At 72.2% G+C, this 56,065-nt stretch carries 52 protein-coding genes, 1 tRNA gene and 1 pseudogene (1 of these 54 cut by a window edge); 25 read left to right on the forward strand and 29 right to left on the reverse strand.

Annotation, left to right across the window (positions count from 1 at the left end; all coding sequences use genetic code 11):
* Positions 1-194 precede the first annotated feature (194 nt).
* From AB0M18_RS23380 to AB0M18_RS23395, 4 genes are all read right to left on the reverse strand, one after another.
* Positions 195-1,163, reverse strand: a complete 969-nt coding sequence (locus AB0M18_RS23380) for a nucleoside triphosphate pyrophosphohydrolase (protein ID WP_365761027.1) — start codon at positions 1,161-1,163, stop codon at positions 195-197.
* 38 nt (positions 1,164-1,201) lie between these two features.
* Complete coding sequence (locus AB0M18_RS23385) at positions 1,202-1,849, reverse strand: SurA N-terminal domain-containing protein (RefSeq protein ID WP_365761029.1); 648 nt, start codon at positions 1,847-1,849, stop codon at positions 1,202-1,204.
* Between the two features lie 81 nt (positions 1,850-1,930).
* Positions 1,931-2,365: a GtrA family protein gene (locus AB0M18_RS23390; protein WP_365761031.1), complete on the reverse strand. Its 435-nt coding sequence runs from the start codon at positions 2,363-2,365 to the stop codon at positions 1,931-1,933.
* Complete coding sequence (locus tag AB0M18_RS23395; RefSeq protein WP_365761033.1) at positions 2,362-3,321, reverse strand: glycosyltransferase family 2 protein; 960 nt, start codon at positions 3,319-3,321, stop codon at positions 2,362-2,364. The genes AB0M18_RS23390 and AB0M18_RS23395 overlap by 4 nt, the downstream gene beginning before the upstream one ends.
* A 126-nt stretch (positions 3,322-3,447) precedes the next feature.
* Here AB0M18_RS23395 and AB0M18_RS23400 point away from each other — a divergent pair, with 126 nt between their 5' ends.
* Positions 3,448-5,829, forward strand: coding sequence for a YfhO family protein (locus AB0M18_RS23400; RefSeq protein WP_365761035.1), 2,382 nt, complete (start codon positions 3,448-3,450; stop codon positions 5,827-5,829).
* Between the two features lie 3 nt (positions 5,830-5,832).
* Here the strand turns inward: AB0M18_RS23400 and AB0M18_RS23405 are convergent, their stop codons facing one another.
* On the reverse strand, positions 5,833-6,261 hold the full coding sequence (locus AB0M18_RS23405) for a hypothetical protein (RefSeq protein WP_365761037.1): 429 nt from the start codon (positions 6,259-6,261) through the stop codon (positions 5,833-5,835).
* Positions 6,262-6,308: 47 nt separating this feature from the next.
* Between AB0M18_RS23405 and AB0M18_RS23410 the strand changes: the two genes are divergently transcribed.
* The 4 genes from AB0M18_RS23410 (at position 6,309) to AB0M18_RS23425 (ending at position 8,049) form a co-directional block, all read left to right on the forward strand.
* Positions 6,309-6,608 (forward strand): hypothetical protein, encoded by a 300-nt coding sequence (locus AB0M18_RS23410; protein WP_365761039.1) that lies wholly within the window; start codon positions 6,309-6,311, stop codon positions 6,606-6,608.
* On the forward strand, positions 6,605-7,015 hold the full coding sequence (locus tag AB0M18_RS23415) for a PIN domain-containing protein (protein ID WP_365761041.1): 411 nt from the start codon (positions 6,605-6,607) through the stop codon (positions 7,013-7,015). The genes AB0M18_RS23410 and AB0M18_RS23415 overlap by 4 nt, the downstream gene beginning before the upstream one ends.
* Positions 7,016-7,150: 135 nt before the next feature.
* Positions 7,151-7,489 (forward strand): hypothetical protein, encoded by a 339-nt coding sequence (locus tag AB0M18_RS23420; protein ID WP_365761043.1) that lies wholly within the window; start codon positions 7,151-7,153, stop codon positions 7,487-7,489.
* A gap of 89 nt (positions 7,490-7,578) precedes the next feature.
* Positions 7,579-8,049 carry a carboxymuconolactone decarboxylase family protein gene (locus AB0M18_RS23425; protein ID WP_365761045.1) on the forward strand — a complete coding sequence of 157 codons (471 nt, stop codon included), beginning with the start codon at positions 7,579-7,581 and terminating at the stop codon, positions 8,047-8,049.
* On the opposite strand, the gene AB0M18_RS23430 is transcribed toward AB0M18_RS23425, so the two are convergent.
* On the reverse strand, positions 8,025-8,414 hold the full coding sequence (locus tag AB0M18_RS23430) for a hypothetical protein (protein ID WP_365761047.1): 390 nt from the start codon (positions 8,412-8,414) through the stop codon (positions 8,025-8,027). The genes AB0M18_RS23425 and AB0M18_RS23430 overlap by 25 nt on opposite strands.
* Positions 8,415-8,595: 181 nt before the next feature.
* Between AB0M18_RS23430 and AB0M18_RS23435 the strand changes: the two genes are divergently transcribed.
* Together AB0M18_RS23435 and AB0M18_RS23440 are read left to right on the forward strand one after the other, a co-directional pair.
* Complete coding sequence (locus tag AB0M18_RS23435; protein WP_365761049.1) at positions 8,596-9,438, forward strand: helix-turn-helix transcriptional regulator; 843 nt, start codon at positions 8,596-8,598, stop codon at positions 9,436-9,438.
* Positions 9,420-9,629 (forward strand): DUF397 domain-containing protein, encoded by a 210-nt coding sequence (locus AB0M18_RS23440; RefSeq protein ID WP_365761051.1) that lies wholly within the window; start codon positions 9,420-9,422, stop codon positions 9,627-9,629. The genes AB0M18_RS23435 and AB0M18_RS23440 overlap by 19 nt, the downstream gene beginning before the upstream one ends.
* A 6-nt stretch (positions 9,630-9,635) precedes the next feature.
* Here the strand turns inward: AB0M18_RS23440 and AB0M18_RS23445 are convergent, their stop codons facing one another.
* Complete coding sequence (locus AB0M18_RS23445) at positions 9,636-10,301, reverse strand: YitT family protein (RefSeq protein WP_365761053.1); 666 nt, start codon at positions 10,299-10,301, stop codon at positions 9,636-9,638.
* 92 nt (positions 10,302-10,393) lie between these two features.
* Between AB0M18_RS23445 and AB0M18_RS23450 the strand changes: the two genes are divergently transcribed.
* Positions 10,394-10,903 (forward strand): Lrp/AsnC family transcriptional regulator, encoded by a 510-nt coding sequence (locus AB0M18_RS23450; RefSeq protein ID WP_365761055.1) that lies wholly within the window; start codon positions 10,394-10,396, stop codon positions 10,901-10,903.
* A 50-nt stretch (positions 10,904-10,953) separates the two neighbouring features.
* On the opposite strand, the gene AB0M18_RS23455 is transcribed toward AB0M18_RS23450, so the two are convergent.
* The 5 genes from AB0M18_RS23455 to AB0M18_RS23475 form a co-directional block, all read right to left on the reverse strand.
* The gene (locus AB0M18_RS23455) at positions 10,954-11,157 is read right to left on the reverse strand and encodes a hypothetical protein (RefSeq protein WP_365761057.1); all 204 of its coding nucleotides are present in this window, start codon (positions 11,155-11,157) and stop codon (positions 10,954-10,956) included.
* Positions 11,158-11,265: 108 nt separating this feature from the next.
* Complete coding sequence (locus tag AB0M18_RS23460) at positions 11,266-11,865, reverse strand: GNAT family N-acetyltransferase (protein WP_365761059.1); 600 nt, start codon at positions 11,863-11,865, stop codon at positions 11,266-11,268.
* 25 nt (positions 11,866-11,890) lie between these two features.
* Positions 11,891-12,340 carry a hypothetical protein gene (locus AB0M18_RS23465; RefSeq protein ID WP_365761061.1) on the reverse strand — a complete coding sequence of 150 codons (450 nt, stop codon included), beginning with the start codon at positions 12,338-12,340 and terminating at the stop codon, positions 11,891-11,893.
* 129 nt (positions 12,341-12,469) lie between these two features.
* Positions 12,470-13,126: a hypothetical protein gene (locus tag AB0M18_RS23470; protein ID WP_365761063.1), complete on the reverse strand. Its 657-nt coding sequence runs from the start codon at positions 13,124-13,126 to the stop codon at positions 12,470-12,472.
* Positions 13,127-13,349: 223 nt separating this feature from the next.
* Positions 13,350-13,748, reverse strand: coding sequence for a hypothetical protein (locus AB0M18_RS23475; RefSeq protein WP_365761065.1), 399 nt, complete (start codon positions 13,746-13,748; stop codon positions 13,350-13,352).
* Positions 13,749-13,998: 250 nt separating this feature from the next.
* Here AB0M18_RS23475 and AB0M18_RS23480 point away from each other — a divergent pair, with 250 nt between their 5' ends.
* The gene (locus tag AB0M18_RS23480; RefSeq protein WP_365761067.1) at positions 13,999-15,318 is read left to right on the forward strand and encodes a globin domain-containing protein; all 1,320 of its coding nucleotides are present in this window, start codon (positions 13,999-14,001) and stop codon (positions 15,316-15,318) included.
* A gap of 7 nt (positions 15,319-15,325) precedes the next feature.
* On the opposite strand, the gene AB0M18_RS23485 is transcribed toward AB0M18_RS23480, so the two are convergent.
* From AB0M18_RS23485 to AB0M18_RS23495, 3 genes are all read right to left on the reverse strand, one after another.
* A complete protein-coding gene (locus AB0M18_RS23485; RefSeq protein ID WP_365761069.1) occupies positions 15,326-16,915 on the reverse strand; it encodes a serine/threonine-protein kinase in 1,590 nt (529 codons plus the stop codon).
* On the reverse strand, positions 16,912-17,520 hold the full coding sequence (locus tag AB0M18_RS23490; protein WP_365761071.1) for a hypothetical protein: 609 nt from the start codon (positions 17,518-17,520) through the stop codon (positions 16,912-16,914). The genes AB0M18_RS23485 and AB0M18_RS23490 overlap by 4 nt, the downstream gene beginning before the upstream one ends.
* Before the next feature lie 127 nt (positions 17,521-17,647).
* A complete protein-coding gene (locus AB0M18_RS23495; protein ID WP_365761073.1) occupies positions 17,648-19,726 on the reverse strand; it encodes an N-6 DNA methylase in 2,079 nt (692 codons plus the stop codon).
* A 177-nt stretch (positions 19,727-19,903) separates the two neighbouring features.
* Here AB0M18_RS23495 and AB0M18_RS23500 point away from each other — a divergent pair, with 177 nt between their 5' ends.
* Positions 19,904-20,719: a DUF4190 domain-containing protein gene (locus AB0M18_RS23500; RefSeq protein ID WP_365761075.1), complete on the forward strand. Its 816-nt coding sequence runs from the start codon at positions 19,904-19,906 to the stop codon at positions 20,717-20,719.
* A 106-nt stretch (positions 20,720-20,825) separates the two neighbouring features.
* A complete protein-coding gene (locus AB0M18_RS23505; RefSeq protein WP_365761077.1) occupies positions 20,826-21,590 on the forward strand; it encodes a hypothetical protein in 765 nt (254 codons plus the stop codon).
* An 85-nt stretch (positions 21,591-21,675) separates the two neighbouring features.
* On the opposite strand, the gene AB0M18_RS23510 is transcribed toward AB0M18_RS23505, so the two are convergent.
* From AB0M18_RS23510 to AB0M18_RS23520, 3 genes are all read right to left on the reverse strand, one after another.
* Positions 21,676-22,428 (reverse strand): N-acetyltransferase, encoded by a 753-nt coding sequence (locus tag AB0M18_RS23510; protein WP_365761079.1) that lies wholly within the window; start codon positions 22,426-22,428, stop codon positions 21,676-21,678.
* Positions 22,429-22,505: 77 nt separating this feature from the next.
* The gene (locus AB0M18_RS23515; protein ID WP_365761081.1) at positions 22,506-23,297 is read right to left on the reverse strand and encodes an HNH endonuclease family protein; all 792 of its coding nucleotides are present in this window, start codon (positions 23,295-23,297) and stop codon (positions 22,506-22,508) included.
* Between the two features lie 37 nt (positions 23,298-23,334).
* Entirely contained in the window at positions 23,335-24,234 is a 900-nt protein-coding gene (locus AB0M18_RS23520; protein WP_365761083.1) for a hypothetical protein, read from the reverse strand.
* A gap of 103 nt (positions 24,235-24,337) precedes the next feature.
* Here AB0M18_RS23520 and AB0M18_RS23525 point away from each other — a divergent pair, with 103 nt between their 5' ends.
* Both AB0M18_RS23525 and AB0M18_RS23530 read left to right on the forward strand, forming a co-directional pair.
* A complete protein-coding gene (locus tag AB0M18_RS23525) occupies positions 24,338-24,931 on the forward strand; it encodes a TetR/AcrR family transcriptional regulator (protein ID WP_365761085.1) in 594 nt (197 codons plus the stop codon).
* A 61-nt stretch (positions 24,932-24,992) separates the two neighbouring features.
* On the forward strand, positions 24,993-26,258 hold the full coding sequence (locus AB0M18_RS23530; protein WP_365761087.1) for an SGNH/GDSL hydrolase family protein: 1,266 nt from the start codon (positions 24,993-24,995) through the stop codon (positions 26,256-26,258).
* Positions 26,259-26,287: 29 nt separating this feature from the next.
* On the opposite strand, the gene AB0M18_RS23535 is transcribed toward AB0M18_RS23530, so the two are convergent.
* The 5 genes and pseudogenes from AB0M18_RS23535 to AB0M18_RS23555 all read right to left on the reverse strand — a co-directional run bounded on the left by AB0M18_RS23535 (position 26,288) and on the right by AB0M18_RS23555 (position 35,462).
* Positions 26,288-27,268 (reverse strand): hypothetical protein, encoded by a 981-nt coding sequence (locus AB0M18_RS23535; RefSeq protein WP_365761403.1) that lies wholly within the window; start codon positions 27,266-27,268, stop codon positions 26,288-26,290.
* A 232-nt stretch (positions 27,269-27,500) separates the two neighbouring features.
* A pseudogene (locus AB0M18_RS23540) lies at positions 27,501-28,307 on the reverse strand (NACHT domain-containing protein); the annotation flags it as partial.
* 27 nt (positions 28,308-28,334) lie between these two features.
* Positions 28,335-31,883, reverse strand: coding sequence for a transcription-repair coupling factor (gene mfd / locus AB0M18_RS23545; protein WP_365761089.1), 3,549 nt, complete (start codon positions 31,881-31,883; stop codon positions 28,335-28,337).
* Between the two features lie 202 nt (positions 31,884-32,085).
* Entirely contained in the window at positions 32,086-34,677 is a 2,592-nt protein-coding gene (locus tag AB0M18_RS23550; protein WP_365761091.1) for an FtsX-like permease family protein, read from the reverse strand.
* Complete coding sequence (locus tag AB0M18_RS23555; RefSeq protein WP_365761093.1) at positions 34,674-35,462, reverse strand: ABC transporter ATP-binding protein; 789 nt, start codon at positions 35,460-35,462, stop codon at positions 34,674-34,676. The genes AB0M18_RS23550 and AB0M18_RS23555 overlap by 4 nt, the downstream gene beginning before the upstream one ends.
* A 357-nt stretch (positions 35,463-35,819) precedes the next feature.
* Here AB0M18_RS23555 and AB0M18_RS23560 point away from each other — a divergent pair, with 357 nt between their 5' ends.
* Together AB0M18_RS23560 and AB0M18_RS23565 are read left to right on the forward strand one after the other, a co-directional pair.
* A complete protein-coding gene (locus tag AB0M18_RS23560) occupies positions 35,820-37,346 on the forward strand; it encodes an MFS transporter (RefSeq protein WP_365761095.1) in 1,527 nt (508 codons plus the stop codon).
* A 49-nt stretch (positions 37,347-37,395) separates the two neighbouring features.
* Entirely contained in the window at positions 37,396-37,653 is a 258-nt protein-coding gene (locus tag AB0M18_RS23565; protein ID WP_365761097.1) for a hypothetical protein, read from the forward strand.
* 7 nt (positions 37,654-37,660) lie between these two features.
* On the opposite strand, the gene AB0M18_RS23570 is transcribed toward AB0M18_RS23565, so the two are convergent.
* The 3 genes from AB0M18_RS23570 to AB0M18_RS23580 all read right to left on the reverse strand — a co-directional run bounded on the left by AB0M18_RS23570 (position 37,661) and on the right by AB0M18_RS23580 (position 42,344).
* Positions 37,661-38,623, reverse strand: a complete 963-nt coding sequence (locus tag AB0M18_RS23570) for a DivIVA domain-containing protein (RefSeq protein WP_365761099.1) — start codon at positions 38,621-38,623, stop codon at positions 37,661-37,663.
* A gap of 135 nt (positions 38,624-38,758) precedes the next feature.
* Complete coding sequence (locus tag AB0M18_RS23575; protein ID WP_365761101.1) at positions 38,759-41,332, reverse strand: SUKH-4 family immunity protein; 2,574 nt, start codon at positions 41,330-41,332, stop codon at positions 38,759-38,761.
* Between the two features lie 7 nt (positions 41,333-41,339).
* Complete coding sequence (locus tag AB0M18_RS23580) at positions 41,340-42,344, reverse strand: SMI1/KNR4 family protein (protein ID WP_365761103.1); 1,005 nt, start codon at positions 42,342-42,344, stop codon at positions 41,340-41,342.
* A gap of 295 nt (positions 42,345-42,639) precedes the next feature.
* Here AB0M18_RS23580 and AB0M18_RS23585 point away from each other — a divergent pair, with 295 nt between their 5' ends.
* Complete coding sequence (locus AB0M18_RS23585) at positions 42,640-43,164, forward strand: YwqJ-related putative deaminase (protein WP_365761105.1); 525 nt, start codon at positions 42,640-42,642, stop codon at positions 43,162-43,164.
* A gap of 9 nt (positions 43,165-43,173) precedes the next feature.
* Entirely contained in the window at positions 43,174-43,674 is a 501-nt protein-coding gene (locus AB0M18_RS23590; protein WP_365761107.1) for an SUKH-3 domain-containing protein, read from the forward strand.
* A 39-nt stretch (positions 43,675-43,713) separates the two neighbouring features.
* Here the strand turns inward: AB0M18_RS23590 and AB0M18_RS23595 are convergent, their stop codons facing one another.
* Positions 43,714-45,069 carry a histidine kinase gene (locus tag AB0M18_RS23595; protein WP_365761109.1) on the reverse strand — a complete coding sequence of 452 codons (1,356 nt, stop codon included), beginning with the start codon at positions 45,067-45,069 and terminating at the stop codon, positions 43,714-43,716.
* Between the two features lie 153 nt (positions 45,070-45,222).
* Between AB0M18_RS23595 and AB0M18_RS23600 the strand changes: the two genes are divergently transcribed.
* The 8 genes from AB0M18_RS23600 (at position 45,223) to AB0M18_RS23635 (ending at position 51,729) form a co-directional block, all read left to right on the forward strand.
* Complete coding sequence (locus AB0M18_RS23600) at positions 45,223-46,095, forward strand: hypothetical protein (protein ID WP_365761111.1); 873 nt, start codon at positions 45,223-45,225, stop codon at positions 46,093-46,095.
* 6 nt (positions 46,096-46,101) lie between these two features.
* Positions 46,102-46,172 (forward strand) — tRNA-Gln (locus AB0M18_RS23605).
* Between the two features lie 115 nt (positions 46,173-46,287).
* Positions 46,288-47,736 carry a bifunctional UDP-N-acetylglucosamine diphosphorylase/glucosamine-1-phosphate N-acetyltransferase GlmU gene (gene glmU / locus AB0M18_RS23610; RefSeq protein WP_365761113.1) on the forward strand — a complete coding sequence of 483 codons (1,449 nt, stop codon included), beginning with the start codon at positions 46,288-46,290 and terminating at the stop codon, positions 47,734-47,736.
* A 121-nt stretch (positions 47,737-47,857) separates the two neighbouring features.
* Entirely contained in the window at positions 47,858-48,832 is a 975-nt protein-coding gene (locus tag AB0M18_RS23615; RefSeq protein WP_365761115.1) for a ribose-phosphate diphosphokinase, read from the forward strand.
* Between the two features lie 265 nt (positions 48,833-49,097).
* Positions 49,098-49,697 (forward strand): 50S ribosomal protein L25/general stress protein Ctc, encoded by a 600-nt coding sequence (locus tag AB0M18_RS23620; RefSeq protein ID WP_365761116.1) that lies wholly within the window; start codon positions 49,098-49,100, stop codon positions 49,695-49,697.
* A gap of 103 nt (positions 49,698-49,800) precedes the next feature.
* Positions 49,801-50,397 carry an aminoacyl-tRNA hydrolase gene (gene pth, locus AB0M18_RS23625; protein ID WP_365761118.1) on the forward strand — a complete coding sequence of 199 codons (597 nt, stop codon included), beginning with the start codon at positions 49,801-49,803 and terminating at the stop codon, positions 50,395-50,397.
* A 41-nt stretch (positions 50,398-50,438) separates the two neighbouring features.
* Positions 50,439-50,882, forward strand: coding sequence for a hypothetical protein (locus AB0M18_RS23630; RefSeq protein ID WP_365761120.1), 444 nt, complete (start codon positions 50,439-50,441; stop codon positions 50,880-50,882).
* Positions 50,883-51,012: 130 nt separating this feature from the next.
* Positions 51,013-51,729 (forward strand): LPXTG cell wall anchor domain-containing protein, encoded by a 717-nt coding sequence (locus tag AB0M18_RS23635; protein WP_365761122.1) that lies wholly within the window; start codon positions 51,013-51,015, stop codon positions 51,727-51,729.
* A 233-nt stretch (positions 51,730-51,962) separates the two neighbouring features.
* Here AB0M18_RS23635 and AB0M18_RS23640 read toward each other — a convergent pair whose 3' ends face one another.
* Both AB0M18_RS23640 and ppc read right to left on the reverse strand, forming a co-directional pair.
* Complete coding sequence (locus AB0M18_RS23640; RefSeq protein WP_365761124.1) at positions 51,963-55,598, reverse strand: LamG domain-containing protein; 3,636 nt, start codon at positions 55,596-55,598, stop codon at positions 51,963-51,965.
* Between the two features lie 256 nt (positions 55,599-55,854).
* Positions 55,855-56,065 carry the 3' portion of a phosphoenolpyruvate carboxylase gene (gene ppc / locus AB0M18_RS23645; RefSeq protein WP_365761126.1) on the reverse strand. Its footprint extends 2,519 nt past the window's final position, so the window shows 211 of its 2,730 coding nt (coding positions 2,520-2,730); its start codon lies off the right edge, out of view — the gene reads right to left on this strand; its stop codon occupies positions 55,855-55,857.

The raw sequence follows: 56,065 nt of genomic DNA on the forward strand, positions 1-56,065 counted from the left end.
AGCAGCCGCCTGCCATGAACGGTCAGCCGGGCATTACGGTGGGACACGAAGACCTCCGTTGTGCGGTGAAGCCTAGACACCTCCACCACACCGGACGTCTTCGCCATGATCAAGACCCACAACTGTCAACAACGCTCGTGATCAATACACCTAGGCCATAGGCCATAGGCCATAGGCAGGGTCCGAGGCGTGTCCTAGAGGGCGGCCAGGCCCTCCGCCTCGCGGATCGCGTCACGGTAGAGGCGGCCGGCCGCGCGCAGGGCGGCCTCCGGGTCGACGCCGGCGGCCTCCGCCCGTACGGCCAGGGCGAGGAGCTCGTAGCCGATGCCGTCACCGTCCGGCGGCGGGACGTCGAGCCCGGCGGTCCGCACGCGGCCCGCGAGCTTCGACGCGAGGGCGAGGCCGGGCTGGGCGAGCGGGACGCCGTCGGTGACCGAGTCGCGCTGTTTCTCCGCCGCCTTGGTGCGCAGCCAGTGCTCCTTGACGTCCTCCGGCGTCTCGGCGGTCGCGTCGCCGAAGACGTGCGGGTGCCGGTGGATCAGCTTCTCCACGATCGTCCCGGCCACGTCGTCCACCGAGAACGGCTCCTCGGCGTCCTCCTCCGCGATCCGGGAGTGGAACACCACCTGGAGCAGCACGTCGCCGAGCTCCTCGCGCAGCGCCTCGCGGTCCTCGTCCTCGATCGCCTCGACCAGCTCGTAGGCCTCCTCGACGGCGTACTTCGCGAGGCCGCGGTGGGTCTGCCGCGAGGACCAGGGGCACTCGCGCCGGATCCGGTCCATGACCTGGACCAGGTCGAGCAGCCGCGCGCCCGGCAGGTCGTACGAGCCGGGCAGCAGCTCCAGGTCGGGCATGGCGACCCGGCCCGAGCCGGCCAGCCGGGCGAGCCCGTCGGTGAGCGCCTGGTCGCCCTCGCCGGAGGGCAGCACGAGCACCGTGCGGCCCCCGGCGCAGGCCTCGACCAGTTCCTCGGCCGTCGGCCGCAGCACCTCGACCGTGACCCCGGCCTCCTTCAGATACGGAAGCTGGGGGTGGTCCGCGTCCGGGCACAGCACCCGGTCGGCCCCGTGCAGCGCCTGCCAGGCCGGCCAGGAGAGCAGGCCCGGCGCCACCCGGTGGCTGGCGGTGAGCAGGACGACACGACCACGGTTCTCAGCGTTCACACCTCGAACCTACCCCGTCGCCGAAGCGCGTCTCAGGCTCAGGCCCCGGCCTCCACCGCGTCGGGCTTGGTGATCTGCCGCACCCACGGCGCCGTGTACGTACCCAGCTGGATCTTCTCGTCGTCCCAGGTGCCGAAGCGCGGGTTCACGTCGATCTTCAGCTCCTTGGACGCCTTGCTGAAGGCCTCGGTGAGCTTCTTCTGTCCCTCGGGGGTGTTGGTGACCCCCAGCTTGGACGCGATCTTGTTCATGAGGACGGCCCGGCGGGCGACGTCGTCGATCTGGTCCGGCGCCACCCCGCGCTGCTGCAGCAGCGCGGTCGCCATCTGCTGCTCGCCGCCGCTCTGCCGGACGAAGTCGCTGCGGGCCTGCTGGACCTCGGCGCGGCTGACGGTGACCCCGTTGTCCTCGCCGACCTTCCGCGCCACCCGGTCGAAGATCATGTCGTGCAGCTTCTGGCGGCTGAGGTCGCCGGTCTGGCGGATCAGCTCCTCCGCGTTCGGCGAGGCCTGCTGCGCCGTGCGCACGTCCTCGACCTGGGCCTGGAGGCTGGACACCTCGATCCGCTGTCCGCCGACGACGGCCGCCGCCCCCGGATGGGCGTCACTGCCGCAGGCGGTGAGCAGCGGGGCCGCGGCGAGCAGCGTCGCGGCGGCGGAGACGGAGAGCGCAGTGCGGCGGTGCAAAGGAGCCTCCCGGCGTGGGTCGTGCGTCAGTGGGACGACCGTGCGGTGATCGATGTTAGGCAGTCGCCGTGGCCCGGGCCACTACTTCGTGACGACTCTTTCGGTCAACGACTCACGTGTTCGGGTGGTGTCGGGTCCCAGCATGATCGTCCGGGAGACCACGAAGGTGATCGGGATCGCCGCCGCCGCGGCGATCAGCGGCGCGTACGTGCGGTCGACGTCCATGAGGTCGACGAGGACGTAGACGCCGACCGTCGTGATCACGAAGTTGGCCGCGTTGGTCAGCGGGAAGAGCAGGAACTTCTTCCAGGTGGGGCGGGTGCGGTAGGTGAAGTAGGAGGTGAGGAAGAAGGAGCCGACCATGGACAGCGCGAAGGCGAGGACGTGGGCGGCGAGGTACGGCGCCCACAGCCCGAGGAGCAGGTAGAGCCCGTAGTACGTCCCGGTGTTGACGACGCCGACCAGGCCGAACCGCACCACCTGCCAGACGGTGTTCCTCGTGGAGCGCGTCGTCATCGGCGGATGAGTTCCTGCTCTTCCCGGGGCGCGGGGACGCGCGTGTTGGTGGCCTTCACCAGGTAGTGCGGCCGGCGCTTCACCTCGTAGTAGATGCGGCCGACGTATTCGCCGACCAGGCCGAGCATCACCATCTGGACGCCGGCGAGCGCCGTGACCGTCACGAGCAGGGTGACATAACCGGGCGTGTCCACGCCGTTCACCAGGGCGACACCGACGATCCAGGCGGCGTACGCGAATGCCACCGCGACGAGCATCATGCCGAGATAGACGGCGGCCCGAAGCGGCTTGTTGTTGAAGGAGAGAAGGCCGTCGAGGCCGTAGTTGAGCAGCTTTCCGAACGTCCATTTCGAGCGGCCCTGCTCGCGCACCGCATTCTCGTACTCGAACGTCGTCGACCTGAATCCGACCCAGGCGAACAGGCCCTTGGAGAAACGGTTGTATTCGGTCAGTTCGAGAACGGCGTCGACCGTGCGGCGGGAGAGCAGCCGGAAGTCGCCGACGCCGTCGACCAGCTCGACGTCGACCAGGCGGTTGATCGCCCGGTAGTAGGCGCGGGCGGTGAGCGTGCGGGTGACCCGGTCGCCGGTGCGGGTGCGCCGGGCGATGACCTGGTCGTATCCCTCGGCGTGCAGCGCGAGCATGCGGTGCACGAGCTCCGGCGGGTGCTGGAGGTCGGCGTCCATGATCACGACGGCGTCGCCGGCCGCGTGCTGGAGACCGGCCAGCATGGCGGCCTCCTTGCCGAAGTTGCGGCTGAAGGAGACATAGCGCGCCCGGGGATCGCCGTCGGCGATCCCCTCCAGGAGGGGCAGCGTTCGGTCACGGCTTCCGTCGTCCACGTAAACGATCTCGAATTCTCCGTCGAAACGGGAGAGTTCGGCCGTCACCTGGTCGTGGAAGCGACCGATGATCTCTTCTTCGTTGAAGCACGGGACCACGATCGAGAGCAGCACGGATCACACGACAACCGGTCCGGATGTCGCCGCCGGATTCCATCGGTGACAACGAGGCGACCATTGAATGAACTGCCCGGCGCCGGGGTCGATTTCATGATCTGCCCTGTCATATTCGACACCACGATGAACATCAGGAACAGCATCAGGACCGGGTTCGACCGGGGGAAGGCCCGCGCCTCCGGTCTGGCGGCACTGCTCACCGTCGTCGCCCTGTGCGCCGGGGACGCCGTCGCCACCACCTTCCCCTTCGGGCACCACCGGCGCAGCGTCAACGACCTGGGCAACCAGTTCCTGCCCTTCCACGCGCGCCTGTGGGACCTGCTGCACGGCCGCGCCGACGGCGGGCTGCTCCTGAACTGGCAGTCGGGCTGGGGCACCAGCTTCCTGCCCGACCTGGCCACCTATCTGACCAGCCCGTTCGCCCCGCTGGTGGCCCTCGCGCCGCGCGCCGACCTGGCGTACGCGCTGTACGCCATCACCCTCCTGAAGACGGCGACGGCGGCCGCCGCCATGGCCTTCCTGCTGCCCCGGCTCCGTCCGGCGACCGGGGACCGGACCCCGTGGTGGGCGCCGGGGGTGCTCGGCGCGGCGTACGGCCTGTGCGGCTGGGCGGCCCTGGAGGCCGTCTACAACCCCATGTGGATGGACGGCCTGATCGCCTTCCCGCTCCTGTGTCTGGTGGGTGTGTGGGTACGGGAGGGGCGGCGGCCGCTGCTCGGCCCGCTGGTCGTCGCGGTCTGCTGGACCGCCAACTTCTACACCGCCTACATGGCGACCCTCGGCGCGGCCCTCGTCCTGATCGTCACCGCCCCGCGGTGGCGGGTGATCCTGCGCGGCGCCCTGACCGTGCTCCTCGGCGTCGGCCTGGCGACGCCGGTCCTGGTGCCGGTGTTCCTGGGGACGCGGTACGCGTACCCCGGCGTCGTCCGGGACTTCGCACCGGCCGGCGGCGCGGACCTCGCGGCCCGCCTGATGCCCGCCACGTACGGCTTCTCCACCCCGGCCCTCTTCGTGTTCACGGCCGTCCCGGTGCTGGCGGCGTCGTCGTTGTTCCGGCGCCGGTGGCTCTGGCCGGCGGTCGTGACCGGGGTCGCGCTGTCCTTCCAGTTCGGGCCGACACACCTGGTGTGGCACGTCTTCGCGACGCCGAACGGCAGCCCGTACCGCCAGACCTTCGTCCTCGCCGGTGTGCTGGTGATCGCCGCGTGGGCGGCGGTCGCCGACGGCCCGCCCGACCGGCGCGCGCTGCTCGGCGGCGTCGCGGTCGTCGGGGTGCTCGCGCTCGGCGCGCTGGGCAGCGGGGAGGCGACGCCGTGGGGCTGGGCGCTGTTCGCGGCGGGCCTCGCGGTCGTCCTCGTACGCCACCGGCGCCTGGCCCTGCCGCTGCTCGCCGCCGTCCTGGTGGCGCAGGCCGCCGCGACCACGGCGTGGGGGAACAAGGAGCGGCTGCGGCGGCTCGACGACTACCCGCCGTGGAGCGCCGCCGACACCCGGCGGGCCGACGCGCTCGACCGGGCCGACGGCTGGCCCGCGTACCGCGTGGACTCCGGCCGGCCCCAGACGACCGGCAACGAGCCGATGATGCTCGGCGGCCAGGGCGGCTCCTACTACAGCAGCCTCACCCCCGACGTCTTCACCCGCACCATGGCGGCACTCGGCGCCGGCTGGACCTCGCGCGGCCGCAACCTGCAGAGCCTCGACAACCCGGTCACGGACGCCCTGTTCGCGGTCGGCGCGCGCCTGCGGGACGGCGAACTCGTCCGTACGGGCGGCCCGGTGGCTCCCCTGGTGACCGTACGGCCCCCCGGCCCGCCCCCCGTCTACGGCTCCTCCCCCTTCCGCAACCAGGAACTCCTCCTGGGCGCCCGGGTGTACGAGCCCCCGAACCCCTCCGGCGCCTGCCGCGTCGGCACCGAGGTCTTCCTCTGGGCCCCCGACCACACGGGCCGGGCTTCGCTCGGCGACCACACGGTGAAGATGCGCGGCCAGCTCCCCAAGTGGCGTGCGGCCCTGGTGTCGTTGGGCATCCAGAAGGTCCCGGGCCTGAAGGCCCGTATCCCGGTGAAGGGCGAGGTGGCCTGCCTGGACCACGCCCGCCTGCGGGCCGCCGTCGCCGCGCTCCGGGCCACCGCCCCGACCACGGTCGACGTCACGTCCACGGGCTTCCACGCCACCCTCCGCCCCGGCACGACAGGCACCCTCGTCCTCTCCTCCCCGAGCATCCCGGGCTGGCACTGCGACGCCCGCCCCGCGGACTCGTACGGCGGCCTGGTCGCCGTCCCGCTGACACCGGACCGGCACGAGGTGACGTGCGACTTCCGCCCACCGGGACTGCGGCTCGGGCTCGCGGCGGCGGGGGCGTCGGTGCCGGCGCTCGCGGGGTGGGTGCTGTGGGAACGGCGGCGGAGGCGGGAGTCGGGGCGGGAGGTCGAGCCCGCGAAGGCGCCGATGCCTCAAGAGAGGGAAGCGACGTCCAGTGCCGCCTCAGGCGATCGACGAGTCTGAGCGTTACAGCTCGTAGTCCTGGGCCAGCTCCTCCCAGCGAATGCCGCGAAGCGCGAGATCAGCACCCTCGCCCGCCGGTACCTCGGGCGCCTGCTGAAACCAGGTGACGACGAGGGTGGAACCATCCATGGCCGGGTCGAGCGCCGCGGAGTCGAAGACACCGACGCAGGCCACGGCGGGCAGCACCTCGACGGGACCGAAGGCGCCGGCGGCCTCGTCCGGGTCGTCCGGGTACTCGCGGGAGGGCTCCACGAGATGCACCGGCAGGGAGGGATACGCGCGCTCCGCCAGCCGCTGGAACCAATCGACCCTGCGGTCGTTGACGCGCTTGCACGGATAGCCCTCCAGCATCCCCCCGTAGGTCGAAGACATCCGCAGCTCGGTGAGCTCGATCGAACGACCGGACGTGAGGACTATGCGGCCCAGTGACATGCCGACACCCTATGCGTGCGGTTCCGGGCACGTGCCAGACTTGTCCTATGACGGCAGCGCGTGACTACGAGCACCTGCACCACCTGGTTGACCGGCTGAGTCCGACCCAGGTGCGGCGCTTGCGGCTGATCATCACGGAGGACGAGGAACTCTCTCAGGTCGACCGGCAGGTTCCGGACTCGATCGGCGACGCGGACGCGGTCACTGGGGACGGTGACGAGGGGGACCTCCTCCCCGCCAGCTTCCTCGCGCTGTCCGGCAGTATCGAGGCGCCCGCCGACTACGCCGAGGGGCACGACGACTACATCCGTGAACGCGCCGCACGCGAGCGGAACGACGACGAGTGATCACCACGGTCCTCGACACCGGCCCGCTGGTGGCGTTCTTCAACGCCAGGGACAAGCACCACCCGAGCTGCGTCGCCTTCCTCTCCCAGCTCCGAGGCCGCAAGCTGCTCCCCGCCACGGTCCTGGCCGAGGTCAGTTGGCAACTGGAGCGCTGGCCGCGTGTTGAAGCCCTCTTCATCGAACATGTCGCCAAGGGCTTCTTCGAACTCGTCAACCTCACCTCGGACGACCTGCTGAGGGTCAGCGAACTGATCACCCAGTACGCCGATTTCCCCCTCGGAGCGGTCGACGCCTCCGTGATCGCCGTCGCGGAACGCTACGAGGTAGACCGGATCGCCACCCTCGACCACCGCCATTTCCGGGCCATCAAAGCGAAACACGTCGCCGCGCTGACCCTGCTGCCGTAGGAGATCGACGGCAACTTCCGACACGGTCGGTGCCCGGCGGGCCTAGCCCGGCCCGACGGACCGACTCGCCGTCCAGCAGTCCAGCAGTCCAGCAGTCCAGCAGTCCAGCAGTCCAGCAGTCCAGGGGGAGAAACCATGAAGCTGTACCTCGCCATACCGATCGTCCTCGCGGCCCTGCTCTTCACCGCCTCCGGCCTCGCCGCCGTCACCCGGGGCTGGGTGCTCCCCATGAACCGCCGCCACGTCCGCAACACCCGCGTCTACGGCTGGGGCCAGCTCGTCGTGGCCTTCGCGTTCTGCTGGCAGGTGGTCTTCGGGCTGGTGATCAGCAGTTCCGGCGCCCGGGCGTCGGGAACGGTGATCGGCGGCGTGCTCCTCCTCGCCGGCCTCGTCACCATGCTGGTGGGCCAGCTCGCCGACGGCGCCCGCAAGGGCGGCGACGCGGCTCCGGGCAGCGGTCGTCCCACTGCGTGACCCAGGTCACATCGGAGCCTGTCACAGTCGCTCCGGCCGTCTCGTCATAGGGGTGTAGCAGCGATGAGAACGGCACAAAGGAGCCCATCATGGAACCCCGCCTCAACCCCTTCACCAGCCCGACCGCCGGCAAGCTCATCAAGCACCTCGCCGCCGCCGGCAACGCCGTCACCGCGTCCGGAGTGCCCGCCCTGACCCAGGAACTGGTGAAGATCCGCGCCAGCCAGATCAACGGCTGCGCCTTCTGCCTCGACATGCACACCAAGGAGGCCGAGGCGGCCGGCGAGACCACGCAGCGACTGATCATGGTCGGCGCCTGGCGCGAGGCGAAGGTCTTCACCGACGCCGAGCGCGCCGCCCTCGAACTCGCCGAGCTGGGCACCCGTATCGCCGACGGCACGGGCATCCCGGACGACGTCTGGCTGAACGCGGCCAAGTACTACGACGAGGAGCAGCTCCTCGGCCTCGTCGGCCTGATCGCCCTCATCAACGCCTTCAACCGCATGAACGTCCTGCTCCAGATGCCGGGCGGCGACTACCAGGTGGGCCAGTTCGCCTGATCCTCCCCGCCACCCGTGTCACCCGCGTCACCCACGTGCTCCTTCGCCAGATGCCGGCGGAGGAGCACGTTGGCGTCCGCCTCCGCACTCCCGTCGTACGCGACCCGCGCCGCCCGGCGACGCCTCGCGAGGCCGTCACACTCCGCACACCCCGGTGCGGGGCGGGGCGCGGGCGGCAACTCCACGTCCAGGAACGCCACAGCCGCCGCCCGCGCCCGCTCGTTCACCGCCCGCACGCCGGCACTCAGCCGCTCGTCCTGCGTCGCGAGCCGAATGTGGGCGGGGTCGGCCTGCCACTCGCGCCCGCCGCCGAGGGGACGGAGCATCACGTGGGGCCCGGCGTGGCCCCGGAACTCCTCTACCACACAAGTCACTTCGTCGTACACAAAATCGCCGCACTCCATGACAACAGCTCCAGGTGTTGGACTACCCTCCGTAATGGGGCATGTCGAGGATCAACCCGGGGCAGGTTGGGGAGGCCGGTTTCGCGGCCGTTGTTCCCCGTCGAAGTTCCGGTACTTCCACACCTTCCGGTAAGGAGTGCTGATGCCACCGAGACGAGTGGTCACCGGCCGCAGCCAGGAACCGCGCAAGCGTTTCGCGGAGGAGCTGCGGCATCTGAGGCTGGAACGCAAACTGAGCTTCCGGGCGTTGGGGGCGGCGCTGGGCTGGGACGCGACGCTGTTCTCGAAGATGGAGAAGGGCGAGACGCTGGGCGGCCCGGAGGTCGTCCAAGGCTTGGACACGTTTTACGGGACGTCGGACCTGTTACTGGTGCTGTGGGAGCTGGCGGCGGGCGACCAGTCGCAGTTCAAGGAGCGGTATCGGCGGTACATGGCGCTGGAGGCCGAGGCACTGAGCCTGTGGCACTACGCGGTGAGCATCGTGCCCGGCTTGCTGCAGACCGAGGCCTACGCGCGCGACGTACTCGCGCTGGGCGGCGCGAGCGGCGACGCCTTGACTCGCGAGGTCGAAGCCCGCATAGGGCGTCGCGAGTTGCTGGTCGGCGACACCGCGCCAACCTTCCGCTCCATCCTGTGCGAGACCGTCCTGCGCACGCCCTTGGGCGACCGAAAGGAATGGCGCGAACAGCTGGAGCATCTGCTGGAGATGGGCGAACGCCGCAATGTGACGATCCAGGTCCTGCGGCATTCCGCAGGGCTGCCTGCCCTGACTAACACGCAAAGCATGTTCCTGAAGCTCACGGACGGCCGCACTGTCGCATGGGTGGAGACCGCGCACTCGGGTGATCTGGTCGAGGAAACGGCCTCGGTCGAGCGACTTCAGCTCGCGTACGATCAGGTCCGTGATCTGGCCCTTTCCCCGGCAGAATCACGGAAGTTCATCATGCAGATGTTGGAGGAAGCAGCGTGCGATCCGTCGACCTGAGCAACGTCACGTGGCGCAAGAGCTCCTACAGCAACCCTGACGGCGGCGAGTGCCTTGAGGTCGCCGACCCCGGCACCGCCACCCTCCCCCTGATCCCCGTCCGGGACAGCAAGAACCCCACCGGCCCCGCCCTCCTCTTCCCTGCCGCCGCCTGGTCCACCTTCATCGACGAGGTCAAGACGGGCCGCTGACTCACCTCACGCCCCGGTGTAGCGCCCCGGCCGGTGGTTGAGGGCGAGTACGACGTTGAGGACGACGGCGCCGACGGCGGAAAGAAGGACCTGAAGCGGGGGGACGACCGCGAGGGACGCGGCGATGACGAGGACGTCGAGGGCCATCTGGACGTAGCCGGCGCGCAGGCCGAAGCGTTCCTGCATGATCAGGGCGAAGATGTTGAAGCCGCCGAGGCTGGACCGGTGCCGGAACAGGACGAGGAGGCCGACGCCGGCGAGCAGGTTGCCGGCGAGGGCGGCGTAGACCGGGTCGATGTCGATCTGGGCGATCTCGGCGGGGTGGAGAGAGGCCAGCAGGGAGACGAGGCCGACCGACAGTGCGGTGCGGATCGTGAAGTCCCAGCCCTTCTTCCGTACGGCGAGTGCGAAGAAGGGCAGGTTGACCGCGAGGAAGATCGCCCCGAAGGGGGCGTCGACCGCGTAGCTGAGCAGGAGGGCGAGACCGGCGGTGCCGCCGGTGACCGTGCCACTGGTCCGCAGGAGGAACAGCCCGAGCGACGCGAGGAACGTTCCCGTGAAGATCCCCAGCACGTCCTCGACCCGACTGTGCTTCGTCTGACCGGCGGCGGTCGGAGGCGTGGGGGCGGGAGCGACGGCGGGGGCGGTCGCGGTCGTGGCGGAAGCGGTCATAGCGACCATACTGGAAACGAAACGGGCGGATTTACAAGCTCCGGGCCTATGACTGGGACGGATGCACGCCCGAAGGGCGAATTCAGGGCAGAATGACAAGCGTGACGACGATCGACCCGCTTGATGCCCGGATCCTGCTGGCCCTCGACGATCACCCGAGCGCGACGATCTTGCAGTTGGCGAAGGTTCTCGCGGTGTCCCGTAACACCGTGCACGCACGTCTTCAGCGGATGGAGCGCACCGGCCAGCTGCTCGGCTTCAGCCAGCGTGTGTCACCGGCGTCGATGGGCTACACGCTCGTCGCGTTCGTGTCCCTCGCGATCAGCCAGAGCGAGGGAAGCAGCGCGATGAGCCTCCTTGAGGACATTCCGGAGGTGATCGAGGTCCACGCGACCACCGGCGAGGCCGATCTGCTCGCCAAGGTCGTCGCGCGGGACACGGCGGACCTGCACCGCATCAACCAGACCATCCTCCGTATCGACGGGGTGGTCCGTTCGAGCACCGCCGTCTCCCTCTGGGAGGCCATGCCCAACCGGACCCGGGCTCTGCTCGAATCGCTCGCGAGCTCCGGCTCCAAGGCGGACGGCCCGGCCGACTCGTAGAGCCGACCGGGCCGCACCACCTCAACCGCGTCGGTCCGCGTCGGTCCGCGTCAGTCGACGAGCATCGCGCTGAAGCGCGACTCGACCGCGTCGAACTCGGTCACGCGCACGCGTACCGTCGCGCCGGCCGCGGCACGACCACCACGGACGAGCCCCGGCACACCGGAATCGGACTCGATCAAGAGCCCGAACGGCTTGGCGGACGTGACGACGACGTCGATCTCGTCACCAACATTCAGGAGGGTTCCGGTCATACGGCTCACCCCCTCTCCATACCTCAGGGTGAGTCGGACAGCGGTGCGCGCGCGGCCCCAGGTTCCTCCTGTCGCGGGGCGGCGCGGGCGCCGGACTCTGCCCGGACGTCACAGTGGGCATCGTACAGACCGCGGCGGCGCGAGGACCTTCTCCATCAGCGTGAAGGACTTGGGCGGGCCGCCCGGTTGCGGCTTGCCCTCCACGCGGCCGACGGGGCGGTAACCGGCGTTCCGGTAGTACGTGTTCAGGGGCGCGTTGTCGGCGAGGCAGTCGAGGCGGACGTGGGTGCGGCCGGTCGCGGCGACGCGGTGTTCCGCGGCGGTCAGGAGACGGCGGCCCGTGCCGGGGGCGGCGGTGGTGCGGTCGACCATGAGCCGGTGGACGTATCCGGCGACGGGCGGCTGGACGCCCCACGCGGCCTCGTCGTCCCACCACAGCTCCCAGGCCCCGACGACACCGCCCTCCTCCGACCCCGACTCCGACCCCGACTCCGACACCGACACCGACACCGACACCGACACCGACTCGGCTATCCAGACCTCGCCGTCCCCGGCCATGACGCGACGGAAGTGCTCCTCGTCCAGTTCGCCCGGCTGCCATTGGCGCGTCACCCCGCGCGCGAGCATCCAGCGGGCGGCGGCGTCGCGGAGGCGTACGAGAGTGGGGAGGTCGGGCTCGGCGGCGAGCCGCACACGAAGATCGTTCACGCGCGGATGCTCGCACACCGAGGGATCAACCAGCCGGTCTGGTCAGGGTGCAGTGCGGATGGTCGTGGTCCGGATCGCCGACGGCGGCCCAGAGCTTGAGGACCTTGCCCTGTTTCAAGGCGGCGTAGTCGTCGACCGGTCGCCCGTCCGTTTCCGGATGATCGGCGTCGAAGGACACGTCGAGGAAGCTCTGCGTCTTGTCCTTGTCGGATTCGTGCTTCCAGGTGCCTGTTCCGGACCAGGCCAGGTCCTCTTCCCAGCCGACGGCGACGCAGACCTTGTCGGCGACGAACGTCCCGTCCTGCTTCAGCGTGAGGGTGCCGCCGTCGGCGTCGGTCCACGTGGTCGCCATCTCGGCCGGTTTCAGGACGACCGGTTCGCCCTGGGGCGGCGGCAGTTCGTAGAGCCTGCCGCAGGCCGTGAGAGCGAGGGCCAGGGCGGGCAGGATCAGGGTAATTCGACGGTAACGCGACACACTTCACCCCTCATGGTTCCGGCGGGTTCCGCAGGCCGCGTATGCGACCGGAGGGCGGCCCAAGAACGCACGCCACACCCTGGCACGTAACTTGAACACGTTCAAGTCGTCCGGGGTCGGCCCTTCGGATCAGGCCTGCAGCCAAGGGGCGAACTGCTCGGCGACCAACGCCGCCACACCCGTCGCATCCCGCGTCCCGTCGACCTCGATCACGGGTATGCCCAGACGCCGGGCACCGCGCACCACGTCATCGGCGACGAGGCGGTCGCGGGCGATCCGGTTGGCCTGAGCGCGCGCCGGGTCGCCGACCGGCACACTCAGGGCGCTCGCGCGCCGGAGGGTGCGGATCTGGTGCTGCCGGAAGTCCTCGGTGGGTACGAGGACGACCATCCGCCGGACCGAGTCGATCAGCGGAGCGACCAGCTCGGGCCGCAGGCCCCATCCCTCGGCGATCGCCGGCCGACCGGTCGACAGGGCTCGCAGGTCGTCCAGGGCCCACTCGAACCGCAGCGGGAAACCGGCCAGTGTCTCGGCCGCCATCTCCTCCGGGGTCCGCTCCGCCCAGACCAGCTCGGGCTCCGGGTCCGCCACCGGCTCACTCAGCGCCACCCGCCGCGCGATCCGGCGGTCCTGATGGCCCCGGGCGTCGTGGTAGTCGTAGTGATACGCCGTCAGACCGTAGTCGCGTGCGAGGAGTTCGGACACGGTCGTCTTGCCGGCCCACTGCGCGCCGCCGATCCACAGCATCCGGCGCAGGCTGCCGTGCGGATCCCAGAGCTCTGCCATGAAAGTCCTCCCGTGAGTGCGCGGCACGGACGGCCACACGGGAGTGAGTGTCCCGGTTTGCGGGGAAAAATTGCAGTCTTGTTTTCGGGGTGCGCGTGGCAGAGAGTGGAACAAGGGGGCGGTGCGCGCGCAGACGACCCGCGCGGCCCGGGCCACGGCGACCGCGCCGGCGCATGCGTAAGGGGCCGGTCCCATAGGGCCGGCCCCTTACATGTACGGCTGCTTACTTGGCCGCGACCTCTTCAAGGCAGAGCACGAACTTGTCGGAGCCGAGCTGCTGCTGCAGCGCCGAGTACTTGGTCCGGTCGCACTTCTCCGCGTCGAAGGTGTCCTCGTGGACCTCGGCGACCTTGTAGAGGTCCGCCTTGCCCGAGGAGCAGTCCTGGGTCTCGACCTCCGGGGCGTTGTCCGGGCCGGTCACGATCACACACTCGCCGACCTTGGCGTGGACCGGGGCGTCACCGGTGAGGTGCGGGAGGCCGACCTTCACGGCGACGGCGACGATCACGAGGACGACGAAGCCACCGATCTTCTTCAGCAGGCCGCCCTTCTTCTGCTCGGGCTGGGGCGCGGGGGCACCCTGGGCAGCGGCGAACGGGTCGGACGGCTGAGGCGTGGTCATCTCGGGATCCTTGAACGGCGTGGACATGATCGAACGCGCACGTTACACATCGCAAAATCACCAAATCGGACGGATCTGCTTCGTTTTCCAATCCGGTACGGACTCGTGACTCTGCCGCCCCGTCAGGAAACCGCCGAAGCGCCCCCTCGCCAGGGGCCGAACGGCCCTCCCCGCCACCCCCCTCCTGCGTGATCGGATCACGAGGGAGAACTGTCCACCGGAATGCATTCAGGAGGCTCGGACCGTGGGGATGAGCGGGCATCAGGACGACTACCACGCCCTGGTAGCGCGGCACGAGGCGATGCGGCTGCGCAACCGGCTGCTCTCGCCCGCGAGCGCGGCGAGCGCGGCGAGGTCGACGGAGCCGGGGGCGAGATCCGCCCCGGGGACGTACGACGCGGCCGCGGGCGGCGCCGATCAGGCTCTCATCCTGCGGCACCTGGCGGCCATCACCCCCTTCGGGGAGCTGATCGACCGGCTCTACGAGTCGATGTTCGGCCGCCATCCGTACCTCAGGCGCCTCTTCCCCGACTCCATGGAGTTCCAGCGCTCCCATCTGGAGCGGGCCTTCTGGCACATGATCGACCACCTCGACCGGCCCGCCGAACTGGCCGCCGACTTCGCCCGCCTGGGGCGCGAGCACCGCCGGCTCGGCGTGCTGCCGGTGCACTACGAGGTGTTCGAGGCGTCGCTGGTCGAGGCGTTGCGCTGGTCGGCGGGCAACGCGTGGAGCACGGAGGCCGAGGCGGCCTGGGTGCGGATGCTCCGCCACGTGTCCGGCGCCATGGTGGCGGGCGCGAACGACGCCCTGGGCGAGCCCGTGGCCTGGAACGCCACCGTCACCGGACACGACCGGATCGGCCCCGACCTGGCGCTGCTGCGCATACGGCCGGCCGAGCCGTATCCGTACCGCGCCGGGCAGCACGCGCGCGTGGAGACGCCGCTGCTGCCGCACACCTGGCGGCCGTACACACCGGCCTGTGTGCCCGGCGACGAGCTGGAGTTCCATGTACGGCGCACCGCACCCGGCGGGGTCAGCGACGCGCTCGTCGCGCACACCGGGGTCGGGGACGTGCTGCGGCTCGGACCGCCGCAGGGCACCGCCACGCTCGACGAGGAGCTGACCGACGACATCGTGATCGTCGCGGGCGGCACCGGCTGGGCACACGCCAAGGCACTGCTCGACGAGCTGTCCCGGCGCCGCCCGGCGGGCCTGACGGCCCGTCTCTTCCTCGGCGCCCGGGTCGGCGCCCGCGACGCCGGCGGGTTCTATGACGAGGCCGCCCTGGAGCGCCTGGAGGCCCGCTGCCCGTGGCTCGGCGTGACCCGGGTCGCCGACGCCTCCGGTGGCCTCGCGGCGGGCGACGAGCGGCGCGGCGCGCTCCTGGACGCCGTCCTCGGCTCCCGTACGGACTGGTCCCGGTCCCGGCAGCTCGTCTACGTCAGCGGCCCCACCGGCCTCGTCGCCGCCACGGCCTGGCACCTCACGGAGGCCGGGCTGCCTCCCGAGCGCCTGCGCCACGACCCGATGCCGGTGTCCGCCCCCGGCGTACCGGCGCTCCAGGCCTAGTGTCAGGTCAGACCCGCGGAAGCCGCGGGTCCGTCTGCGGCGGGGGCATCTGCTGCGCGGCCATCTGGCGCTGGCGGTCGAGCACGCGCCGCAGGTCGGCGGCGAGCGGGTGGTAGGGGCCCTGGTCGCGCTCCACGTCGTAGAGCAGGGTGGCCAGGTGGGACACGGCGGCGGCCTGCTCGCCGGTGGCGAGCATCAGCAGGCCGATGCGGTGCCGGATGTCGAAGGAGCGCTGTCGCAGCTCGGGATCTCCGGCGCCGCCCTGCTCGTGGTACGGCAGCAGCGCGCGGAACTCGCCGAGCGCGGCGGCCGGGTCGCCGAGCTGCTCCAGGCACAGGGCCGCGTCGTAGCGGAAGCGCAGGGTCTGCGGGTCGTACGGGCCGGCCTCGGCGGACCGGTCCTCGGCGAGGCGGCGCAGCTCGGGCAGGGCGCGGCGGTACTGGCCGTCGTCCATCAGCGTCGTCGCGTACTGCTTGCGCAGGATGCGGACGACCGGCGAGCGCTCGCCGTGCTCGGCCGCGGCAGCCGGGAGGATGCCGCCGAGGACGTCCACTGCCTGGGTGATGGAGCCCTCGCCGAGGAGCCGCTTCACCTCGTCGACGGCGGCGGCCACGTCCGGCCGGCCGGGCGGCGGGGGCACCGGCGGAGCGGGCACGGCGGCCGGGGCTGCCGCCCGGTCGGGCCAGGGGGCGTGCGGGCGGCGGAACGGGCGGGTCGGGTCGAGCGGCCCGGCCGACGGACCGGCGGTGGCCGCGCCGGGGGCGGGCAGCAGCGGCAGCAGCCGCTCGTACACCTCCTGGGCGCCGGAGGGGCGGTCCTGCGGGTCCTTGGCGAGCAGCCGGAGCACCAGCGCCTCCAGGGCGTCCGGCACCTCGGGCCGCAGCCGGCGGACCGGCAGCGGCGGCTCGTGGAGGTGGCGGTGCAGCACGCCGAGCGCGGTGGAGCCGGCGAACGGCACGTTGCCGCTGAGGAGTTCGTGGAGCAGCACGCCGAGCGCGTACAGATCGGTGTACGGGCCGACGGCGCCGCCCATCGCCTGCTCGGGCGCCATGTAGGCGGGGGTGCCGATGGGCGAGCCGGTGTGGGTGAGGCGGGTGGTGTCGCTGTCGAGGACGGACGCCACGCCCAGGTCGAGCACGGTGACCGTGCCGTCGGGGCGGACCATCACGTTCCGCGGCTTGAGGTCGCGGTGCACGATCGGGACGGCGTGCACGGCGGCGAGCACCGCGCACAGCTGGGCGGCGACGGACACCGCCCAGGGCCAGGGGTAGGGGTCGTGCTCGGCCAGGTGGTCGGCGAGGTCGGCGCCCTCCACGTACTGCATGACCAGATACAGCTCGTCGCCGTCGCTGCCCGCGTCGTGGACGGTCACCAGGCCCGGGTGGTCGACCTGCGCGGTCACCCGGCACTCGCGCACGAAGCGGCGGCGCAGCTCGTCGGCGGCGGTCGCCGGGCCGCTGATGGCGGCCGGGTTGAGCAGCTTCACCGCCACGCGGCGGTCGAGCCGGCCGTCGTACGCCGTCCAGACCTGGCCCATGCCGCCCTGGCCGATCAGGGTGGCCAGCTCGTAACGCCCGCCGACGACCCGGCCGTTCACTTCTCCTGGTCCTTACGGAGCAGGTCGCTCAGCTCGTCGAGCTCGGCGCGGACCTGGTCGATGCGGGGGCTGGGGGGCGTGAGGGGCTGAGGCGGCTGGGACTGCGGTTGCGGCTGCGGTTGCGGCTGCGGCTGCGGCTGGGACTGCGGCTGGACGGGCGGGAAGCCGTAACCCTGCTGGGGCTGCCGCGGGACCTGGTGCTGATGCTGCGGCATCGTGGCCGCGTACGGGTTGTAGGCGGCGGGCGGCGGGACGGGGCCCTGCAGACGTATCCGGTCGTGGCGGATGTCCACCGCCAGGTAGTACCCGGTGAACGCCGCCGCGCTCAGCAGGATCGTCGCCACGACGACGTCGGCCTGGGTGGTCTCGACGTCCTCCGGCATCAGCACCATGCAGACGACGATCAGCACGATCGAGGCGACGAACAGGATCCAGTCGATCACCCGGCGGGTCAGCAGGGCGATGCGCAGCGCCGTCGCCCAGGTGAGCAGCCCGATGCTGAGCAGCGGCAGCATGGCGAACAGCACCCGCAGCACGATGACCGACGCCGGCACGCCCTGCCGCTGCGGCGGCGTGGCGGGAGGCGGATAGCCCTGGCCGTACATTCCTGCTCCTGGTGACCTGAAAAGCCCGACTGTCGGAGATGAGCGTATACACCGACTCCGACAGCCACCCAGGGGTTGTGCAGAACCGTTGTTCGGGCTGTCGTCCAGGGCATCACGGTGCCGTTGCTCAGGGCGCCACGGTGCCGTCCGCGAGCCCGTCGTACATGCCCTGCACCAGCTGTTCGCCGAGCCGTCCGGCCAGCCGCAGCGCCTCCTCGAAGTCGGCGAGCGCCTGGAAACGGGCGCCGTAGCGCCGCTGTTCGGCGAGCGGAAGGCGGGGCAGCTGGAGGCGCCGCACGTCGAGCCGGGTGGCGGTCGAGGCGTACGAGCTGGCCTGGCGGTTGTTCGCGGTGGCGCGCAGGAAGCCGGCCAGGAACCAGGGGTCGACGGCGGCCGGGTCGGGGCGCAGCAGGTGCACGTTGCGGCCGAGGGCGGCGCCGGCCGTGGCCGGGTCGACGACGCGGGCGACCGCGCCGCCGCCGAGCACGGGGACGACGACGTCTCCGGCGGCGAGCAGCACAGGTTCCTCGGCGGGCCCGCCGGGCGGGGCCTCGGGGAGGGTGCCGGAGGGTGCCTGGGCGGCGAGGACGTCGGTGTCGGTGAGGACCCGGACGGGGGTGCCGGCGGTGGCCGAGCCGGCGCCGCCGGCATGGAGGGTGAGGGCGCCGGCGCGGGCGAGTTCGCCGACGGTCGTCGCGGTCCGGTGGACGCCGGCCACGCCAGGGCCGCCAGGGCCGCCGGCCGGGTCGGCGGCGGGCGGCGGGGTCAGCTCGCGGGTGCGGCGCAGGGTCTCCGTCAGCCGCTCGCGCACCCCGGCCAGCTGCGCCGCGCCCTCGGCGGCGGCGGGCGGCGGCAGATGGCGGGCGGGGGCCAGGTCGACGTCGTCGTCGAGGAGTTCGATGACGGGGACCGAGCGGCTCTCGCCGGGGGTCTCGGCGAGCGTGCCGTCCTGGAGGAAGGGGCGCCAGGCGTCGAGGACGGCGGTCTCGACGGCGGGCCAGGCGAGCCGGTCGCGGCCGGGGGCACCGTTCTCGGGCGCCGTGTCGACGAGGAGCAGCTCGGCGGGCGGGCGCTCGCCGGGGACGGGCTTGCGCAGCACCCACAGGTGCAGCGGGATGCCGTACGGGGGTGCGGCGCCGGCCGGCAGGGCGACGACGGCCCGCAGCGCGCCGCGGCGCAGCAGGTCGGCGCGGATGCGGCGGCCGGAGCGGCGGGAGGCGGCGGCGGGCGGCATGAGCAGGACGGCGGTGCCGCCGGGGCGCAGGCGGGCCAGGGCGTGCTGGACCCAGGCCAGTTCGGACTCGGTGCGGGCCGGGAAGCCGTACTCCCAGCGCGGGTCGTAGGCGAGTTCGTCATGGCCCCAGTTGCGCTCGTTGAACGGCGGGTGGCACAGCACGGCGTCGGCGGTGAGGGCGGGGAAGGCGTCGGCGCGCAGGGTGTCGCCCGGGAGCACGCGGACGTCGGTGGTCCGGTCGGTGCCGAGCGCGAGGCGCAGCGCGGTGAGGGCGGCGAGGTCGGGGTCGGTGTCCTGGCCGTGGACGGCCGTGGCGGTGGTGGCGGCGCGGAGGAGCGCGCCGGTGCCGCAGGCGGGGTCGAGGACGGTGGCGGCGGGTCCGGCGAGCGCGGCCATCAGGGCGGCCGGGCCGGGCGGGGTGAGCGTGTACTGCCGGGGGTTGGCGTCCAGGTGGCGGCCGAGCAGGAACTCGAAGGCCTCGCGGGGGCTGCTCTCCGCGGCCAGTTCCGCCGCGCCGCGCACGAGCGGGACGGAGGGGGCGAGGGCGCGCGCGGTGGGGGTGAGGACGGCCCGCTCGACGCCGAACCGCTCGGTCAGCGTCTCCTCCAGGGGTACGGGGAGGAGTTCGGCGAGGCGGGTGTCGGGCGCCGCGGCGAGGGTGGGCCAGGCGGCGGCCCGGTCGCGGGCCAGGAGCAGGGCGCAGCCCGCGTGTACGAGGGCGGTGACGGCGCCGGCGGGGTGGGCGGCGATCTGCTGCCAGACCCGCTCGCCGAGCGGGACCTCGGCGAGTTTGCCCTGTGCGCGCAGCCAGTCCTCGACGTCGGCGAGGGCGAAGGACGGGCTGGACTCCGTGCCGCCGACCGGCCGGGGGAAGTCGGCGTGCCGGCGGCGCCAGTTGCTGACGGCCGCCCGGCCGACTCCCGCGAGGCGGGCGATCCCCGCGGCGGTCACCTCTGCTGCGTTGTCCGGCACGGCCGCTCCTCTTCGTCCCGCCTGGCGTGTGACGTCGATCCTACCGACGAACGCAAGAGCTGTCCCTTCACAGCGCGAGCTGATCCGTTTTTCGTGAACCGTGTTGACTCGGTTCACAGTCTCTGCTGTGATTGATCCATCGCGCCAGACAAACTCACTGTCCGGGAGGACACACTCATGTCGCACGACACGCAGCTCCCGCACCCGCAGATGCCCGCCCCGGCGGCGATGCGGAACGGGCTCGGCACCGCAGCCCTGATCCTCGGCATCATCGGCACGCTCTCCGGCCTCATCCCGCTGTTCTTCTGGCTGGCCGGCATCCTCGGCGTCATCGCGCTGATCCTGGGCCTGGTCGGCACCGGCCGGGTCAAGCGCGGCGAGGCGAACAACAAGGGCGTCGCCGTGACCGGCACGATCCTGGGCCTCGCGTCGCTGGTCCTCTCGGTGGTCGGCGCGGTCATCACGTTCACCGCGGTCAGCGACGCGGTCGACGAGATCGACAAGTCGCTCAAGGACACCGCCACCACCGCTCCGGCGACCCCGGGCGGCGGTTCCAAGGGCAAGACCGACCAGGGCAAGGGCCAGGACAAGACCAAGGCGCTCGCCGCCGACGAGACCGCCGCGTACGACGACGGCCTGGAGGTCACGGTCACCGCGCCCAAGGCGTTCACGCCGGACGAGTTCGCCGTCGGCCACACCGAGGGCAACAAGGCCTACAAGGTCACCGTGACCATCGAGAACAAGGGCAAGAAGGCCTTCGACACCGCGGGCACCCTGCCCAACGCCCGTGCCGGCAAGGACGGCGCCGACGCGGAGATGATCCTCGGTGAGAAGCTCGACGTCGCCTTCGAGGGCTCGGTCCTGCCCGGCAAGAAGGTCACCAAGACCTTCGCCTTCGACGCGCCCGCCGACGCCAAGGTGCTGACCGTCGAGATCGAGCCCGGCATGGGCCTGGCGCACGACGCCGCGCAGTGGGACCTGAAGATCGGCTGACCCGCCGCCCCACCCCGTAACCCCCGCCCCACCTCCTGACCCCCTGCACTCCCCGCACCACCCCCGCACTCCCCGTACCACCCCCGTCCCCCCTCGGAGAAACACCATGTCTGCCACCGTCCGCGTCCGCCGTCGGGCCGCCCTCGCCACCACCCTCTGCGCCGCCGTCGCGCTCGGCGCGACCGCCTGCGGGCCCTTCGGGGACACCGGGCCCGAGGCCTCGGGCCCGTTCGGGGACATGAGTGCGGCCCAGATCCTGGACAAGGCGGTGGCCACGACGAAGGCCGCCCGCTCCCTGACCGTGGACCTCGACACCAAGAGCACGGACGGGCCGCTGAAGGGCTACCTCTCGACCGACGTCCAGGGCCTGTGCGCGGGCACGATGACGATCGGCACGACGGGCACGGCCGAAGTGATCCGCCCCGCGGACAAGGCGGTCTACCTCCGCTTCGACGAGGCCTTCCTGAAGGAGCAGTCGAAGGGCGAGTCGGCCGAGGTCCAGGCCGAGGTGATCAAGCAGCTGAAGGGACGCTGGGTCAAGACCGACGCCAACGACCCGGACGCCAAGGACATGCTCGACCTGTGCGACCTGAACAAGCTGACGGCCGACTTCGAGCAGGACACCGCCGGGGCGGTGGAGGGCGCGGAGACCACGGTCGACGGCAGGAAGGCGCTGACTCTGACGCTGGACTACCAGGGCGGCGAGAAGGACACCTTCTACGTGGCCATGGAGGGCAAGCCGTATCTGCTGAAGATCGTCACGACCGGCGGCGACGAGCCGGGCACGGTCTCCTTCTCCGACTTCGACAAGCCGGTCACGGCGAAGGCGCCCGCGAAGAAGGACGTGATGGACGAGAAGAGCCTCGGCTGACGCGCGGAGCGCGCGGCCGGCAGACACACGAAAGGCGTGACGGCCTCCGGAGGGGGGTGGCCGTCACGCCTTCCGTGCTGTTCGGTCAGAGCTGGTGCCGGACCCAGATGTTCGGCTCGACGTAGACCGCGTAGCCGCGGGCCGTGTCGCAGTGCACCGGCACCAGGGCCCCGGGCACCTCGACCGGTCCGTCGGTGTCGAAGGGCAGCCCGGTCCAGGACCGCCACTGCGCCACGGAACCGCCGATGGTCATCGACGCCGGCGCCACCTTCACGACGGCGCCGCCCGCGCGTACGTGCACGCGCAGCCACGGGTCGTGCGGCAGCCCGTCGGACTCGCGGGTGCGCTGCGCGTACTCGTGGATGGAGCCCTCGGCCTCCAGGTGCTTGCCGTTCGGGCGCAGCGGGGCGACGAGTCGGGTGTGGCCGAGGCGGCGGGCGTTGTCCCGCATGGCCGAGAGCATCCGGTGCGAGACCCCGTTGCCGAGGGCGCTCGTGTCCACGGTGATCTCGATCGCGCTCACCGTGTCCGGCGTCCGCCCGTGCCGCAGGTCGGAGAACGCCCACAGCAACACCTGGTCCCACCCGGTGTCCGGCAGTTCCCCGCGCCCCTCGGCCGCCAGCTGGAACGGCACGCTGAATCCGCGCGCCACGACGTCCTCGCCGTCCGGGCCGTCGGTCGCGACGAGCACGTACTCCGGGAACTCGGCCACGATCCGCCCGATGTGGCTCCAGCCCACCGGGTCGTACATCATGAACTCCGGCCAGAGGTCCTTCATCTGCCACAGCTTCCCGGCGAGAGCGGGCCGCTCGGCGAGCGTAGTGATGTGCACGTCCATGAGGCCGAGGCTAACTGCGTGCCCGGGACCAGGCGTAACGATTTTTCCGACCGGTCGGCGCCACCCGCCTCACAGGCTCAGGCCGCACACTGGCGCAGCATCGCCGACTTGTCCGGGAGCGTGACCGGGAGGTCGTAGGCCAGGGCGACCTGGGCGAACCGAAGGGCGTAGGCGCACCGGACGGGCTTGTGGGGCGGGAGCCATGCGGCGGGGCCCGCGTCGCGTTTGGCGGTGTTGGTGCGGGCCGAGACCGGGAGCAGGTTGAGGGGGTCGTTGGCGAAGCGGCGGCGTTGGGCCTCGGGCCAGCGGGCGGCGCCGAGCTGCCAGGCGTACGAGAGCGGGATCACGTGGTCCAGCTGGACCTCCGCCGCGTCCGCCTTGCGCCAGTCGATGTCCTCGCCCGTGTACGGGTCGCGCAGCGTCATCGCCACGACCACGCAGTCGGAGCCGGCGCGGAGGCGCAGGCGGTGGCCGTCGCGGCGGAGGAGGTCGTTGCGGGTGTCGCAGCCGTTGCGGGCGAAGGGGACGCCGTCCGCCGCGTCGCTCCAGGCCGGGCCGAAGGCCTCGCGGGCGTAACCGGTCCTCGGGCCGCGGCCCTTGGTGCGCAGGCGGCCGATCCGCTCGCGGGCCGCCGCCCGGTCCTCGGCGGTGGTGAGCGGCGCGAGGCCGGGCCGGGTGCCGTCGGGGTCGGCCAGCGGGCTGACACCGTCGACGGGACCCGAGGCCGAGCCGGAGCCCGAGCCCGGTTCGGCCGTGGCCGGGGCCGGGGCCGGGGAGCACGCGGCCCCGGTCAGCAGCACGAGGAGCGCGAGGAGCGCGAGGAGCGCGAGGACCGGAGCGACGGCCAGGGCTTTCCGGTGCGAAGACACCTGACGATGCTAGGCCGCCCGAGTCGCCCTCTCGGGGTCACACCTTCCCGATGCCGAGCGTGTTCTCGGACGGCAGCAGACCGGAGCCGATGACCGCGAGCCACGGGCCGCCGAGCAGTTCCGCGAGCCGGGCCGTCGCCTCCGGGCCGAGCGCGGTCCACGGCGCGGCGGCGAGCACGTCGGTACGGAGCTCGACCTCGGCGCGCAGGGCGCGGCCCGCGTCCGTGGCGGTGCCGTCCTCCGGGCGCACCAGACCGCGGGCGGCGAGGCGGTCGCGGGCGGCGGCCCACTCGGCCGGGCGCCAGCCGCGGCTCGCGAAGGTGACCTCGGCGGCGGCCCCGACGGCGGCGAAGGAGACCAGGGCCTCGGCCGGGTCGAGCCCGGCGGCGAGCAGCGCCGCGAGGTGCCCGTCGCCGCGGTGCTCGCGCAGGATCGTGGCGGCCTGCCAGAGCACGAGGTGCGGGGCTTCGGGCCAGGGCAGCGCGGCGTTCGCGGCGGCGAGCGGGCGCCCGGCCGCGCCGGCGGTCCCGCCCGCGGTCTCGGCGGCCCGGCGGGCGAGGGCGGCGGCCTCGGCGAGTTCGGACCCTTCGACGGTCTCGTCGCCGAGGAGCGCGCGGTAGGTCCGGTCCACCGCGCGCAGCCGGGCGGCGAGCACCGCCTCGGGCGCGGCGACGGCCCAGACCCCGGGGACGTACCGCCCGACCGTCTCCGGGCTGAAGGAGTAGAAGGCGGAGGCGACCCGCCCGGCACCGGCCGGCCCGAGGGGCGCGGCACGCCAGGCGAAGTAGCTCGGCCAGCGCTCGGTCACGTCGTACCCGAGTGCGGCGGCCTCGTCGAAGGCCTCGGGGGCGTAGTAGAGCACCGCGTGCAGCGGTTCGAGCAGGTGCCACATCTGCCGGACGCGGCCCGGTTCCACAGCCAGAGTCTCCACGGTCATGACGCGGCCTCGCTCTCCTCGGCGATCCGAACATCTTGTCAGTGACTAGATTGCTCCCCCGCCCCGAACTTGTCAATGACTAGATCCGGCGTACGCTGCTGTCATGACCACCACTGGGAGCATCCGGCGCGGCTATCACCACGGAGACCTGCGCCAGGCCGTCCTCGCCGCCGCCCTCGACGTCATCGCCGCCGACGGGCCCGGCGCGCTCAGCCTGCGCGACCTCGCCCGCCGCGCGGGCGTCTCGCACGCCGCCCCCGCGCACCACTTCAAGGACCGCACCGGGCTGCTCACGGCCATCGCCGCCCAGGGATACGGACTCCTCGCCGCCGCCCTCGCCGACGCGCCCGACCTGCGCGAGCGGGGCGTGCGCTACGTCCGCTTCGCCGCCGCGCACCCCGCGCACTTCCAGGTGATGTTCCGGCCCGACCTGCACCACGCCGACGACCCCGCGCTGCTCGCCGCCAAGGAGCACGCCGCCGCCGAACTCCGGGCCGGCGTCGCCACCCTCGCCGCCGACCCGTCCACAGCCCGCGACACCGGCATCGCCGCCTGGTCCATGGCGCACGGCTTCGCGACCCTGCTGCTCACCCACAACCTCGACGCTCCGCTGGCCGGGCGGGACCCTGGCGAGGTGTTCCGCGCACTGGCCGGACTGCTCGGTTCCGGTCAACTCCCCGACTCCGCACGGGAATAGCCCGAGTCGATCACGCCTTGTCGCTGTCACACGCCGTCACGACGACCACGGGGGACCCGACATGACCAGCCGCACCACCCTTCGGAGCGCGGGGCTCGCCCTGCTCGCCGCCCTCGCCCTCACCAGCACGCCCGCGGCTGCGGCTGCGGCACCGCAGCCCGCCTGGCACGGCGTCTGGGCCGCCTCCCCGCAGTCCCCGACGGCCCCCTTCGGCCCCAACTGGTCGACGCAGGGCTTCGACGACCAGACCGTACGGCAGGCCGTACGGGTCACGGCCGGCGGCACCCGGGCCCGGATCGAGCTGACCAACCGCTACGGCTCCACGCCGCTGCGGATCACCGGCGCCACCGTCGCCCGCACCGCCGGGGGCGGCGCCGTCGAGCCCGGTTCGGTCCGCCCGCTCACCTTCGGCGGCGGCCGCGGCTCCGTCACGATCCCGGCCGGCGGCACCCTGCTCAGCGACGGCGTGCCGTTCACGACCCGCGCCCTGGAGTCGGTGACCGTCACCCTCTACCTCGCCGGGCCCACCGGCCCCGCCACCTTCCACCACTTCGCGGGCGCCACCAGCTACCGCGCGGCGGGCGACCACCGCTCCGACGCGTCCGGCGCGGCCTTCACCGAGACCAGCACCTCCTGGTACTACCTGTCCGGCGTCGAGGTCTCGGGCGGCCCCGCCGCCGGCCGACCGCACCGCCGTGACGGCATCGTCGCCTTCGGCGACTCCATCACCGACGGCGTCGGCGCCACGAACGACGCCGACAACCGCTACCCCGACGAGCTCGCCGAGCGCCTCGCCGCCACCGGCCGCCCGCGCCCCGTCCTCAACCACGGCATCGGCGGCAACCAGGTCACCAACGACGTCACCTGGGCGGGCGAGGCCGCCACCGTCCGCTTCCGGAAGGACGTGCTCACGGAGCAGGGCGTCGGCACGGTGATCCTCCTGGAGGGCATCAACGACATCGGCGGCAGCGGCCCCGCCTTCCCCGGCGGGCCGACCCCCGACGTCTCCGTGAACCGGCTCATCGAGGGCCACCGCACCCTGATCCGCCAGGCCCACGCCCACGGCATCAAGGTCGTCGGCGCGACCCTCACCCCGATCAAGGGCTCCTTCTACTTCACCCCGGAGAACGAGGCGAAGCGCGAGGCCTTCAACGACTGGGTCCGCACCTCCGGCGCCTACGACGCGGTCGTCGACCTCGACCGCGCGGTCGCCGACCCCGCCGACCCGGACCGCATCCTGCCCGCCTACGACTCCGGCGACCACCTCCACCCCGGCGACGCGGGCTACGCCGCGATGGCCGGGGCGCTTGACCTCGACGAGCTGTAGGCCGCGACGGCGCCCCGTGCCCGTACGGCCTAAGGCGCGGGGTGCCGCACCAGCCACTCCTGGAACTCGCGGTGGCGGAACTGGTAGACGGCGCCGGAGGTGCGCATGAGTCCCGCGGCGACGGACCAGTCGAGGAAGCGGACGAGGCGGAGCGGCAGGCGGCGCACGTTGCGCAGGCGGAACAGGCCGTAGGCGAGGAGCCTGGCCAGGAACACCATGCTCAGAAGGATCAGCGTCGCGGGAACGAGGGTGAGATCCTCCGGCGACAACGAGCCCCCGGAGGCCAGCAGGTACACGCAGGCCGGGACGGCGCCGGCCAACAGCAGCAACATGAGGAACTGGCCTCGGAGTTCAGCGACCGGACCCGCCGTCGCGCTGTCGACCTCCTCCAGGGTCGCGTAGCCGAGGACGAGGGCGAGCACCAGCGTCGTGACTCCCACCAGCAGCGCGATCTCCCCACCGCCGAGTTCCCCCGTTCCGAGCTGCCACACCGTGACCAGCACGACGGTCAGCATCGCGAAGCCCCGGAAGCTCCGGGGCAGCCTGCGCACCGCCTGCCGCAGGCTCAACCACCACTGCCGGCTGCCGAGCCGGGGCACGGCGAGGAACCGGGGCGCCTCCGCCCCGCTCCTGAGAAGCACCCCCACACCGGCCCCGCCCGCCATCAGCACACCGGCGCACATCGCCACCGACTTGAGGTCCATGCCCAGCTCGGTCTGCCGGAGGGACAACACCAGCCACAGCCACGCCGAACACACCGCCCCGACCAGCGGGACGCGCAGCGCCCACCTCGGCACCCGGTTCCCGAGGTCGAGCAGCACCAGATCCGTCCGCGCCGCGCTCCCCTCCCCCAGCAGCACGGCCAGCGTCCGCAGCCCCCGGTGCACCCGCTCCGGCGTGTAACGCCCGGCGCCGACCAGGGTGTTCGCCGACGAGGCGGCGATGAAACGGGAGAGCAGCAGGTCCCGCCTCCGCCTCCGTACCGGCGCGCAGCAGTTCGCCCAGGTCACCGTCCCGGTCGTACGCCACCGCGGCGAGCGTCAGCCGCCACGGCGTGGAGAGGGTCCGGGCGAGCACGCCGCCGGGCCGGTCGCGCAGTTCGTCGAGGAGCGGCTGCCACAGGGCGGGACGGCGGGCCGCGCCGCGGGCGGCGAGGAAGTCGCGGGCCCGGTCCCCGGTGACCGGGTCGATCGCGATGCGGGCCGCGTCGAGGACATGGCCGCCACCCGTCTCCTGGGCGTCGTAGGCGCGGGTGCGGCAGGTCAGGACGAACGGGGCGGGTTCGGTGCCGTCCTGGTGGCGGGCCAGGACCTCCAGGGCGCGGGCGGCCCGGGAGTCGTTCGCGGTGACGCCGTCCTCGTCCATCTCGTCGAGGCCGTCGAGTACGGGCAGCACCATGCGGGCCGCGACGACCTGTCCGGCGGACTTCACCGACAGGCCGTAGTCGCGCCGCAGGCGCCGTACCAGCCAGTCCCGCAGCGGCTCGCGCGTGTCCCAGTCCGCGAGGGAGACGAGCACCGGTACGGGTTCGTCCTCGGCCCGCACCCGGTTGAGCTCCATCACGAATTTGCGCGCCAGGACGGTCTTCCCGGCGCCCGGCTCCCCGGTGATGACCAGGCGCCGGGGCCGGAGCCGTCGGAAGTCCTGCACCACCTTCTCCAGGCGGCCCTCCGGGCTCGCCGGCAGCTCCGCCGCCCGGGCGTTCGCGTACCGGCGGAAGGTGAAGGTGACGTCGATGGCCCTGAGGTCACCGCCGAGCGAACTCATCCACTGCGGTTCACCGGCCGCCTTCACCTCGCGGGCGAGCCGCGCGACGGCCCTCGCCTCATCCGTGTCCTGTCGCGGCCACAGCGCGACCGCCACGACCGCGGCGACCAGACCGCCCACCATCGCGATGAGATCGGTCCGGTCCCCCAGGCCGAGGGCGCCCTCGTCCCGGCCCGCCAAGGACCAGACGACCGCCACCCCGCTCAGGGCCAGCACAACGGCCCCGGTCAGCCACGCCCGTCTCGTCGCGCTCCCGCGCCCCCCGTCCGGCATGGACGACATGCTGCCGGACGGGGGCCGTGCGACGCATCAGGATCCGAGGATCTCCGTCAGGAACTCGCCCGTCCACGCGAGCAGTTCGCGCCCCACCACCGGCTTCCCGCCGATCTTGCCCGTCGTCGGGCGCGGCACCAGGATCTGGTGGACGGCCGGCTTGATCACCGTGCGCGGGTAGAGGCGCTTGAGGCGCAGCTCCTGGGACTCGCGGAGCTCCACCGGGGCGAAGCGGATGTTGGGGCCCTGGAGGACGATCTCGCCGACGCCGCAGGCGCGGGCCAGCATGCGCAGGCCGGCGACGAGGAGGAGGTTCTCGACCGGCTCGGGCAGCTTGCCGTAGCGGTCGGTGAGCTCTTCCCGTACGGCCTTGATGTCGGCCTCGGAGTTGGCGGAGGCGATGGCGCGGTACGCCTGGAGGCGCAGGCGCTCGCCCGGCGCGTAGTCGTGGGGGACGTGCGCGTCGACCGGGAGCTCGATCTTGACCTCGAGCGGCGGCTCCTCCTCCACACCGCCCTCCAGCGACGCCCGGTAGTCGGCGACGGCCTCGCCCACCATCCGTACGTACAGGTCGAAGCCGACGCCCGCGATGTGGCCGGACTGCTCGCCGCCGAGCAGGTTGCCCGCGCCGCGGATCTCCAGGTCCTTCATCGCCACGTACATGCCCGCACCCATCTCGGTGTGCTGGGCGATCGTCGCGAGCCGCTCGTGCGCGGTCTCCGTGAGCGGCTTCTCCGGCGGGTAGAGGAAGTACGCGTATCCGCGCTCGCGGCCACGGCCGACCCGGCCGCGCAGCTGGTGCAGCTGGCTGAGGCCGAAGTTGTCGCCGCGCTCCACGATGAGGGTGTTGGCGTTGGAGATGTCGATGCCGGACTCGACGATCGTCGTCGACACCAGCACGTCGAACTTCTTCTCCCAGAAGTCGACGACGACCTGTTCAAGGGCCTGCTCCGACATCTGGCCGTGCGCGGTCGCGATCCGCGCCTCGGGCACGATCTCGCGCAGGCGCGCGGCCGCCCGGTCGATGGACTCGACGCGGTTGTGGATGTAGAAGACCTGGCCCTCGCGCAGGAGTTCGCGGCGGACGGCCGCGCCGATCTGCTTCTCCTCGTACGGGCCGACGAAGGTGAGGACGGGGTGCCGCTCCTCCGGCGGGGTGGTGATCGTCGACATCTCGCGGATGCCGGTGACGGCCATCTCCAGGGTGCGCGGGATCGGGGTCGCGGACATGGTGAGCACGTCGACGTTGGCCCGGAGCTTCTTCAGCTGCTCCTTGTGCTCGACGCCGAAGCGCTGCTCCTCGTCGACGATGACCAGGCCCAGGTCCTTGAACCTCGTCTCGGAGGAGAACAGGCGGTGGGTGCCGATGACGACGTCGACCGCGCCGTCCTTCAGGCCCTCCAGGGTCGCCTTCGACTCGGTGTCCGTCTGGAAGCGGGACAACGCCCGCACGTTGACCGGGAACTGGGAGTAGCGCTCGGAGAAGGTGCCGAAGTGCTGCTGCACGAGCAGCGTGGTGGGGACGAGGACGGCTACCTGCTTGCCGTCCTGGACGGCCTTGAAGGCCGCCCGTACCGCGATCTCCGTCTTGCCGTAGCCGACGTCGCCGCAGATCAGGCGGTCCATCGGGACCGTCTTCTCCATGTCCTCCTTCACCTCGGCGATCGTCGACAGCTGGTCGGGCGTCTCCGCGTACGGGAAGGCGTCCTCCAGCTCGCGCTGCCAGGGGGTGTCGGGGGCGAAGGCGTGGCCGGGGGCCGCCATCCGGGCGCTGTAGAGCTTGATGAGGTCGGCGGCGATCTCCTTGACCGCCTTCTTCGCGCGCGCCTTGGTCTTCGTCCAGTCGGCGCCGCCGAGCCGGTGCAGGGTCGGGGCCTCGCCGCCCACGTACTTGGTGACCTGCTCCAGCTGGTCGGTGGGGATGTAGAGGCGGTCGCCGGGCTGGCCGCGCTTGGCGGGGGCGTACTCGACGAGCAGGTACTCGCGGGTGGCGCCCTGGACGGTGCGCTGCACCATCTCCAGGTAGCGGCCGACGCCGTGCTGCTCGTGCACGATGTAGTCGCCGACCTCCAGGGTCAGCGGGTCGATGGTCTTGCGCCGCTTGGCCGGCATCCGCTGGCCGTCCTTGCCGGCCGCCTTCTGCCCGGACAGGTCGGTCTCCGTCAGGACGGCGAGCCTGAGCGCCGGGTCGACGAAGCCGTAGTCGATCGAGCCGCACGCCACGTGCACGACGGACGGGGCGATCTCGGCCAGGTCGCCCGTCTTCGAATCAAGCGCAGTCAGGCGCGCGGCGATGCCCTCGCCACCGAGCACCTCGACCGTGCGGGAGGCCGGGCCGTGCGCCTCCGTCACGTACACCGTGCGCCAGCCGTCGGCCAGCCAGCCCTTGGTGTCGGCGAGCGCGCGGGCGGTGTCGCCGCGGTACGTCTCCGGGGCGTGCATGCCCAGCTTGAGCGTGTCCTTGTCGGCGTCGGCGTCGGCTGCGAACGGCGACACCGACCACCACATCATGTCCAGCTCGCGCGCCCGGTCCCGTACATCCGCGATCCCCCACAGGGAGGCCGCGCCGACGTCGATCGGCGCCTCGCCGCCGCCGGCCGTGGCCGCCCACGAGGCCTGCAGGAACTCCTGGCTGGTCGCCACCAGGTCGGCGGCCCGGGTCCGCACCCGCTCGGGGTCGCAGACGACGGCCATCGAGCCCTTGGGCAGGACGTCGAGCAGCAGCTCCATGTCGTCGACGAGGACCGGGGCGAGCGACTCCATGCCCTCGACGGCGATGCCCTCGGCGATCTTGCCGAGCAGCTCGCCCAGCTCGGGGTGCTGCTCGGCGAGCGCCGCGGCCTTCTCCCGTACGGAGTCGGTGAGCAGCAGCTCACGGCAGGGCGGGGCCCACAGGCCGTGCTCGGCGACTTCGAGGGAGCGCTGGTCGGCGACCTTGAAGTAGCGGATCTCCTCGACGTCGTCGCCCCAGAACTCGATACGGAGCGGGTGCTCCTCGGTGGGCGGGAAGACGTCGAGGATGCCGCCGCGGACGGCGAACTCGCCGCGCTTCTCGACCAGCTCGACCCGGGAGTACGCGGCGGCGGCCAGGCCCTCGACGATCTCGTTCAGGTCCGCGGTCTGCCCGGTCCGCAGCGCCACCGGCTCCAGGTCGCCGAGGCCCTTGACCTGCGGCTGGAGTACGGATCGGATGGGCGCGACGACGACGCTGACCGGGCCCGCGGCCGGGTCGTCGGCGGAGGGGTGGGCGAGCCGGCGGAGCACGGCGAGGCGGCGGCCGACGGTGTCGGAGCGGGGCGACAGGCGCTCGTGCGGCAGGGTCTCCCAGGACGGGTAGTCGACGACCGTGTCCGGGTCGAGCAGCGAGCGCAGGGCCGCCGCCAGGTCCTCGGCCTCGCGGCCGGTGGCCGTCACGGCGAGCACGGTCCGCCCGGCCTCGCGGGCGAGCGCGGCGACCGCGAAGGGGCGGGCGGCGGGCGGGCCGACCAGGTCGACGTGCATGCGGTTGCCGTCGCGGGCGGCCGTCACCGCCTCGGCGAGGGCGGCGTCTCGGACGACGACGTCAAGCAGACCGTGCAGGCTCATGGGGCTTCCATCCCGGCGTGTGGGCAACGCCTTCCCGGCGTGTGGGCAACGCGAACCGCCCGACACGTCGCACGGGCCGGGGGGTTCCCAGCCTACGTCGCCCCACCGACACCCGCCGCGGAACGGGGCCGGTCCCGCCCCCGTACGCGCGCGTGCGGCGCCTGGGTGGCGGGACCGGGGGCTGAGCCCCGCGACGTACGGCCTACTCCGTCGCGATCGCGTTCAGGACGTTCATCCGGCCCGCCCGGAAGGCCGGGACCAGGGCGGCGAAGAGGCCCACGAAGGCCGAGCCGACGAACACGCCCACGATGGTCGGCCAGGGGATCTCCAGGACGCCCAGGCCCTCCAGGGCGAGCAGCTTCTGGGCCGCGGTGCCCCAGCCGAGGCCCAGTCCGAGGCCGAGGAGGGCGCCGAAGAGGGCGATGACGACCGACTCCAGGCGGATCATGCGGCGCAGCTGGCGGCGGGAGAGGCCGATGGCGCGCATGAGGCCGATCTCGCGGGTCCGCTCGACGACGGACAGGGCGAGGGTGTTCACGACCCCGAGCACGGCGACGACGATCGCGAGGGCGAGCAGCCCGTACACCATGTTGAGGAGCTGGCCGACCTGGTCCTGGAGGTCCTTCTTGTAGTCGGCCTGATCGGCGACCTTGTACTGCGGGTACGGCTTGAGGGCGTCCTTCAGGGACTGGTAGGCCGCCTCCTCCTGGCCGTCCTCGGCCGTGCCGAAGACGATCATGCTGCGGGGCATCTTCTCCGCCGGGACGTACTGCTCGGCGGTGGTGATGGCGGTGTACTTCACGCCCTTGTCGATGTTGTTGTCGTCGGAGGTGATCGCCGCGACCCGCAGGGTCGCCTGCCGGCCGCCGGCGAAGGCGACGGTGAGGCGGTCGCCGACCTTCACGCCGTGCTCACCTGCGTACTTGCTGCCGACGGACATGGCGCCCGGCCCGTACGCGTCGGAGAGGGTGCCGGCGGTGGTGTCGCGGCGCACGTCCTGGGCGTACGAGGGGTCGGCGGCGACGAGTCCGGTCTTCTCGGCCTTGCCCCGCGGGTCGGTCACGGTGGCCTCGACCCACTTGTACTCGGTGACGTGGTCGAGGCCGGCGGCCTTCTCCACGGCGGCCTGGGCCTGCGGGACGACGGGCTGTCCGTTGGTGGACTGCACGATGAAGTCGGCACCGACGGACTTGTCGAGCTCCTCGGTCGCGGAGGCGACCATGGAGGAGCCGACCACGGAGAGGCAGGCGACGAGCGCGAGGCCGATCATCAGGGCGGCGCCGGTGGCGCCGGTACGGCGCGGGTTGCGCAGGGCGTTGCGTTCGGCCATCCGGCCGACCGGGCCGAAGATCCGCAGGACGACGACGCCGAGGGCGCGGACGACGGCTCCGGAGAGCAGCGGTCCGACGACGACGAAGCCGAGCAGCGACAGGACCACGCCGAGGCCGAGCCACATCGAGCCGGGGGCGGCCGCGTCGGCGCGGGTGGCGGCGAACAGCGCGCCGGCCCCCGCGGCGGTCAGGACGAGCCCGAGGGCGCCGCGGACCCTGCCGGCCCGGGCGTCGGCGGGGGTGCCGGCCTCGCGCAGGGCGGCCATCGGGGAGACCTTGGCGGCCCGGCGGGCGGGCACGAAGGCGGCGAGGAGGGTGACGAGGACACCGAGGACGATGCCGACGACCGGAGTGGTCCAGCGGACGGTGAGGTCCTGGGTGGACAGCTCCATGCCCATCTGGGACATCAGCTTCATCAGGCCGACGGCGAGGCCGACGCCGGTGGCGACGCCGGCGGCCGAGCCGACGAGGCCGAGGAGCAGCGCCTCGACGAGGACGGAACGGTTGATCTGGCGGCGGCCGGCGCCGATGGCCCGCATGAGGCCGATCTCACGGGTGCGCTGGGCGACCAGCATGGAGAAGGTGTTGACGATGAGGAAGATGCCGACGAGGAAGGCGATTCCGGCGAAGCCGAGCATCGCGTACTTCATGACGTCGAGGAAGCCGGCCATGTCCTCGCGGCCGGCGTCGGTGGCCTCGGCGGCGGTCTGCAGCTTGTAGTGCTCGCCCTTGGGGTCGCCCAGCTTCGCGGCGACGGCGGCCTTCAGGGTCTCGTCGCCGACGCCGTCGGCCGCGTCGACCGTGATCTGGGTGAACAGGCCTTCCTTGCCGAGGAGTTCACGCTGGGCGGTGGCGGTGTCGTAGTAGACGAGGGTGGCGCCGGGGTTGGTGACCTTGAACTCGACGATGCCGGAGATCTTCGCGGTGAAGTCGCCGGTGACGGCGATGGTGCGCAGCTCGTCGCCGATCTTCAGGTGGTGCTTGTCGGCGGTGCCGGAGTCGACGAGGACCTCGGTGGGGCCGCGCGGTTCGTGGCCGGAGGCGATGTCGACCGAACGCAGCTCGACGGGCGTCCAGTTGGCGGCGATGGTGGGGGCGCCGGAGGTCGGGCCGACGTTCTCGCCGTTCGCGTCGACGACGGTGACGGACATCGAGATGACCGAGCCCTGGACGTCGCGGGCGCCCTCGACGCCCTTGATCTGCTCGACGAGCGAGGCGGACAGGGTGGCGGGGCGGCCGCTCTGCGGGATCTCGTCGTTCGCGGCGGCGTCCTTGGGGTTGACGCTGACGTCGGAGGCGGTGGTGGCGAAGAGCTTGTCGAAGGTGGTGTTCATGGTGTCGCTGAACACCAGGGTGCCGCAGACGAAGGCGACGGAGAGGAGGACGGCGACGGCGGAGAGCGCCATGCGGCCCTTGTGCGCGAAGAAGTTGCGCAGCGAGGTCTTGAGGACGGTGCCGCTCATGAGGTCCGCCCGCGCGCGTCGAAGTCCTTCATTCGATCGAGGACCCGGTCGGCGGTCGGGGAGTGCATCTCGTCGACGATGCGCCCGTCGGCGAGGTAGAGGACGCGGTCGGCGTAGGAGGCGGCGACGGGGTCGTGGGTGACCATGACGATGGTCTGGCCGAGCTCGTCGACGGACTGCCGCAGGAAGCCCAGCACCTCCGCTCCGGCGCGGGAGTCGAGGTTTCCGGTCGGCTCGTCGCCGAAGATGATCTCGGGCCGGGCGGCGAGGGCGCGGGCCACGGCGACGCGCTGCTGCTGGCCGCCGGAGAGCTGGTTGGGCCGGTGGCCCAGGCGCCCGGAGAGGCCGACGGTGTCGACGACACGCCGCAGCCATTCCCGGTCCGGCCTGCGGCCGGCGATGTCCATGGGCAGCGTGATGTTCTCCACGGCGTTGAGCGTGGGCAGCAGGTTGAAGGCCTGGAAGATGAACCCGATGCGGTCGCGCCGCAGTTGGGTGAGCTTCTTGTCCTTGAGCCCGGTGATCTCGGTCTCGTCGAGGAAGATCTGCCCGGAGGTCACGGTGTCGAGACCGGCGAGGCAGTGCATGAGCGTGGACTTGCCGGAGCCGGAGGGCCCCATGATCGCGGTGAACCGGCCGCGGTCGATGTCCACGTCGACGTGGTCGAGCGCGACGACCCGGGTCTCGCCGGTTCCGTAGGCCTTGACGACCTGGCGCGCCCGCGCGGCGACGGCCGTCCGCCCTCCCGTACCCCCGTGCGCGGGGATGGTCACAGCCGAAGTCACGGTATGTCTCCTCTGTCCGCGTATGCGCGGTGGTGTTCCGCGTGCGTGGTGCGCGTGCGTGATCCGCGTTCGCGATCCGCGTTCGAGTCTGGTCGGGGAGCGGGGCCGGGGCACTGGTGCCAGGCGCACTCTTCGCCCTGGGGATATCCACAGGGCCGCGCCGACGGAGCGCCGCTCTCGTAAGAACAAGCTAAGGACGGAAGGGGCCCCGGCTCGTCCTCCGCCGGGACGAAGCGCCCCTGGGCTGTATGGGGGAGATGCCCCTAGGGGTTCCTCCGACCCAGGTACGGGTGAGAGGCTGACCCCGGCGCACTTAGATGTATGAAGCATCCGTCAGGGTGAGGAGAGGAGTCAGGGGTGTCCGAGGCGACGACGAGAGCGACGGCACCGCAGAGAACGGACACCACCCGGCGCGGGCCGGTCGTCGCGGCCCTGATGCTGGGCATGGCGCTCGCCGCGCTCGACGGCACGATCGTGTCCACGGCCGTCCCCCAGATCGTCGGCGATCTCGGCGGTCTCTCCGTCTTCTCCTGGCTGTTCTCCGGCTATCTGCTCGCCGTGACGGTGACGCTCCCGGTGTACGGCAAGCTCAGCGACACCTTCGGCCGCAAGCCGGTCCTCATCGCGGGCATCGCGCTCTTCCTGATCGGCTCCGTGCTGTGCGCGTCCGCGTGGAGCATGGGCTCCCTGATCGCCTTCCGTGTCGTCCAGGGTCTCGGCGGCGGCGCCCTCCAGGGCACGGTCCAGACGATCGCCGCCGACCTCTACCCGCTGAAGGAACGCCCGCGCATCCAGGCCCGGTTGTCCTCCGTGTGGGCCGCGTCCTCGGTGGCCGGACCGGCCGTCGGCGGCGTGCTCGCCGGATACGCCGACTGGCGCTGGATCTTCCTCGTCAACGTGCCCGTCGGCCTGCTCGCCCTCTGGCTGATCGCCCGCCACCTGGCGGAACCCGCCCGCAGCACCGCGCCCCACGCGCGCGTGCGCGTCCGGATCGACTGGGCCGGGGCGCTCGCGATCTTCGCCACCGGAGCCGTGCTCGTCACCGCGCTCGTCCAGGGCGGCGTCGCCTGGCCCTGGCTCTCCGCCCCGTCCCTCGGCCTGCTCGGCGGGGCCGCCGCCCTGGCCGCGCTCACCGTCGTGATCGAGCGCCGCGCGGCCGAACCGATCATCCCCGGCTGGGTCTGGCGCCGCCGCACGATCGCCGCCGTCAACCTGTCCCTCGGCGCCCTGGGCCTGCTCATGGTCGCGCCGACCGTCTTCCTGCCGACGTACGCGCAGTCCGTCCTCGGCCTCGGCCCGATCGCCGCCGGGTTCGTCCTGTCCTCCTGGACCCTGAGCTGGCCCATCAGCGCCGCGCTCTCGAACCGGGTCTACACCCGCATCGGCTTCCGCCGCACGGCGATCCTGGGGATCTCCGTCGCCCTGCTCCTGCTGCTCGCCTTCCCGTTCCTGCCGTTCCCCGGCGAACCCTGGCAGCCCGCGCTCCTGATGCTGCTGCTCGGCGCGGCCCTCGGCCTGTTCCAGCTGCCGCTGATCGTCGGCGTGCAGTCGACCGTCCCGTACGAGGAACGCGGCACCACCACCGCCTCCGTGCTCTTCTGCCGCCAGGTCGGCCAGAGCGTGGGCGCCGCGCTCTTCGGCGCCGTCGCCAACGGCGTCCTGGCCGCGCGCCTGGGGGCCGACACGGACCTCGACACGCTGGCCCGCTCCCTGAAAGCCACCGACCTGATCCGCCGGGCGGTCGACACCGCCGTCGACTACGTCTACCTGGGCGCCGCCGGCGCGGCCGCCCTGGCCCTCGTCGTCCTCCTGACGATCGCCCCGCGCCGCTTCCCGGTCCTGAAGGAGCAGGCGGAACAACGGGAGGCGCCCGCGAAGACCTGAGCGCGATATCGCCTTGCCGGGCCGGCGAGGCGCCGGGGATGCTGGGCCCATGCCAGGGCAACGGAAGAGAAAGCGGCAGCGGGAGAGGGAGGCGCGGCGAGCCACCGCGCGCTTCGCGCCGGAGGCCGGCACCTGGGACGTACGGTTCACGACCCATGACGCGGAGGAATTCCACGCCTACATCCGGCGGTTGCGGGAGTCGGAGCCGGACCTGGACTGGGAGACGGTGCGGCTTGACCAGTTCTGCGGGCGCCTGGTCCACCCGGACACGTACCGGCTGAGCGTGTTCGTGCCGGACTCCCCCTAGGCCGCGTCTAGGCCGCGTCCGGGTCGGAGTCCAGGTCGGAGTCCAGGTCGGAATCCGGGTCGGGGGCCGGGTCGGAATCCGGGTCGGGGGCCGGGCCCGTCACCCGGCCCGTCAGGGCCGCGAGGGACGCGCGGATGTGCTCCATGTGCGCGTGGATCTCGTCCCGCGCCTCCTCGTGCTCGCGCAGCACCCGCTCCGTCGCGCGCTCGATCCGCTCCTGTTCGAGGCGCGCCGCGGCGAGCAGCTCCGCCGCCTCCGCCTCCGCGTCCTCCTGGCCGTGCCGGGCCGCCTCCTCGGTCTCGGCGAGCTGCCGGTCGGCCTCGGCCCGTACGCCCTCGGCGCGTGCGTCGAGGTCCGCGTGACGGGCCTGCTGCTCGGCGAGCAGGGCCGCCGCCGCCCGCTCGGCCTCCTCCCACAGCGCCGTGTACTCCTCCCGCTGCTTCGCCAGGAGTTCCGCGGCCTCGTGCCCGACGGCCTCGAAGGCGGTACGGGCCTCCTGCCGCTGCTCCTCGGCGTCGCGGCGGGCGGCCGTGGTCAGCGACTCCGCGCGCTCGGCGGCCGCCTTCAGGGTCGCTCGGGCCGCGGCGTCGGCCGCCGTGGTGACCCCCTCCGCGTACGCCCGCGCCGCCTCGGCCGTCTCCCGGCCGGCCGCCTCCGCCGCCGCGGCGAGGGCCTGCGCCTCGGCCTCCGCGTCCCGTACCAGGCTCTCGTCCTCGGCCTCCGCCAGCTCCAGGATCTTCCGGGCCCGCTCCCCCAGGGACTCGTAGCGCTGCGGGGCGAGGGACGCGGCCGTCTCGCGCAGCCGGGCCGCCTCCGCCTCCCTCTCCTCGGCGAGGACGGTCAGGCGGGCCGCCGTCTCCCCGGCCGCGTCGCGCTCGGCGGACAGCTCGGCCAGGAAACGGTCGACCTGCTCGGGGCGGTAGCCGCGCCCGCGTCCGAACGCTCCGGAGAATCCGACGGAGAAACTCATCCCTGACGCCCTTTCGACTCCCTGATCGGCTCCCTTATGTCCTCAAACATCTAGGATGCGGCATCAGAACGGACAAAAGGCGCTCGATACGGATACACATCGAGCGCCTTTCGTCACATTGCGTCTACGCCAGGGTCAGAGCAGGCCGTCCCACATCTGCTCCAGGAGCACCGACCACCAGTTCTCCGGCGACGCGAGCGCCGCCGGGTCCAGCATCGCCAGCTGCGCCTGGAAGTCGACCGTCCAGCGGCCCGCCTGCTCGGGGTTGAGCCCGAACCGCAGCCGCCACATCCGGCCGAGCAGCGCCATGCAGCGCGTGAACTCCGGCAGCCCTGTGTTCACGAACTGCGGCGGCACCGACTGCCCGCCCGGGCCCGCCTCCACCGGCACGGCCACGATGTTCGCCGTCCCGTACTGGACACAGATCGCCCGGCCGAAGTCCGAACCGAGCACCAGGTACGAGCTCGCGTCCGGCGCCGGCTGCACCTGCCGCTGCGCCGCCAGCTCCGCGAGCGTCGGCACCACCGGCATCGCCGGCTGCGCCCAGAAGAACGGGCCGAAGTCGGCCGGCAGCCCCGCCCACACGAGCGTCACCGCCACCACCTCCGGCACACCCTGCCGGGACACCGCGCGCTGGTCGAAGCGCAGGATGCCCGGGCCGAACGCGCCGGCCAGCTCCTGCGCCACACCGTCCGGCGGCAGCGGCGGGGCCGGCTGCACCTGCGGCAGCGGCGCCCGCACCGGCGCGGGCCGCGCCGGGCCGTCCGCGACCTGGTGCAACTCGCCCTGATGGGTGAGCAGTTGACGCATGCCCTGCTGGCGTCCGGCGTGATCCCGACCGTACGGCGCGATGTTGGTGATCCGCGCCTGCGGCCAGGTCTCCCGGATCATCCGCGCGCAGTAACCGCCCGGCAGCTCACAGGACTCCAGCTCCGTGTGCAGTTCGAGCACTTGCTGCGGCGGCACGTTCATGGCGCGCAGCTCGTGCAGGATCTGCCACTCGGGGTGCGGGGTGCCCGGCGCGGAGCGGCGGATGATCTGCTGCTCCGAACCGTCGGGCGCGCGGTAGCGCAGCACCGCCTGGTAGCCGGGACCGACGGTCGGCAGACCGGTCGGCTGCGGCTGTGGATAGCCGTACGCACCACCGGGGCCGGGCTGCGGTCCGGGCGGCGGCGTGGGCCGCCCGAGCGGCGCGGGCGCGGGTCCCGGCGGCGGGGGCGGCCCGGCGGGACCCATCTGGCTGGGCTGCGCGAGCATCGTCGCCGCGTGCGCGACACCGCCCGGAGGAGTGCCACCGCCCGGAACACCCGGCGGCGGAGGCGGAGGCGGCGGCGTACCCGGACCGCCCGGGCCCATCTGGCCGGGCTGCGCGAGCATCGTCGCGGCATGCGCGACACCGCCCGGAGGCGTACCCCCACCGGGAACACCCGGCGGCGGAGGCGGAGGCGGCGGCGTACCCGGACCACCGGACGAGGCCGGACCGCCGGGGCCCAGCTGGTCGGGGTGCGCGAGCATCGTCGCGGCCTGGTGCACGGCCGGCGGCGGCGTGGGCGGTCCGGGCGGACCGGGAGGCGTCGGCGGACCGGGAGGCGCGGGCGGGCCGTCGGGCAGCTGCGACACCAGCTGCGTGCGCACATAACCGCCGGGCGGCGGCGTGGCCTTGCTGGTCGCGGCGTTGGCGATGTCCGCCGCACCGGCCGGCGGCGTCGCGGGAGCGGGCGGGGTCGCCGGGGCGGCCGGGGGCGGGGCGAGCTGTCCGCCCTGGCCGAAGCTGCCGTCCGGGTTCAGCCGCGGGGCGATGGCGGTCGCCGGCAGCGCGCTGCCGCCCTTCATCAGCGCCGTGGGCGCGTCCGCGCCCACCACCGGCGCCGGCGCGTCCTCGTCGTCCGCACCCGACAGCGGCGGCGCGAACACCGTCGCCGGCAGCGGTACGGCTCCGTCGGCGCCGCCCGAGCTCGCGTTGGCGTCCGCCCACGGGCTCTGCGCGGGCACGGGCGCGGTCACCGGCACGCCGTCGTTCGCGGTCGGCTCGTACGCGTCGGTGGCGACGGGCGCGGCCGAGGAGGCAGACGCCTCCCCGGCTCCATCCGGCTCTTCCGCCACCTCGACCGTCTCGGCGTCCTCGGCGGCCTCGGCGGCCTCGGCCGCTTCCGGCCCGGCAGACGCTTCCGCCCCGGCGGCAGGCGCCTCGTGCTCCGTGGGCGCCGCCTCGGACGCCTCCTCCGACGGCTCGGCCGCCGGCGCCGCGGACGGCAGACCCGACGCCGGAGTCGACGACGCGCTCTCCGACGAGGCACCCGCCGACGCCTGCGAGGCGTTCGACTCCACCGGCGGCAGACCGATCTTGTCCGCCGCCTCCTGCAGCCACTCCGGCGGACTCAGCAGGAACGACGTCTGGTTCAGGTCGATCCGCGCCGACGGAGCCGCCGCCGGGGCGGCCGCAGCGGCGGAGGCCCCGTACTCCTCCTCGTAACGCCGGATCACCTCACCCACCGGCAGCCCCGGCCACAGCGTCGCCTCACCGCTGTCCCGCGCGATGACCAGGCGCTGCCGGCCCCCGTCCGGGGTCGGCGCCTCCTCCCGGTCCTCCGCCCAGACCACGAACCCGAGCCCGAACTCCCGTACCCGCACCTCACGGTGCAGATACGCCGGCACGTCGCCGTTGATCCACTCCTCGGCGCGCTCCTGCGCCTGCGCGAACGTCACCACAGCCAGCTCACTCCCCCACCGGGACCACGGGAACGGCACGCGCGAAGCCGCCGTCCACCATCAGGTTCGCCACCGTCTCCAGCTCCGGCGGACTGCCCGCGAGCCGCTGCAGGAAGGCGTCGAAATCCACACCGCAGGGCAGCAGCAGCCGCTCCACCCGCTCGTTCACCGTCCACGCCGCCGCCGACTCGCCGGCGTCACGGGCGTCGTCGTACGGGCAGAACCACACCGAACCGGTGCCCTGGCCCCGCACCTTCACCGCGAGCAGACCGCCCTGCACGAACGCGACGCCCAGAAAGTCCTTCGTCAGATGGTCCCGCAGACACTTGTTGACGTAGACGAGGTCGTTGATCCCCGCCTCCTCGCGCAGCGTGAAGAACGGCTGGTCCACCAGGACGCCCAGCTCCGCGTCGAGCGCCGTGCCCACCGGAGCACAGCCGCCCGCCGCCTTCAGGAACGAGCGGTACGCCCCCGGCAGCCGGTAACCCAGGTCCTCCTCCACGCCCTGCACCTGCTGCTCCGACACCGACACCACACGCTTCGGCAGCCCGAAGTGCACCGGCCGGGTCTCCTGCAGCGGACGCGTACCGCGCTTCGACTGGTCCACGCCGACGGCCGTCGCGACCCCGCCGTGATGCCGCAGCAGCGCCTTCACCTCGACCGGGACCAGTTCGAGGCGACGCGTGCCCGCCACGTGGTGCCAGGTCCAGCCGTGCGGCGTCGCCACCGCCGGAATCGTGTCCCACAGCTCGTGCCCGGTCGCGGCCAGCGCCGCGTTCGCCGACACGTAGTCCGTCAGGCGCAGTTCGTCGACGCCGAAGCCCTCCGGCGGATCGGCGATCTCCGCCGCCGCACGCGCGTACGGGGAAAAGTCCGGAAAGCCGCGCTCGTCCACCCGCACCCCTCTAGGATGCCGGGAGGCCCGGACCGGATCCGGGAAGTGCACGACCTGACCGGCGTACGCCGCGTTCGGCGGCGGCGCGATGTCCTGGCCGAGCCGACCTGTCGTCATGGCGGTTGCCCCCTGAGTGGCTGTGCCTGCTACTGCGTAGCTGCTTCTACTGTCCCTGGCTGGTCCGCACAGCCTAAGCGCTGCCCGTGACTGCCGACCCGGCCCGCCCCGGCACCACCGCCCCCACTCCCCACACCGTGACCGACGGTGACCACGTGTCACGGCCCTATGACGACAGCGCCATGGTCGCGACACACCGAAAGCCCGTTTCCGCGCCCCAGCTTCCCCATCGGGCACCGCGTTTGGCAGGCTGTTCACGCAACTCGGGGGATTGCAGGAGGGGAAGACCAGCACCATGCACGCAAGCGCCACACCCGCACCGACGCCCACGCAGGGTGACCCACGCCTCATCTGGGGCAACGACGCCGACACACAGCGCGCCCCCTTACTGCGGCACCGCCGCGACGGCATCCTGCCCACCGTCGGCGCGGCCCTCTCCGTCCGCGGCGAGACCACCCTCACCTGCACCGCCGCCCGCGGCGAGGCGGCACCCACCCTGCACCCGCTCGTGCAGGACTTCCTCGACACGCTCACCAGCGGCCAGCGCGAACGCTTCACCGGACGCTGCCCCGAGGCCATCCTGCTGTCCCGGCACCTCGCCTCCACCGAGGGCGCCCGCTCCAAGCGCGCCCAGCGCAAGCCGCTCACCCACAGCGAGGCCCGCCGCTCCCTCAAGCACGCCAAACTCACCGCGCGCCGCATCCGCGAGGACGGCGACCCGCTGCACGGCAGCTACGCCGCACCCTGCCGCTCCTGCAGCGCGATGCTCGCGCACTTCGGAGTCCGTACGGTCGACCCGACCACCACCCAGAACAGCTGACCGCCACCCATGCCCGATCTCAACAGCACCCGCTTCCCGGTGAACGTCGACGCCGCCCTGCGCGAGGCCGGCTGGCAGCCCGGCCGCTGGGACATAAAGCTCGCCGAACAGTGGGCCGACACCCTGCGCGGCCACGTGTCCCCCGGCGGGCACCGGCACAGCGTCTTCCCCGCCGTCGTCGAGGCCTGGGCCGAGTTCGGCGGCCTGCGCGTCACCGCGCCCGGCCACGGCCGGCAGATAGCCCCCGCCACCCTCCGCTTCGACCCGCTCGCCGGCCTCCACCTCGCCCGCACCCTCGGCGACCTCGGCCGCGCGCTCGACACCGAGCTCGCGCCGCTCGGCGAGGAGGGCGAGGACAGCGAGCAGCGCGCGGTCCTCGCGATGGACATGGAGGGACGGGTCTACAGCGTCGACCACGCCGGCGACTGGTACCTGGGCCGGGACATCGACGCGGCACTCGCGACGCTGGTCACGGGGACGCTGCCGACACGCCTGACGGCGGGCGGCTGAGCGCCTCTCCCGGCCCCGTACGTACGGGCGGGGCTGCCGTTACGTCGTTACGGGGGCGGCCTCGACGGCCGCCACCGGCAGCACCGCGCTCACCCGGAAACCGCCCGCGTCCGTCGGCCCGGACACGAACGCCCCGCCGAGCCGCGTCACCCGCTCCCGCATCCCGACCAGACCGTTCCCACCGCTCGGCAGATGCGCGTCCGCCGCCGCCGCGTCCGAAGGACCGTTCTCCACCTGCATCGCGACCTCGGCCTCACGATGCGCGAGCCGCACCACGACCTCGGCGCCCGCCGCGTGCTTGTGGACGTTCGTCAACGCCTCCTGCACCACCCGGTACGCCGTCTGCTCGACCTCGGCCCCGTAAGCGCGGGTCTCCCCCAGCACCACGAACTCCACGACCGCGCCGGCCTGCCGCGACTGCTCGACCAGATCCTCCAGGGCGTCCAGGCAGGGCCCGCCGTCCTGCGCGGCCGCCTCCGCCGCCGCCGCGGCGGCGCGGCCGACGGCGGCGAGCGGCGCCGCGACGGGGGCAGCGGGCACGGCGGGGGCCTCCTCGCGCAGCACCCCGAGCATCTCCCGCAGCTCCGTCAGCGCCTGCCGGCCCATGTCCCCCACCAGCGCCGCGTTCTTCACGGCCTTCTGCGGATCCTTCAACGCCACCGCCTGCAACGCCGCCGCGTGCACCACCATCAACGACACCCGGTGCGCCACCACGTCATGCATCTCCCGCGCGATCCGCGTCCGCTCCTCCTGGCGCGCCCACTGCGCCCGCTGCTCCGCCCGGTCCGCGAGCAGCGACAACTCCTGCTCCAGACTGTCCGCCCGCTCCCGCAACGACTCCATCAGCCGCCGCCGCGCCCCTATGTAGAGGCCGAGCAGCAACGGCGGGGCGTTGAGCCCGAGCGTGAGGAGCAGCGACATGACCGGCACGTACCAGCCGCTCGGATCGAAGTCCGCCTGCCCGGTGTCCGCCTGCGCGACGTCCGCCCGCATCCGCACCACGGTCACGATGTACACGGCCGCCGTCGACATACCGGCGAGCGCCGCCGTGAACCGGCGCGGCACCTCGGACGCGGCCAGCGTGTACAGGCCGACCAGGCCCATGAGGTAGCCCATCTCGGCGGGCGTGACCGCGATGGAGACCAGCACCACGGTGATCGGCCACCGCCGCCGCACCACCAGCACGGACCCGACCACGAGCCCGAACAGCACCCCCACGGGCACCGGCAACGACGCCTTCTCCGCGAACCCGACCCCCTCGAGCCCGCACTCCAGCGCCGACACCACGCCCAGCGAGACATCCAGCACGGCGCTGCGCCGTCTCCCCCACCACCCCCGGCTCCGCCGGCCACCCTCCGTGCCCGCCGCGTCCCGGTCTGCCCCCGTTGTGGTCATGCCTTCCACCCTACGGGCGAGGGCCACCGATTTTCCCGCCCCTGCGGGGCCCGGGAGCGGCGCCCGTCAACACACGTGGACACCAGTCCCTCGAACTGTTGAATCGACAGGGTTTTCGACCCGGACGTCCGCATTCCGGACGACGGTGTTCGTATGACACCCGAAACGAGCCGGTACGCCGACTTCGAAGGCCTGCGCGAACGGGCCGTCGCCCTCCGCCGCGAGGGCCTCAGCCTCCGGCAGATCCGCGACCGCCTGCAGATCTACAACAACGACATGCTCCACAGGCTGGTGAAGGGCGAGCCACCCCCGGAGTGGACGAAGCGCCCCAACGCCAAGGACGACCTCCGCGCCCGCGCCCGCGAGCTGCGCCTGGAGGGGAGGACGTACGACCAGATCCAGGTCGAGCTGGGCTGCTCGAAGAGCTCGATCTCGCTGTGGGTACGGGACCTGCCGAAGCCGGCACGCAAGCGCACCCGCGAGGAGGCTTCGGCGATCGCCCGCAGGGGCTGGGAGGCGACGCTGCGCATCCGCGAGGAGGAGCGACAGCGGACCAAGCAAGCCGCCGCGCAGGCCGTGGGGGCACTCTCCGACCGAGAGCTCTTCCTCGTCGGAGTGGCCCTCTACTGGGCCGAGGGCACGAAGGACAAGTCGTACGAGCGCCGCGAGCGCGTCACCTTCGTGAACAGCGACCCGGGCATGATCCGGACCTTCCTCGCCTGGCTCGACCTCATCGGCGTCGACCGGGCGCGACACACGTACCACCTAATGATCCACGAGAGCGCGGACGTCGCCGCCGCCGAGCACTACTGGGCGGACGTCACCGGCGCCGACCCCGCCAGGTTCGGAAAGACAAGCCTCAAGCGACACAACCCCAAGACCGCACGGAAGAACGTCGCAGACGACTATCAGGGCTGCCTCGCCGTCCGCGTTCGCGGAAGCGCCGACTTGTACCGTCGCATCGAGGGGGCCTGGTGCGGCATAGTAGGGGCTGCTTCTGCGGCGGTCCGAGGGAATCGGACATAACGCCCATCCCGGGTCGTCTAAGGGCAAGACGTCAGATTTTGGTTCTGATCATGGGGGTTCGAGTCCTCCCCCGGGAGCACAGATGCTCGGTTCGGGTCCCGACCTCCCAGGTCGGGGCCCTTCCTCGTTACCCGGGCGGCACCCCCCGGTATCCTTCGGTGGTCCAGCCACCCGAAGCCGAAGGGCATCCCCGTGAGCGCCAACCGCCCGGCCGCCGTCGTCGTCCTCGCAGCGGGTGAGGGCACCCGCATGAAGTCGAAGACCCCCAAGGTCCTGCACGAGATCGCCGGGCGTTCGCTCGTCGGGCATGTCGTGTCCGCCGCCCGTGAGCTGGAGCCCGAGGACCTGGTCGTGGTCGTCGGGCATGCGCGGGAGCTGGTGAAGGGGCACCTGGACGAGCACTACGCGGGGACGCGGACCGCCGTGCAGGAGGAGCAGAACGGGACCGGGCACGCGGTGCGCATGGCGCTGCAGGAGCTGGGGCGGACGCCCGAGGGGACCGTGGTCGTGGTGTGCGGCGACACGCCGCTGCTGTCGGGCGAGACGCTGCGCGCCCTGGCCGGCACGCACGCCGCGGACGGCAACGCCGTGACCGTGCTGACCGCCGAGGTGCCGGACTCGACCGGCTACGGCCGGATCGTGCGCGACCCGGCGTCGGGCGCGGTGACCGAGATCGTGGAGCACAAGGACGCCTCGGACGAGCAGCGCGCGATCAGGGAGATCAACTCCGGCGTGTTCGCGTTCGACGGCGCGCTGCTCGCGGACGCGCTGGGCAAGGTGCGGACGGACAACAGTCAGGGCGAGGAGTACCTGACGGACGTGCTGTCGATCCTGCGTGAGGCGGGGCACCGGGTGGGCGCGTCGGTGGCGGCGGACCACCGGGAGATCCTGGGGATCAACAACCGGGTGCAGCTGGCCGAGGCTCGCGCCCTGCTGAACGCGCGCCTGCTGGAGCGGGCGATGCTCGCGGGCGTGACCGTCGTGGACCCGGCGTCGACGTTCGTGGACGTGACGGTGACGTTCGAGGCGGACGCGACGATCCTGCCGAACACCCTGCTCCTCGGTGCGACGCACGTCGCGGAGGACGCGGTGGTGGGCCCGAACACGCGCCTGAAGGACACCGTGGTGCGCCGTGGCGCCCGGGTGGACAACACGGTGGCCGACACGGCGGTCGTGGGCGAGGGCGCTTCGGTGGGCCCGTACGCGTATCTGCGTCCGGGGACGGATCTGGGCGCGAAGGCCAAGGCGGGTACGTACGTCGAGATGAAGGCGGCCGTCATCGGTGAGGGGACGAAGGTCCCCCATCTGTCGTACGTGGGTGACGCGACCATCGGCGAGTACACCAACATCGGTGCGGCGAGTGTCTTCGTGAACTACGACGGTGAGGCGAAGCACCACACGACAGTGGGCTCTCACTGCAAGACGGGTTCGGACAACATGTTTGTGGCTCCTGTCACGATCGGGGACGGTGCCTACACCGCCGCCGGGTCCGTCATCACCAAGGACGTGCCGCCCGGCGCGCTGGCCGTCGCCCGTGGCCAGCAGCGGAATATCGAGGGTTGGGTGGCTCGTAAGCGCCCCGGCAGCGCCGCCGCGCAGGCCGCTACGAGCGCCACGGAGAAGTCCGCCGGCGAAAGCTGACCGGAAACGAGTACGTCGAACTCGGCGTACCGTGATACGTGCACACAAATTCGGCTGGCTCGCACGCGCGCACGGGAGCGCGGGGATCCGCGGCCAGAGAAACCGTCGAGGAGACAGTGCTGTGACCGGGATCAAGACGACCGGCGAGAAGAAGCTGATGCTCTTCTCCGGCCGCGCCCACCCCGAGCTGGCCGAGGAGGTCGCACACCAGCTGGGTGTCGGCATCGTTCCGACCAAGGCGTTCGACTTCGCCAACGGTGAGATCTACGTCCGCTTCCAGGAGTCGGCGCGTGGCGCGGACTGCTTCCTGATCCAGAGCCACACGGCTCCGATCAACAAGTGGATCATGGAGCAGCTGATCATGATCGATGCTCTGAAGCGGGCCTCGGCCCGGAGCATCACCGTGATCATCCCGTCCTACGGCTATGCCCGTCAGGACAAGAAGCACCGTGGCCGTGAGCCGATCTCGGCCCGCCTGGTCGCCGATCTGCTGAAGACGGCGGGTGCGGACCGGATCCTGACCGTGGACCTGCACACGGACCAGATCCAGGGCTTCTTCGACGGTCCGGTGGACCACCTGTCGGCGCTGCCGGTCCTGGCGGACTACGTGGGCGCGAAGGTGGACCGCGAGAAGCTGACGATCGTGTCCCCGGACGCCGGCCGCGTGCGCGTCGCCGACCGCTGGTGCGACCGTCTGGACGCGCCGCTGGCGATCGTCCACAAGCGTCGCGACAAGGACGTCGCCAACCAGGTGACCGTCCACGAGGTCGTCGGTGATGTGAAGGGCCGTGTGTGTGTCCTGGTGGACGACATGGTCGACACCGCGGGCACGATCTGCGCCGCCGCGGACGCGCTGTTCGCGCACGGTGCGGAGGACGTCATCGTGACGGCCACGCACGGCATCCTGTCCGGTCCGGCCGCGGACCGGCTGAAGAACTCGAAGGTGAGCGAGTTCGTGTTCACGGACACGCTGCCGGACCCGAGCTCGCTGGAGCTGGACAAGATCACGGTCCTGTCCATCGCCCCGACGATCGCCCGCGCGGTGCGCGAGGTGTTCGAGGACGGTTCGGTGACGAGCCTGTTCGAGGAGCACTGAGCTTTCAGGCAGTGACGAGCGAGGGCCGCTTCCCCCTGGGGGAGGCGGCCCTTCGCCGTCGGCCCGTGGGGCTCCGCGGTGATCCATTTGGGCGCCCGCGAGGGGGCCGCTAGACTGTCGTGGTTGCTCGGCGAGGGAGGCCGGACGCGCGTACGGCGTACGCACGGTTCCGGCGGTCCGTTATCGACGCGCTCTTCGTAGCAGGCCCACGCCAGTCGGGCCGGGTGACAGTCGCATCCGTCACCGCACCACACGAGGAGTGCACATGTCCGAGGTGAAGCTCACCGCGTCCGTCCGCACCACGTTCGGCAAGGGCGCCGCCCGCCAGCTGCGTCGCGCCGCCCAGGTTCCCGCCGTTCTGTACGGCCACGGCTCGGACCCGATCCACCTGGCGCTGCCGACCCACGAGACCGGCATGGCGCTCCGTACCCCGAACGTCCTGCTGGCCCTGGACATCGAGGGCAAGGGCTCCGAGCTGGCCATCCCGAAGGCCGTCCAGCGTGACCCGCTGAAGGGCTTCCTGGAGCACGTCGACCTCCTCCTCGTGAAGCGCGGCGAGAAGGTCACCGTCGAGGTTCCGGTCGTCGCCGAGGGCGAGCTGGCCGCCGGCGGCAACCTGCTCGAGCACGTTCTGAACACCCTCTCGGTCGAGGCCGAGGCCACCCACCTGCCCGTGTCCTTCACGGTCTCCGTGGAGGGCCTGGAGGCCGGTGCCTCCGTCCTGGCGCAGGACGTCGTCCTGCCGTCCGGCGTGACCCTGGTGACCGAGGGCGACGCCGTCGTCCTGCAGGTCCTGGCCGCGCAGGCCGAGGAGCCGGCCGAGGAGGCCGCCGAGGGCGAGGCCGCCGAGGGCGCCGAGGCCTGAGCCGTAGGCTCTGCTTGACGCGACGGGGTGACGGGCCACGGCCTGTCACCCCGTTTCTCTGTGCCGGTACGGATCTGTACGAATACGAGGAGACGAGACGCAGATGACGGACGACGCGAACGCCCCCTGGCTGATCGTCGGCCTCGGCAACCCGGGCCCGGAGTACGCGGGCAACCGGCACAACGTGGGCTTCATGGTGGCGGACCTGCTCGCCGACCGGATCGGCGGGAAGTTCAAGCGCGCGGGCAAGGCGCAGGCGCAGGTCGTGGAGGGCCGGATCGGCCCGCCCGGGCCGGCGGGCCGCCGGGTGGTGCTCGCGAAGCCGATGTCGTACATGAACCTGTCGGGCGGGCCGGTGACGGCGCTGCGCGACTTCTACAAGGTGCCGACGGCGCACATCGTGGCGATCCACGACGAGCTCGACATCGACTACGGGGTGCTGCGGCTGAAGATCGGCGGCGGCGACAACGGCCACAACGGTCTGAAGTCGATGACGAAGTCGATGGGCGCCGACTACCACCGGCTGCGTTTCGGCATCGGCCGGCCGCCGGGCCGTATGCAGGTCGCCGACTTCGTCCTGAAGGACTTCTCGTCGACCGAGCGCAAGGAGCTGGACTACTTCGTGGACCGGGCGGCGGACGCGGTGGAGTGCCTGGTGACGGAGGGCCTGGAGCGGGCGCAGTCCGCGTACAACGCGTAGCCCGGTAGCTCTCGGAGCGTACGACTGTACGATCGCGGGTCATGACGCATGCCCGTAACGCCGCCATGGCCCTCGTCGCCCTGCTCCTCGTCGTCGCCGGGGCGTGGACGTCCTGGCAGTCGGCGCAGCACGTGCTGCTTTCGAAGGGCCGGGAGCACGGCACGTTGACGGTGACGGGCTGCAACGAGGAGACGTGCAGCGGGCGTTACGTCCCGGACGACCCGGCCTCGCAGCGTCACACGGTGACGATCGCGCACTCGGTGGCCGCGGAGAAGGGCGAGACGCTGACGGTCGTCGTCAAGCCGGGCACGGACGAGGCGGTCCGAACGGGCTGGGGCGGCGGTCTGCACGCGTGGCTGCCGCTGGGCGGTGCGCTGTTGCTGGCGGCGCCGTTGGTGGGCGGCGGGTTGAGGCTGGTGCGGACGGCGTGGTCGGTGGCGGGGGTGGGGGCGGTGTTGTTGCTGGGGGCGTTCTTCGCGCTCTAAGTGATTTCAGGACATGTTGGCGCGATCTTGCCAGATCGTTATAAGCCCTTGGGTTAAGGGTGACTTAAAGCAGCCGATAGGCTGCCCCCGCCACCTCCCACGGCATCCCACATCCCACAAATGGACGACCATGCGACGTTCTCTCATCTCCGCCGGCGCGCTCGTAGCGGCCGTGGCGGGTTCGCTCGTTCTGGCGCCGGCCGCGTCCGCCGCCGACGTTCCCTTCCACCACGCGAAGGACCTGCCGATCAGCGCCTCCTCCTTCGAGAAGACCGAGAAGGTGTGCGACGGCATCCCGTCCACGCAGGACGGCTGGCACTTCGTGCTTGCGGGCAGCCCGGGCAACGAGGCCGAGTTCACCAAGCTGACGGTGACCTTCGACAACGGCACCCCGATCGTCATCACGGACTTCAGCTCCTTCGGCAACCCCGAGGGCAAGCACGCGTACGTGGGCTCGGAGATCGGCGCGAAGCTGACCTCGGCCACCGCCGAGATCGACGGTGTGGCGAAGTTCTTCAACCTCTCGCACACCTGCCCGGGCACCGCCCCGACGCCGACCGGCACCCCCTCGACCTCGACCTCGCCGTCGACGTCGGAGTCCCCGAGCTCCTCGACCTCGCCGTCGACCTCGGTGTCCCCGAGCTCCTCCGTCTCCCCGTCCGCCTCGGAGAGCGGTGCCGCCGGTGGTCAGCCGACCCCGAGCGCGTCCGGCTCCGCGGGCGCCGAGGGTGACCTCGCCGAGACCGGCTCCAGCGCCCCCGTCGGCATCATCGCCGGTGTCGCCGTGGCCCTCGCGGCCGCCGGTGCGTTCCTGGTGACCCGCCGTCGCAAGGCCCAGCAGCACTGAGGCCCAGCAGCGGTCCGCTGCCCGGGGCTGAGCCCCGGGCTTGCAGATGGCGCCTCACCGGCTGTGAGGTGGGCTTCCGCGTCCCGGTCGTCGGCCCGTCGGGCCGGCGGCCGGGACGTGCGGTTTCCGGTCGGCATCCCACGCGATCCGGCCCCTGCGGGCGCGCACGAGTGGTAGCGGTCCGCGCAGAGGGGGACCGCGGTGTCGGACCGCGGCCCCGCCCCTGTCATGGCTCAGTCGCCGATGTACGTGTCGATCTGTTCCGGCCCGGCGATGGCGCCGGCGAACAGCCGGACCTCGCCGATGCGGGCGGGCAGGTAGTCGTTGTGCCACCAGTCCGTCCAGGCGCTGCCGACCGAGACCTCGGAGGCGCCCTCCAGGGCGGGGAACGGCGTGGCGGTGCCGTTCTGGCTGCGCCCCAGGTAGAGGCTGATCTTGCCCGTCGCGGCGTCGTACACACCGGTGAGGCGCACCGTGCTGTCCACGGCGGCGACCTCGTCGGAGACGACGGAGGTGAATCCGCCCTCCCAGTGGTGCGTACCGAAGTGCCACTTGCCGACCGGAACGGTTCGCTCCTCCATCGTCTGCTCGTCGAGCACCGTGGCCTTTCCGGTCAGTTCGTACCAGATCCCCCACGAGATGCCGTCGTGAGCCCGCTGGCTGAGGACCGCACCGGCGTAACCGATGTCCTGGGTCGCCAGCTTCGCCCCGTCGAGTGCGACCGTGGTGGTCATGGTGAAGGAACCGGTGCCGTCGACCACGCCCGCGTTCATGGGCGAGCGCGCCTCGTCGTCAACGCCGTCGAAGACCATCACGCCGTCTATCAGGCTCGCCCCGGACATGAGCGTGAGCGACTTGCCGTAGCCGGACGACACGTCGGGGACGGTGCCGCCGCTGCCCTGCCCGGCGCGCCAGTCCGCGACGAGTTCGACTCCCGCGTAGCCGGCGGAGACGAGCAGCTTGGCCTCGTCCCCGACCTCCTTGGGCGTCAGAGCCCGCTGCCAGACGGTGACCTCGTCGATCGAGCCGTTGAAGTTGTCCACATAGTTGTCGGCGTACATGACCCGGCCGATCTGCAGGGGGCCGTTGGCGGACCACGGGGTGCCTGCGTCGACAGAGGCGACCTGCTTGCCGTTCACGTACAGGTAGACCTTCTTGGCGACCGCGTCGTGAACGCCGGCCACGTGCGTCCACACGCCGTCCGGGTAGTAGGCCTGCGTCATGGCCTCGCGGGACCACTCCCCCTCGGTGGAGAAGACCCGCAGGCTCCAGCGTCCGCCGTACGAGATGACGAAGGGGCTGTACTTCTTGTCCCACGGCCACGCCGAGTCGGGGGTCTGGCTGATGACCGAGACGGTGCCCGTGGTGGCGGGGTCGACCCACACCCAGGCGGAGACGGTGTACGAGGACCGCGTCTCCAGAACCCGTCCTTCCGTGGACGCGTATCCGGTGGCGCCGTCGAGCCTCAGGCCCTTGTCGGTGACCGGCTCCGGGAGCGGAACGCCGGCGGCGTCCCGGGTGATCAGGCCGCGGCGGCCGCGGTCGTCACGGGTGGCGCCGGTGGCCAGCGTCGCGGGGTAGCGGGTGGTCCCCGTGGTGGCCGAGTCGAGCGCCTGCCCCGAGGCCTCGTCGAAGTGGTACCTGGCGAGCGGGCCCTCGCCCGCGGCGACCAGGAAGTCCACGGCGTTCCAGGCCCCGTAGCGGCCGACGGTGTCGAGGGCCCTCACGTAGAGCGTGTGCGTGCCGGACCGGTCCGGGGTGACGGAGACCGTGGCCTGTGCGCCGTCGACAGTCGGCCAGGTCGTCATGGACGAGAGCGTGTACTGGTAGGAGACGATGTTGGTGTCGCCCGTGGCAGGCGAGAACGAGAAGGTGCCGGCGATGCCCGGACCACCCTTTGAAATGCACGAGTTGGGCGCGCAGTCGGTGTAGGGAGTGCCGAACGCGATCTGGGGCGCACCGGGTGCGGTCGAGTCGACCTTGAAGTAGCACCAGGGGCCGGACGGGCCGGTGAGGTAGCTGCCGCCGCCGTTGTAGTAGGACTGCGTCCATGCCCGGTACCGGTAGAGAACGCCGTCGGTCAGGGTCGACCATGACATGGTCTGTTTGACGCCGTCCCCCACGTATCCGCTGGAGGGCCGTGTGTCACCGTTTCCGGCCGGGGTGTCGCCCCAGCTGCCGTCGGCGTTCTTGTGGTTGAGGTCGAAGACGATGCGCAGCTCGGCACCGCTCTCGCCGCCGCTCTGGGTCTCGGGTGTCGCCGTCAGCGTGGGCGAGGGGTCGGACACGGTCGACGGGTTGGATTCGCTCGTCGAGCACACGGTGCCCGAGCCGGTCACCAGTCCGGTCTCCGTGGGGGTGGCGGGCTTGCCGACGAAGTCGACGGCGAGGACGGCGTCGTCCCGGAACCGCTTCCACGCCGATGTGTCCGACTCGTCGTGCGCCCGGATCTCCAGCGTGAGCCGTGAGAAGCTGCCGGCCGCGAAGTCCCGGACGGTCGGCGTCAGGTTCTCGTCGGTCTCCTCCGGGTTGTCGTTGAACTCGATGGGCGCGGTGGGTGAGTTCGGGTCGCACAGCGATCCGCGTCCGGCCGAGACGTAACGGTCGCCCATCCAGTCGAGCTCCCGCGGGCGGGAGGACCACGTGGTGGAGGAGGAGATGTTGTCGGTGCGGACGAGGTCGACCCAGCGCGGGTCGCACTGGAACGCCCACGGCTCCGTCACGCGGAACGTGGCGTCGAGGATCTGCTTGCCCTGGAGGCTGGAGGGCGAGAACTCGAAGTAGAGGCGCTGCACGTATCCGGGACCGCAGTAGTAGCCGTTCCAGCTGCCGCACTTGCCGGCGCCCTTGCCCCTGCCGTCGTCGCCGTTGCCCCAGCCGTAGCTCGTGTAGCCGTCCGAGCGCAGCAGCGTGCGCTCCTCCTCGCCCCAGGTCACCGTGGGGTCGATGAAGAGGGGGAAGTCGGAGGCCGGCGTGCCGGTCAGCATGGCGGGGTCGGGCACCACGGAGAGGCTCTTCGCGGAGACGCCCACGTCCATGCGGGCCACCTTGTCACCCTGGCCGGGTTCCAGGCCGTGGCCCGACGGGGCCGTCTCCGCGAGGTCCACCCGTGTCGGCATGGCGCGGTCCTCCTTGGCGGCGCCGCGCCGGGCGGTCTCGGCGGCCTTGCCCGCCGAGTCCCACATCTGTGCGGTGGGCGCGCGGAAGACGGTCCGCCCGGTGTCGTCGACGGCGTCGAGGGTGCCCCGGGCGCTCTCGCGCACGGTCAGGCCCCGGGCATCGATCCCGAAGGTGAGCCGCTTGAGTCTGGTGTCGGATGCGGCCCGCGGGGTCTTGACGATCAGGACGTGCTGGAAGCCCTCCGTCGTCGCCGTCACCTTGAGGTCGACGTCGCGGAGGACGTCCCGGTAAAGGGCGCTGGGGCCGTCGAGTTCGGGCTCGGGCAGCGTTCCGGGCCAGTCCAGTGCGAGCTTCCTGCCGGCCTTGGTGATCGAGGCGAGCGGGGCGTCGTCTCCTCCACCGGAGAAGCGCATGTCGGGCGCGGCGGCCCGGGGCCCCACCGTGCCGTCCTTCTTGCGCTCGAGTGTCGCGTCCGGCGTCCGCCAGCCCCCGTCCGCAGCGGGGACGCGAACCGGGACCGAGGCCTGTTCCAGTGTGAAGGAGTACCCGTCGGGGTTGGCGTAGACGGTGGCCCGCTCCGTGCGCTGGCCGATCACCTCCACGCGATGGCCCGACTCCTTGGCCGCCGCGAGCGCGCGGTCCCCCTCGGAACGCACCGGCCCCTGCTCCGCGGAGGCGACCGCGCCTGTGGCTGTGCCCAGTGCCGGGAGCGTCGCCAGCACCGCGGTCGCCGTGGCCGTCGCCACCATGCGTCGTACGCCGCCGAGTCTCCTCGGTCTGGCTCTATGTGGTCGTCTCACTTGTCCCCCCAGTTCAGCTGTTGATCAAACAGCCCCACTCTCAGGCAGAGCCGGGAGAAAAGGGGAACAGATCTTCGACGCGTGATCGAAGTGTGATTGAACGTGAACATGACGGATTGAATGTGAACTGGCGGTGCCCCCGTAACGAGAACATGGCGGTGCCCCCGTGGAGAACCACGGGGGCACCGTCATGTCGTACGAGCGGTCAGCCGGTGTTGCGCAGGCCCGCCGCCACGCCGTTGACCGTGAGCAGCAGGGCCCGGGACAGCAGCGGGTCGGGCTCCTCGCCGCGCTCGGCGGCGGTGCGCTGACGGGCGAGCAGGGCCACCTGGAGGTAGGAGATCGGGTCCAGGTAGGCGTCGCGGATGGCGAAGGTCTGCTGGAGGACGGGGTTGGAGTCGAGCAGCTGCTCGCCG

The sequence above is a fragment of the Streptomyces sp. NPDC051909 genome (genome assembly GCF_040681095.1).
Lineage (GTDB): Bacteria > Actinomycetota > Actinomycetes > Streptomycetales > Streptomycetaceae > Streptomyces.

Bases quoted from the DNA above. Each gene is read 5' to 3' on its own strand.
- AB0M18_RS23640 (WP_365761124.1), bottom strand. From the start codon at position 55,598: ATGGTGGCGACGGCCACGGCGACCGCGGTGCTGGCGACGCTCCCGGCA.
- AB0M18_RS23470 (WP_365761063.1), bottom strand. From the start codon at position 13,126: ATGGCAGAGCTCTGGGATCCGCACGGCAGCCTGCGCCGGATGCTGTGG.
- AB0M18_RS23505 (WP_365761077.1), top strand. From the start codon at position 20,826: ATGTCTGCCACCGTCCGCGTCCGCCGTCGGGCCGCCCTCGCCACCACC.
- AB0M18_RS23500 (WP_365761075.1), top strand. From the start codon at position 19,904: ATGTCGCACGACACGCAGCTCCCGCACCCGCAGATGCCCGCCCCGGCG.
- AB0M18_RS23480 (WP_365761067.1), top strand. From the start codon at position 13,999: ATGAGCGGGCATCAGGACGACTACCACGCCCTGGTAGCGCGGCACGAG.
- AB0M18_RS23630 (WP_365761120.1), top strand. From the start codon at position 50,439: ATGACGCATGCCCGTAACGCCGCCATGGCCCTCGTCGCCCTGCTCCTC.
- AB0M18_RS23525 (WP_365761085.1), top strand. From the start codon at position 24,338: ATGACCACCACTGGGAGCATCCGGCGCGGCTATCACCACGGAGACCTG.
- AB0M18_RS23585 (WP_365761105.1), top strand. From the start codon at position 42,640: ATGCACGCAAGCGCCACACCCGCACCGACGCCCACGCAGGGTGACCCA.
- AB0M18_RS23595 (WP_365761109.1), bottom strand. From the start codon at position 45,069: ATGACCACAACGGGGGCAGACCGGGACGCGGCGGGCACGGAGGGTGGC.
- AB0M18_RS23565 (WP_365761097.1), top strand. From the start codon at position 37,396: ATGCCAGGGCAACGGAAGAGAAAGCGGCAGCGGGAGAGGGAGGCGCGG.
- AB0M18_RS23580 (WP_365761103.1), bottom strand. From the start codon at position 42,344: ATGACGACAGGTCGGCTCGGCCAGGACATCGCGCCGCCGCCGAACGCG.
- AB0M18_RS23400 (WP_365761035.1), top strand. From the start codon at position 3,448: ATGAACATCAGGAACAGCATCAGGACCGGGTTCGACCGGGGGAAGGCC.
- AB0M18_RS23490 (WP_365761071.1), bottom strand. From the start codon at position 17,520: ATGTACGGCCAGGGCTATCCGCCTCCCGCCACGCCGCCGCAGCGGCAG.
- AB0M18_RS23590 (WP_365761107.1), top strand. From the start codon at position 43,174: ATGCCCGATCTCAACAGCACCCGCTTCCCGGTGAACGTCGACGCCGCC.
- AB0M18_RS23570 (WP_365761099.1), bottom strand. From the start codon at position 38,623: ATGAGTTTCTCCGTCGGATTCTCCGGAGCGTTCGGACGCGGGCGCGGC.
- AB0M18_RS23445 (WP_365761053.1), bottom strand. From the start codon at position 10,301: ATGACCGCTTCCGCCACGACCGCGACCGCCCCCGCCGTCGCTCCCGCC.
- AB0M18_RS23510 (WP_365761079.1), bottom strand. From the start codon at position 22,428: ATGGACGTGCACATCACTACGCTCGCCGAGCGGCCCGCTCTCGCCGGG.
- AB0M18_RS23435 (WP_365761049.1), top strand. From the start codon at position 8,596: ATGCCACCGAGACGAGTGGTCACCGGCCGCAGCCAGGAACCGCGCAAG.
- AB0M18_RS23475 (WP_365761065.1), bottom strand. From the start codon at position 13,748: ATGACCACGCCTCAGCCGTCCGACCCGTTCGCCGCTGCCCAGGGTGCC.
- pth (WP_365761118.1), top strand. From the start codon at position 49,801: ATGACGGACGACGCGAACGCCCCCTGGCTGATCGTCGGCCTCGGCAAC.
- AB0M18_RS23455 (WP_365761057.1), bottom strand. From the start codon at position 11,157: ATGACCGGAACCCTCCTGAATGTTGGTGACGAGATCGACGTCGTCGTC.
- AB0M18_RS23530 (WP_365761087.1), top strand. From the start codon at position 24,993: ATGACCAGCCGCACCACCCTTCGGAGCGCGGGGCTCGCCCTGCTCGCC.
- AB0M18_RS23520 (WP_365761083.1), bottom strand. From the start codon at position 24,234: ATGACCGTGGAGACTCTGGCTGTGGAACCGGGCCGCGTCCGGCAGATG.
- AB0M18_RS23635 (WP_365761122.1), top strand. From the start codon at position 51,013: ATGCGACGTTCTCTCATCTCCGCCGGCGCGCTCGTAGCGGCCGTGGCG.
- AB0M18_RS23390 (WP_365761031.1), bottom strand. From the start codon at position 2,365: ATGACGACGCGCTCCACGAGGAACACCGTCTGGCAGGTGGTGCGGTTC.
- AB0M18_RS23410 (WP_365761039.1), top strand. From the start codon at position 6,309: ATGACGGCAGCGCGTGACTACGAGCACCTGCACCACCTGGTTGACCGG.
- mfd (WP_365761089.1), bottom strand. From the start codon at position 31,883: ATGAGCCTGCACGGTCTGCTTGACGTCGTCGTCCGAGACGCCGCCCTC.
- AB0M18_RS23550 (WP_365761091.1), bottom strand. From the start codon at position 34,677: ATGAGCGGCACCGTCCTCAAGACCTCGCTGCGCAACTTCTTCGCGCAC.
- AB0M18_RS23405 (WP_365761037.1), bottom strand. From the start codon at position 6,261: ATGTCACTGGGCCGCATAGTCCTCACGTCCGGTCGTTCGATCGAGCTC.
- AB0M18_RS23450 (WP_365761055.1), top strand. From the start codon at position 10,394: ATGACAAGCGTGACGACGATCGACCCGCTTGATGCCCGGATCCTGCTG.
- AB0M18_RS23420 (WP_365761043.1), top strand. From the start codon at position 7,151: ATGAAGCTGTACCTCGCCATACCGATCGTCCTCGCGGCCCTGCTCTTC.
- AB0M18_RS23425 (WP_365761045.1), top strand. From the start codon at position 7,579: ATGGAACCCCGCCTCAACCCCTTCACCAGCCCGACCGCCGGCAAGCTC.
- AB0M18_RS23600 (WP_365761111.1), top strand. From the start codon at position 45,223: ATGACACCCGAAACGAGCCGGTACGCCGACTTCGAAGGCCTGCGCGAA.
- AB0M18_RS23620 (WP_365761116.1), top strand. From the start codon at position 49,098: ATGTCCGAGGTGAAGCTCACCGCGTCCGTCCGCACCACGTTCGGCAAG.